Source organism: Myxococcus sp. AM009 (genome assembly GCF_013372605.1).
Classification (GTDB): domain Bacteria; phylum Myxococcota; class Myxococcia; order Myxococcales; family Myxococcaceae; genus Myxococcus; species Myxococcus vastator.
Genome location: NZ_JABXEP010000067.1, coordinates 1 through 43,956 on the forward strand (window position 1 = coordinate 1; position 43,956 = coordinate 43,956).

The following is a 43,956-nucleotide window of genomic DNA, read 5'->3' on the forward strand; positions in this document are numbered from 1 at the left end:
AGCGGCGGGGTGGAGGTGCCGCTGCGCGAGGGGCGGTTGGAGTCGGTGGTGTTGGACGTGGACTCGCTCTTCCCTGAGGGATTGGGTGAAGCGGTGACGCTGCGGGGGAAGCTGGAGCTGGAAGGAACGTTCCGTCCACCGGAGGGCGCGAGGTTGTTGGGGCCGGAGGACGTGGAGGTTCCGCTCGCGCCGGATGGGCGTTTTGTCGTGTCGGGGCTGCCGTCCTGGGCGCCGTCCCGCTTCCGCGTCGAGGTGGCGTCGCCGGTCTCCGGACGCCCGGTGGTCGCGACGGAGCAGGCTTTCGACTTCAGCCCCGAGCCGGGGGTGCGCGATGCCGAGGTGACGTGGCGCGTGAAGCCCTACCGGTGGCTCGTGTTGCGCATGGATGGCGCGATGCGGGCACAGCTAGAGGCGCGGACCCAGAAGCCCTATCCCGTGTTCATCCTCCAGCGGTGGCGCGATGGGACGCGGTGGGAGCTGGCCTCCGCCGGCGCCTTCATCCAGGAGGAGGATGGGATGGCCGTGTCCATCCTGGCGCCGGGGCGCTACCGGGTGCTGGTTTCCTTCTCCGTTCACGAGGTCTACAGCAGCACCGCCGCGGACATGGGCGAGGACCGGGTGGACGGCGCCGTCACCTTCCAGGTGGACGTGGAGGGGAGGGACTGCGAGGTGCTCGTCACGGCCGGGCGCAAGCCGGTGTTCGGCGCGCGGGTCACCGCCTCCAGCGACGTGGGCTCACTGCCTCCCGCGTGGGGCCTCACGGATGCGCGGGGCCGTTGGCGGTTGGGGCGCGTGAGGCCGTTCGGCCTTCACCTGGAGGTCGAGGCGGAGGGCTACGCGCCTTGGACAGGGGACGTTGCCGAGGCTTGCCGGCGAGCGGGCGAGGTGCGCGTTCAGCTCTAGGGAAGACCCCGCTCGCGGCGCTGGCCACGAGCAGGGCCGGGGCCGCGCACGTCAGGCCGCGTTGGCGGTGATGGCGATCAACTCCGCGCGAGTGCGCCTGGGCGCCGCGGCGGGCTCCAGCGCATCGGCCACCGGGGCGTCCGCATCGCCCTCCTCGGCGGCCAGCTCAGGCGCGCGATTCTTGCCGCCCAGGGCCTCCACCCAGCCCTCCAGCAGGTCCATCAGCGCGCTGCGCTGCTCGCCTTCCAACGGCATCAGCAGCCGCGCCATGCGCTCCTGGACCACCGAGTCGGCCTGCTCCGCCAGCGCGCGCCCCTGCTCGGTGAGCCGCACCCGCACGCGGCGCCGGTCATGCCGCACGGAGCGCTCGCGCTGGACGAGCTGCGCGGCCTCCAGCCTGTCCAACAGCCGGCTCAGGCGCGGCGGAGCGATGCCACCCAGCCGCTCCGCGAGGATGTTCACGGGAAGGAGGCTCTCCGCCTTCAGCCACCAGATGGCCTGGACCTCCATCGGGTCCAGCTCGGTATGCGGGAGGGCCCCCAGGGGACTGCCCAGCGCACCGCAGCGCGCTACGTCGATGAGCAGGTTCTTCAACCGCGCCACCTGCACCCGCACTTCCGCCGAGAGCTCGGACATCCTGGTCGTCTCCGTCTCTCGGGCGTCATCGCTCCTCCATCCGAGGGAGCCCGATGACCGCCCGTCTCCATGGGGGGAAAAGCCCCCGACGGGGTCATCAACGGCCCGGCACGGAAGGCATATCGGACCCACGGAGGGAAATGAGCGGGGTGCGTCAGGCGCCGCTGGCCTTCTTGCGCTGGGCCTTCGCCTTGGTGTGCGCCTTGTCGAAGCCCTCGTAGAAGCGCACGGCCTGCTCGCCCACCATCTGGATGTGCTGGTTGTTGAAGTAGGCGGTGACGGGCGCGGCCACCAGCGGCATGGCCCGCCCCAGCGTCTGCATGCCACCCTTCTCCAGCAGCATGGCGGCCAGCTTCCCCAGCACCTTCGGCCCCGCGCGGGGCAGCGGGCCCAGGCCGTTGGCGTAGCCGAACAAATCCAGCATCTCCCCGCGCGCCCGCTCCGTCTTGAGGTTCACCTTGTAGAGGGTGGCCACGTCCGTGAGCAGGAGGATTTGCAGGTACGCCATGAAGAGCAGGTCCGCCGGCAACGCCACCAGCCCGAACACCCCGCTCACCCCGCCCACCATGCTGGCGAGGTTCTTCTTCTCGTCCACGATGCGCTGGGCCAGCTCCCGCGGCGACGCCTGCGGGTAGCGCTTCTCCAGCGTGGCGATGCGCACGCGCGAGCGCGCCACCTCCTGCAGGACGATGTCCGACAGCCGCGCCGAGCCGAGCTTCTTCAGCTCCGCCGGTGTCATCTTCTTCATGAAGGCCAGCCGCTCGGCCACGCTGTCGTAGATGCCCATCCCTCAATAACCCCGCTCGGACAGGTAGAGGTCCACCAGCGCGCCTTCTTCGTACCAGGCGTGCCGCATCTCCACGTTGAACCAGCGCGAGTCTGGCTTCGGCCCGCGCACCTCCAGCTTCACCTGGTTGGGAGAGGTGTCGATGATGGCCGCGCGCGCCTTGCACGCGGAGCCCGGGTCTTCGCCGTAGCCGCCTTCAAGGCAGATTTCATCACCCACCGAGAGCCGACGGGTGTACTCGGTGGCCAGGTAGAGGGCGTCGTCACACGAGCCCCGCGGGGACGACGTGCCCAGCGCCTCACACCGGTTCTGCGGCGGCGCCTTCACGACGGGGATGACCCCGTAGAGCGGGTCGTCGTTGTTCGGATCCGGACGGAAGGCCCCCGTGCCCGTACAACCTGTCAGCACCAGCGAGAGCGCGCCAGCGCTCACCCACGACCGCCTCATCGTATCGACTCCTTCGGGGCCCATGATCCCACCCTCTAAGAAAGGGTGGAGCATGGCAAAAGGCGTTCGATGGGGCAAAGCAGCCCGCGGTCAGCGGAGCCGTCAGGCCGAGCGACGCTGCGGGCCCGGAATCTCGGTCGTCTGCCCGGGCACCACGCGGTTGTCCTTGTCCACGAACACCACGGTGGGCTTCCAGGTCGCCACCTCGGCCTCCTCCACTTCCGCGAAGGTGGCCAGGATGACCAGGTCGCCCGGCTTGTTCAGGTGCGCCGCCGCGCCGTTGATGCAGATGACGCCGCTGCCGGCCTCACCTTCCAGCGCGTAGGTCTCCAGGCGCGTGCCCTGGGTGATGTTCCAGACCGCGACCTTCTCGTTCTCCACGATGTCGGCGGCGCGGAGCAGGTCGCGGTCGATGGTGACGGACCCTTCGTAATCCAGGTCAGCCTGGGTGACGGTCGCGCGGTGGATTTTCGACTTGAAGAGGATGCGGCGCATGTGGGTCTGGACCTTGGAAAAAGCGGCAAGGACGCCCCACCGTAACGTCTGGGGCGCCCTGGGACAACCCTGCGTTCAGCTCCCCTGCCCGCAGTGCAGGCAGGCGTCACTTAACGAAATTGACGAGCTGACTGAGACTCAGGGGAACGCTCTGGGATTCCGAGGTGAGCTTGCCGTCCAGGCGGACCTGCGCATTTCCGCCCGAGCGCAGGGCCAGCGCCGCGTTCGCCGCGCGCGCGAAGTTGATGGTGAGGGGCAGGGTGACCTGCTTCGTCCCGCTGCCGTCCAGCTTGCCCAGGTTGCCGGTGGAGAGCGTGCCCACATCCGCGCCCGCCACCTTCAGCGCGCCGGTGATGCCGGCCACCGGCAGCGGGAAGCTGTTGCGGTTGGTGATGGACAGCGGGAACTCCACGGTGGCGCCGGACAGGGTGATGTTCTTGATGCGCGGCGCCTGGAAGGACACCTGCGGAACCTTGGGGACCTCGAAGGTGCCCTCCTTCGCCAGCGGGAAGCTCAGCACGCCCACGGGCGTCTTCACGCCCAGCTTGCCCTGCGCCTTGAAGGCGGCCTTGTCCTGCTTGAGGAACGTCTCCAGCACGGGGACGATGTCCGCGAACTTCACGTTGGCGGGGAAGACGAGCTCGCTCTTGCCGTTGGCCTTGAGCGCCAGCCCGGAGCGCGGCTTTCCAGCCACCACCTGCTTGCCCTCCACGAAGAAGGCGTAGTCCACCTCGGCCAGGTTCAACCCGAAGCCGTTGGGGTTGTTCAGCTCGTAGACCAGGTTGATGGTGGCGTCGGACAAGGACGCATCCGCGAGCCGGGCTGTCTTGAAGGAGAGGGTGGGCTTCTTGAAGGCCCCCTTCAGCATCTTCTGGAGGGCGGCGCAGCCACTGAGCGTGGTGAGTCCAAGGACGGCCAGGACGAGGAGGGCGCGTTTCATGGTGGGCATGGGCGTATCACCGGACGGCCCCTCTCCGCGCGGATTCAATGCAATGCCGTGGGAGGTGGTATGTGGGAAGCCTCCCGTACCCAGATGGAGGCACCCTTGTCCGGGGTCCGTGCACACATCTCCGCCCATCTTCCACCCTGGCGCGCCTGGCTGGCCCTGGGCTTGCTGGCCGCGGCCTCGGTGTCCTGTTCCAAGAGCAGCCAGGACCCCGCGGAGCGGCGGACCCTGTCGCTGAAGCCCTGCCGGTTGGAGGGGCTGGCCACGCAGGCCCAGTGCGGAACCTACGAGGTCTTCGAGGACCGGGCCGCTCGCACGGGCCGCAAGATTCCCCTGCGCGTCGTGGTGGTGCCGGCGCTGGCGGCGCAGCCGCGGCCGGATCCGCTGGTGCTGCTGGCGGGAGGCCCGGGCCAGGCGGCGTCGCGTTCGACGCAGGTGTTGATGGCGGTGGAGCGCATCCGCCGCAAGCGCGACATCGTGCTGGTGGACCAGCGGGGCACGGGAGACTCGAATCCGCTGAACTGCAAGACGGACACGCCGGAAGAGGGCCTGTCCTCGCGGCTCGAGGAGAGCGGCGCGGCGGAGGAGGTGCGCAAGTGCCGCGAGGGCTGGGACGCGGACGTGCGCCACTACACCACGCCCGTCGCCATGGACGACCTGGACGAGGTCCGCGAGGCGCTGGGCTACGAGCAGCTCAACCTCTGGGGCGTGTCCTACGGCACGCGCGCGGCGCTCGTGTACATGCGGCGGCACCCGGAGCGCGTGCGGACCGCCATCCTGGACGGCGTGGCGCCCATGGGGCTGTACCTGCCGCTCTACGCACCCCGCGACGCGCAGCAGGCGCTGGACCGTCTGCTGGCGAACTGCGAGGCGGACGCGGCGTGCGCCAATGCGTATCCGGACCTGCGGCCCAGGACGGAGGCGTTGCTGACGACGCTGGAGACCACGCCCGCGCGCACCCGGGTGGCGCACCCGCGCACCGGCGTGCTGGAGGAGGTCGTCCTGTCGCGCCGCGCCTTCCTGTCGCAGCTCTTCGTGCAGCTCTACAGCCCGGAGCTGTCCTCCCTGGTGCCGCTGATGCTGGACCGGGCCACGCAGGGAGACTGGTCCCCCTTCGTCGCGCTCAGCGTGGGCCTGACGGAGAACCTGGGCCGCACGGTGAGCCAGGGCCTCTACTTCGCCGTCGTGTGCGCGGAGGACGCGCCCTTCTACGACGAGGCGGCGGTGGCTCGCGAGTCGCAGGGCACCTGGTTCGGCCCGACCATGGGCCGGGAAGTGCTCTCCGTCTGCGCGGACTGGCCGCGCGCCGCCCTGCCCCAGGGCTACCGCGAGCCGGTGGTGTCGTCGGTGCCCACGCTGCTCTTGTCGGGCGAGCTGGACCCGGTGACGCCGCCCGCGTGGGCCGAGGAGGCGAAGCGCACGCTCTCCAACAGCCTGCACGTGGTGGTGCCCGGCGTGGGCCACAACACGATGGGCGTGGACTGCGCGCGCACGCTGATGGTGGACCTGCTGAACCAGGGGCGCGTGGAGGGGCTGTCGTCCACCTGCGGCGCCAGTCTCACCCGGCCTCCCTTCTTCACCTCCTTCGCCGGCCCGGTGCCGTGAGGACGCGCGCGCCATGATTGAAGCCAGGAACCTGCACAAGCGCTTTGGCAAGAAGGTGACGGCGGTGGAGGACGTGTCCTTCACGGCGGAGGACGGCGTCATCACCGGCCTGCTGGGCCCCAACGGCGCGGGCAAGACGACGACGATGCGCATGCTCTACACGCTGGTGCGGCCGGACCGCGGCACCGCGCTGGTGGACGGCGTGGACGTGGTGCAGCGGCCCCAGGAGGCCCGGCGGGCGCTGGGGGTGCTGCCGGACGCGCGCGGCCTCTATCCGCGCCTCACCGCCCGCGAGCACGCGCGCTACTACGGCGAGCTGCACGGCCTGTCCGGCGCCGCGCTGGACAAGCGCGTGGACGAGCTGCTGGACCTGTTGGACATGCGGGACATCGCGGACCGCCGCACGGAGGGCTTCAGCCAGGGCCAGCGCGTGAAGGTGGCCCTGGCGCGGGCGCTGGTGCATGGGCCTCGCAACGTGCTCCTGGACGAGCCCACCAACGGGCTGGACGTCATGAGCACGCGCTCGGTGCGCACGCTGCTGCGGCGGCTGAAGGATGAGGGCCGGTGCGTGGTGTTCTCCAGCCACGTCATGCAGGAGGTGGCCGCGCTGTGTGACCGCATCGTGGTGGTGGCGCACGGACGGGTGGTGGCGGACGGGACGCCGGAGGCGCTGCGCGCGAGCACCGGCAAGGACAGCCTGGAGGAGGCCTTCGTGGCCACCATCGGCACGGACCAGGGGTTGATGCAATGAGCGGGCTGTCCTTCTCCGTCTTCCGCAAGGAGTTGAAGGACCACCTGCGCGACAGGCGCTCGGTGCTCACCTCGCTGGCGTGGCCGCTGATTGGCCCCGTCGTGTTCATGGTGATGTTCAACCTGCTGGCCTCCTGGTACCGGCAGGACCGGCCGCTGGCGCTGCCGGTGGTGGGGCGGGAGCACGCCCCCAGCCTGATGGCCTTCCTGGAGCGCTACGGCGCGCAGCTGGAAGCGGCGCCGGAGGACTACGAGTCGCGCATCCGGGCGGGCTCGCTGGACGCGGTGCTGATAGTGCCGGACGACTACGCCGAAGCGTACTCCGCCGGGCGCACCGCCGAGGTGCAGCTCGTGGTGGACAGCTCGCGCCAGTCCGCGCGCCAGTCGGTGCTGCGCGCGCGGCGACTGCTGGAGGCGTACGCCCAGCTCCTGGGCACGCAGCGCCTGTATGCGCGGGGCGTCGCGCCGGAGCTGGCCATCCCCGTGCGGGTGCAGGAGGCGGACCTGTCCACGCCGGAGCGCACCGCGGCGGGCCTGCTCAACATGGTGCCGCTCTTCCTGGTCATCGCCGCCTTCGCGGGCGGCATGCAGGTGGCCAGCGACGCCATGGCGGGGGAGCGCGAGCGCGGCTCGCTGGAGCCCCTGCTGCTCAACCCGGCGCCCCGGGGCGCGGTGGTGACGGGCAAGTGGCTGGCCACCGTGGTCATGGCCGTCGCGGCGGTGCTGATAACGCTGGTGGGCTACATGTTGGTGGTGCGGCGCGTGCCCTTGGAGGACCTGGGGGTGAAGGCCCGCTTCGACGCGTCCGCCGCCCTGGGCATGGCCGCCGCCGTGCTGCCGCTGGCGCTGGCCGCCTCCGCCGTGCAGGTGTGGGTGTCCACCTATGCACGCTCCTTCAAGGAAGCGCAGACGTACCTGTCCCTGCTGATGGTGGTGCCGATGATGCCGGGCATGGTGCTGGCCCTGTCGCCGCTCCAGCCGAAGCTGTGGATGTTCGCGGTGCCGGTGCTGGGCCAGGAGGTGCTCGCGGGCGAGGTGATGCGCGGTGAGCCGCTGGGCGCGCTGCCGTTCCTCATCGCGGGCGTGTCCAGCCTCCTGCTCACGGTGCTGGCGCTGGTGGTCACCGCCCGGCTGTTGTCCCAGGAGCGCATCGTCTTCGGCCGGGGCTGACGGGGGGCCCCAGCGCGCCGACGTTGCGTTACGCTCCGCACACCCTCTCAGGTGTCACTGTCGGCGGGTGGCACTTGGGCGGCGGCCTGACATGACAGCCACGCGCCTTTTCCTTCCAATGGGGCCAGATGAAGCCAGAGCGAGACGCCTTGTTCCCTCCCGCGCCAGCCTCCGTGGCCACCTCCGGGGGGGAGCCCCGATTCGGTACCTACCAGGGTGAGCTGCCCGAAGTGGACCTGCCGCGCCTGCGGGGGCAGTGGGCCCCGGGCCGCGCCACGCGGCTGCTGAAGCGCAAGCGCTGGCACTACACCTTCGCGGCCACGCCCGAGGTCGCCGCGCTCTTCGCGGTGGTGGACCTGGGCTACACGTCGAGCGCCTTCGCGGTGGCCCTGGACCTGCGCGAGCGCAAGCCGCTGTGTGACGTGAGCTTCCTGGGCGCGCCCGGCCCCATGGTGGAGCTGGGCGACAAGCCGGGGCAGGGCCTCAAGGCCTCCTTCCGCACGCTGGGCGGACGGCTGTCGGTGCAGCGCGGCCAGGACGACGAGCGCTACCGGGTGGCGGTGGACGTCAGCCGGCTGCGCACCGGGAGCCTCCAGTCCTTCCAGTGGGAGGGCGACTTGATGGTGGCCGGCGGCCCGCCCGCGCTCACGGTGGTGGCGCCGGTGGAGGGTGACGGGCTGGTGAACGTCACCATGAAGAGCAACGGCCTGCTCGCCTTCGGCAGCCTGGAGGCGGGCGGGAAGCGCTTCCGGTTGGACGGCGGCGTGGGCGGCATGGACTACACGCAGGGCTACCTGGCGCGGCACACCGCCTGGCGCTGGGCCTTCGCGGCGGGGCGGCTGGCGGACGGCACGCCGGTGGGCATCAACCTCGTGGAGGGCTTCAACGAGGGCAACGCGGACGCCAATGAGAATGCGCTGTGGCTGGGGGACACGCTGTACCCGCTGGCGCGCGCCCGCTTCGAATACGACGCGAAGGACCTGATGGCGCCGTGGCGGCTGGCGACGGTGGATGGCGCGGTGGACCTGCGCTTCGAGCCCCTCCATGTGCACCGCGAGGACCGGAACCTGCGCCTCGTCGTGAGCCACTTCGCGCAGCCGGTGGGCTTCTTCAACGGAACCGTGCGCGTGGGGAGCCGCACGCTGGAGCTGTCCAACGTCCCCGGCGTCACCGAGGACCAGGACATGCTCTGGTGAGGTGAGGGGCCGCGTTCAGGGCGTCGGGGCGGTGTGGATGAGCTCGGACGTGAGCCGGCCCTCAGGGTGGGCGCGCTCGGTCCACTCGAGTGCGCCGTTCGCGTCGGCCCGCGCCTCCTCGGTGATTGCCCCCGTGGTGAGCGTCAGGGCTCGCGGTCCAGCCGAGGGGGTCCGGCGCAGCACCAACTCCATGGAGGCAGAGAGCACCTCCGCGGGTCGGTAGACGTCGAGCACTGCCTCCGCCGGGCCACCCGGCCGCAGCACGTCGCGCACGGTGTCGTGGACCCGCTCTTCCGTGGCGAGCCCCCGCTTCGACGTGAAGGTGCCCTTGAGCGTGCGCGAGCCCTGGCGCCCCTCGTAGCGGTACGCCGTCCCGGGAGCGGCGGGCGGGGGCTCCCGTTCGCGGCGGAGCGTCACCTGGAGCGTGAGACGTCCGTCTTCCGCATGCGCATGGCGCTGCTCCGTCAGCCGCCCCGCCTCATCCGTGACGGTGGTGAGGGTGCGGTCCTCCGCGCGCGGACCCTTCGCGGCGCCTGGCAGCAGCAGGCTGGTGGAGACCTCCGTGCGTCGCGAGCCGCCCTCCAGAAGTCGCTCGGTGCGCCAGTCGAAGCCCGCGAGCCGGCCATCCAGCTTCAGCACGCGAAGCGCCTTCGTGCGCGCGGACGTCCGGGCGGGGCCGGGCACCTCGAGCGTGGCGGCCAGGCCGGTGGTGACGCGGCGGAAGGTTCGCGCGTAGCCGGGCTCGTCATGGGCGCACAGCAGGGGCAGCTCCGGGCTCGCGCTCACCATCAGCTTGAGCCGTCCCGCGCTCACGCTGTCCCCGGGGGCGGCCACCTCGTAGTCCACGTCCACGAACATCACCGGTGCGTCCGCGACGATGGAGACGTCCGTGGGCGTCATGCTCCGGACGGTGACGCCCTGGTGGCCTTGCACCGCCTTGGCCACCGCGAGCACCGCGCCCGCCGCGTCGATGGGGCGCTCGTACACGAAGCAGCTCAGCGGCGCCTCCGTGCCCAGGGGAATCTCCAGCCGCGTGGAGCCTTCGTGCCGCGTCAGGCGGGGCGCGGCGGTGGCTTCCACCTCGGCGGTGAAGATGCCTTCGGCGGAGCGCACGCGCTGCTTGGGCAGCGGCGCCAGCTCCCGAGCGAGGGGACCTGTCGGCGCGGGTGCCGACGGAGGTGCCTTCGAGGCGGGCCCCGGCTCGGGCACGGGCTGCTCGGGCCGGGCCGTCATCGCGGACGGTCCGGCACAGGCGGAGGAGAAACACAGCAGGAGCGCGAGACGCCGCATGACGAAGCCTGGAGCCGCGACCTAGCTGGAATTGGCCCGGGCGCGGCGCGCCGCGACGATGTCCCGGAAGGAGCGGCTGCGCAGCTCCTCCAGCGTGAGGCCGGCCGCCAGCACCTCGTCCTGGGTGAGCGCGCCGCAGCTCAGGCCGCGCAGGAAGAAGTTGAGCAGGCCCTGGCCGGTGGCCGCGTCGTCGAAGACGTCTCCCACCAGCGTGGCCTGCGCGGCCTTGTCCATGAAGGCCCTGAGCCTGCGCGAGGCCGCGTCCAGCCCCTCCAGGAAGAACGCATACACCGCCGCGTAGCGCACGGGGAGCTGGCCCGGGTGCAGGTCCCACCCCTGGTACCAGCCCCGCTCCAGCGAGTGGCGGATGTGCCGGTACGACACCTGCCAGACCCGGTGAATCGCCTCCATGTTCTCCCGGCGCTCGGTGGGCAGCAGCGGCTCGTCCTGCTTCGCCCGGTGGGGCGGCACCGGCATGACGTTGGTGGCGCCGTCCGCCAGCCGGATGCCCGTGTCCGCGAGTGACACCTGCACCAGGTCCCTCAGGAAGTCGCAGGCCGGGTGCAGCATCGTCTGCGCATGCGCGCTGACGCCCAGCGCGGCGGTGTAGTCGTACACGCCCAGGTGGACGCTGGTGCAGCGGCCCGCGCTCGCGGCCACCAGCGTGGGCAGGTGCAGCCGGCCCTGCTGGTCGAAGAGCGCCTGGGGCGTCTCCACCATCAGCTCGATGCCCACCGTGCCCACCGGCAGCCCGTGCCGCGTCTCCAGCACCTCCAGGACGCGGGCGAGCGCCGCCACCTGCTCCGGCAGCGACACCTTGGGCAGCGTGACGACGAAGCCGGGTGGCAGCTTCCCACCCGAGCGCTCCAGCAGCGTGGTGAGGAACAAATCCAACGTGCGTGTGGCGCGGTCGAACAGCTCCTCGGTGAAGGACTTCACCCGGATGCCGATGAAGGGCGGTAGCAGCTCCCGCGCCAGCCCGCGCGCCAGCTCCTCCGCGGTGGACACGGCGTGCCCGTCCTCCTCCGCGTCGGAGCGGTGCCCGTAGCCGTCCTCGAAGTCGATGCGCAGGTCCTCCACCGGCTCGCGCTCCAGCTTGGCCACCACGCGCGCGTAGACGCGCTGGGCGAAGCGGCCGCGCTGGGGCAGCCCCAGCCCATGGGCGAGGACGGGCGCGTCCGGTGCGTACTCCTTGAGCGTGTTCAGCGCGATGCCGCCCAGCTTCCGGGCCGTCTCCGCCCGGAAGAGGTGCGCGCCGCCGTATACCACGTGCACCGGCTGCCGCCGGGTCGAGTCCCCCGGGTAGGCGCGCTCGAGCCCCGCGTTGGCCTGCCGCAGGGCCTCCCGCACCCCCGAGAGGCTCGCCTCCGTCAGCGTCGTCTTCATGGCTGGCGCTTCAGCCACGCGGACACCTCGGGCATGCAGCGCTCACGCAGCGCCACGTCCTGGGACAGCCGCTCCAGCGTCTGCGCCGTGGCCTGCTGCGCCTCGGGGATGGGCTGGGCCTTGAGCAGGGCCTGCATCTGCTCCAAGTGCTCGCGCGTGCGCAGCATGCCCATGGCCTCGACGATGCGGCGCAGCAGCATGGGGGCGCCGCCGGTGCGGGCCACCACGTCCTTCCACTGCGTGCGCATCTGCGCCCACCACGCGTCGCGGCCGACGCGGTTGCCCAGCAGTCCGGCGACGAAGCTGGCCACGTCCTGCGTCTTCACCGTGTCCGTGTAGAGCAGCCCGCGCGCGCGCTCGGTGAGCTCCGGGGCCTCGAAGGCGGTGAGCGCCAGGAGGTAGCGGCGCTGCGTGGCCGGGTCGGGCTCTGACGGGAGCTTCTGGAGGAAGGTGTCGAAGAGCGCCGCGTCGCCCGCGCGCGCCACCATGCCCACCGCGGCGTCCAGCAGGTTGGGCTCCAGCGCGTCCCGCTGTCCCTGGAGCATGCGCTCCACGCGGGGCCGGGCCTCGGCGAGCGCGTCCTGGCCGCGCGCCAGCCCGCCCACCGCGCGCACCAGCGATGCGCGCCGCAGCTTCACCCGGTCCGCCTCGTTCGGCGCGGGCTGCCAGCCCAGCTTCTTCAGCCCGGGCCCCAGCAGCTTCTCCACCCACGCGCGGAAGCGCACCTGGTCCTCGCCGTCCGTCAGCCGGCCTTCGATGTAGGCCAGCCGGCCCACCAGCTCGTCCAGGACGGAGTCGTCCTCCTCGTCACCGAAGCGGCCCGCCAGGTCCAGCAGGTCCGCCACCGACACCTGTCCCGCGCGCACCAGCGCCCACTGGTCCGCCAGCAGGGCGGTGCGCTCGGAGGGGGCCAGCGCCTTCAGGTTCGCCGCCAGCTTCGCCAGGGCCGGCTTGTCGTAGGCCACCCGGTAGAAGCCGGTGGAGCCCGCGTTGGCCGTCAGCCACTTCACCTCGCCCTCGCCCTCCAGCTTCACCGTGGCCTGGGCGTCCCGCAGCAGCACGCGCTGTTCGCGCACGCCAGTGCTGTCCTCGTAGCGCAGCACCACCGGCACCGGCCACGTCTCACCGCTCCGCGCGCCGGGCTCGGTGTAGAAGCGCCGCTGCGCCAGCGACAGCCCGCGCCCGTCCAGCGTCGCCGTCACCAGCGGGAAGCCGCTCTGGCCCACCCACGCGGTGGCCAGCTCCTCCACCGGCTGCTTCGCGGCGTCGCCCAGCGCGTTCCACAAGTCTTCCTTCACCGCGTTGGCGCGCGCGTGCTTGCGCATGTACTGGCGGATGCCCTCGCGGAAGGGGCCTTCCCCGAGGAAGCCCTCAATCATCCGCAGCACCGCGCCGCCCTTCTCGTACGTAATCGCGTCGAAGCTCTCGCCGGCCTCGCCCGCGTTGCGCACCTCGCCGTGGATGGGGTGCGTGGACTTGAGCGCGTCCAGGTGCAGCGCGCTGGCGCGGTGCGCGTCGAAGTCCAGCCACATGCGCCACTCGGGGCGCCACTGGTCCACGATCTTGAAGGCCATCCACGTGGCGAACGCCTCGTTGAGCCACAGGTCGTCCCACCACACCATGGTGACCCAGTTGCCGAACCACTGGTGCGCCAGCTCGTGCGTCACCACCTCCGCAACGCGCTTCTTCACCGACAGCGGCGCGGTGGCAGGGTCCAGCAGCAGCGCCACCTCGCGGTAGGTAATCAGGCCGGCGTTCTCCATGGCGCCGGCCTCGAAGTCGGGGATGCCCACCTGGTCCACCTTGGTGAAGGCATACGGCAGCCCGAAGTAGTCCTGGAGCCTGGGCAGCACCGCCAGGGCCACGTCCTGGCCGAAGCGCGTCAGGTGCGCCTTCTCCGGCAGCGCCCAGGTCCGCACCGGCACGCCCTGCACGTCCTCCGCGTCCGTGCCCACCAGCGGGCCCACCACCAGGGCGATGAGGTAGCTGCTGAGCACCTCCGTCTCCTGGAACGTCACCGCGCGCAGGTTGCCCTCCTGCGTGTCCTTCACCACCGGGCCGTTGCCCAGCGCGGTGAGCCCCGGCGGCACGCGCACGGTGAGGGCCCAGCGCGCCTTGAAGGCGGGCTCGTCGAAGCAGGGGAAGAGGCGGCGCGCGTCGGCGGCCTCGAACTGGGTGGCCGCCACCTTGCCCGCCTGGTACAGGCCGCGCAGCCCTTCGGTGAAGCGCCCCGTCCACGCGACGTCCAGCGACGCGGCGCCCGTGGGCAGCGCTTCCTCGAAGCGGAGCACCACCGTCTCGCTCGCCTGGGCGGGCTGGATGGAGGACGGCTTGCGCTGCTGGCCACCGGCGCGGAACGTCACGTCGCCCAGCGCCAGGGAGATGCCGTGCAGGATGATTTCGTTCGACGGCGCCGCCACGTCCAGGTCGACGGTCTGCTGGCCGGAGAAGGACTTCGCCTCCAGGTCCAGGGTCAGCGTGGCCGTGTAGCGGCGGGGACGGATGGAGGTCGGCAGGCGGAAGTTCTTGTCTTCGGTCGGATGCGCCATAGGGAGGCGGAATCTAGCCTCCGCGCCGCCGCCTGCCTGGACTTATGTCGGGGGTGTCCGCCGTCACACCCTTCCTGACCCCGGAACGCCGTGGCCGGGCCGGGCGGGGCACCAGCTGGTGGAAGAGGCTGGATTCGCGCTGGAAGAAGCCTTCCGTGTGGAAGGAAGCGGGCAGCTCCAGCAGAAGAAAGTCCAGGTGGTGACACAGCTCATGCAGCAGGGTGCGGAGGTAGGTGCGGAAGGCCACCACCCGCGCGTGCTTCGCGGTCCGCATCCACAGCTGGATGCGAGGGCGACGACCCCGCTCCAGGCTGTACAGGCCGTGCAGCTCGCCCGTCGTCGACGACGGGCGGACCTCCAGCACCTCCACCCGCGGCGCGAACAGGTCCAGCCGCTCGCAGAGGGCGTCACTCAGCCGGACGGTGGCGCGCTCGGTGTCCGGCTGCCGGCCCGTCGCCAGGGCCTCGCGCAGCGCGGCCACCAGGGGCTCCAGCGTCTTGGGCTCGCGGAGCCGGAGCGCGCTCACCGAGTCACTCATCCGGTAGACGCGCCGCTGGGCGGGGGTGAGGGTGTCGTAGTAGGCGAAGGGCACGGGCGAGTCGCTCTCGCGCAAGCTTCCCACCCGCGCCCGCCCCTGGCTACAGGCCGCCGGCCTCCAGCGCGCCGCCCAGCCCGGGGAAGGGCTTGGTGAGCAGGGCCTGGAAGACGATGTCCTCCAGCCGGACTTGCGCCGGGAGCTGGGGCAGGGAGAGGCCGGAGCGGACCACCGTGTTGCTGACGATGACCCAGACGCGTCGCCGGCCAATGGCCTCCTTGAGCGCCGGTGAATCGATGCGCACCGGCGTGCGCGAGTCGGGCTGGAAGGTCCGCTCGGCGAGGATTTCCGTCGCCCTGTCGTAGTAGGCCGGCCGGTTGAAGTCCGTGTAGAGCCGCGGGTTGTTCGGCGTGGCGCTTCCGGTGAGCGACAGGCGCGCGGACGTGCGCAGGGTGAGCGTGGGGGACGGGTTGACCACCACGAGGGTGGCGGAGACCTCGTTGACGATGATGTCCAGGTCCTGTGTGTTGACGGACTCCTCCGGCAGGTCGAGCGCCACCTCCGCGTAGACGGGCTCGAGCAGCGAGGTGACGGGCACCACCTGGTCGAAGGGCTCGGTCTGGATGGCGATCTCCGCCGAGCACGCGGACAGCAGCAGCACGCAGGGAAGCAGCAGGGCGCGCATCATCATCGGAAGCTCCACGACAGGTCGAGGACGGGAAGGACGGGCAGGCTCTCTCCCGGAAGGGCCGGGTCGCTCATGTCCACGTAGGTGGCGCCCAGGCCCAGGCCGAAGTGCTCGCCGCCGTAGCGGATGCCCGCGGCGGCGCGCAGGGTGGTGCCCCCCTTCACGCGAACGCCCGCCTCGCCCACCACGGACCAGGGGCCCGCGAAGTTGAACGCCAGCGCGCCGGTGAAGGAGAGGTAGTCGGACGTGTAGTGGCCGTAGCGCGCCTCGCCCTGCACCAGCACGGGGCCCAGCGCCAGGCCATAGACGCCGTAGAAGGAGGGGCCGGACAGCTCGGGCTCGAAGCGCTGGAGCGCCGGCGTGTCCGCCTCCGACGTCACCACGTCCGAATAGACGGAGGCGCCCACGAAGTGCGTGTAGCGCGCGCCCAGCACGATGCGGTGTGGCCCGGCGGCCATCGCCCAGCGCAGCCCCACGTTGGGCGCCAGCAAGGCATTGGCATACATGGACGTGTCCACGGCCAGTCCCGAGAACAGCGGCAGCGCCGTGCGCTGGAGTCCCAGCACGGGCGCGTCGATGACCTCCGCCGCGTCTGTCGTCAGCAGGCGCGCGGTGTTGGTTCGCACGCCACCGGCATCGTCTCCATTGGCGGCAGCCAGACAGGGGGATAACAGGGCCGCGAGCGCGCAGGCCGCGAGTGAAGGAGATTTCAATCCACGGGCTCCAGTTGGAGGGAGTGCCCCGCACGCTAGGCTGACTTTGGCTTTCCCTGAGTGCCCGCCTGCCCTCTTGTGCTGCAACTGTCGGCTGGCGCGCGCGTGTGGTCGCTGGAGACCTCGCTGCGTCGCGCGCGCTCATGCGCGCCGTATGAGGCACGCGGCTCTGGTCCGGACAGAGGGTGTTCTCGTTTGCCGTCCACGGGGTGGGGCACATACCTTCCGCCGCGCGTGGAAGGACATTCCCCAAAGAAGGACCCGGCTGGCCCGGAGTCACGCGAGCAGGTGCTGGCGCTGCTGCGCCGGTACGGGTGGAACGCCACCTCGTTCCAGGTGCTGCAGCCCGGCTTCCGCTACTGGTTCGACCCGGCGGGCGACGCGTGCGTGGCGTACGTGGACACGGGCGGCGCCTGGGTGGCGGCCGGAGCGCCCATCGCCGCGCCGGAGCGGCTGGCTTCGGTGACGGAGGACTTCCGCGCGGCCGCGCGAGCAGTGAGTCGGCGCGTGTGCTTCTTCGCCACCGAGCCGCGCTTCCTGGAGCTGGCCCCCATGGCGTCGCTGTCCATCGGCGAGCAGCCCGTCTGGGACCCGGCGCACTGGGACGACGTCGTGCGAGGCAGCCGCGGCCTGCGTGAGCAGCTGCGCCGTGCCCGCGCGCGAGGCGTGAAGGTCCGCGAGGTGCCCGCCACGGAGCTGGGAGATTCGCTGCACCCCACGCGGCGCGCGGTGGAGCTGCTGAAGGCGCGCTGGCTGGCGTCCCGCCGCATGGCGCCCATGGGCTTTTTGGTCCAGCTCCGTCCCCACGCCTTCGCGAGCGAGCGCCACGCCTTCGTCGCGGAGGTGGACGGCGAGGTGGTGGGCTTCCTGTCGGTGTCGCCCGTGTATGCCCGCGAAGGCTGGTTCCTCCAGGATCTGCTCAGGGATCCGGAGGCGCCCAACGGCACCGCGGAGGCGTTGGTGGACGCGGCCATGCGCGCGGCGGTCGCCACCGGGCGGCGCTACGTGACGCTGGGACTGGCGCCGCTCGCGGGGCCCGTGCGGCCGTGGCTGCGGCTGGCGCGGGCGTGCGGCCGGCCGCTCTTCGACTTCGAGGGGCTGCGCACCTTCAAGGGGAAGTTTCGCCCTGACGCCTGGGTGCCCATCCATCTGTCCTATCCCGAGCCTCGGGGTGGGCTGGCGGCGGTGTACGACGCGCTGCGGGCCTTCGCGCAGGGCAGCCTGCTGCGCTTCGGCGTCGCCACGTTGCTGCGGCGTCCGCGCCTGCTGGTGCACGCGCTCGCCGTGCTGCTCGTCCCGTGGACCGCGCTGCTGGCGCTGCCCGCCACGGCGCGCTGGTTCCCGTCCGTCCAGGTGCAGTGGGCGTGGGTGCTGTTCGACGTGGGCCTGACCGTGGGCCTCTTCTCCCTGGTGCGGCGCTGGCGGGATTCCCTGGCCACGGTGCTGGGCGGGCTGACGGCGGCGGACGCGTGTCTGACGTTCGTCCAGGCCGTCACCTACAACGTGCCGCTCGCCCGGAGCCCGCTGGACTGGGCCATCATCGCCCTGGCCGTGCTCGCGCCGGCGACGGCGTCCGGGCTGCTCTTCCTCTCTCGCGACCTGCGCCTGCCCGGACGCTAGCCGTCAGATGTATGCGCCGCTGTCGGGCGCCTCGTCCTCCGTGGGCACGGTGGCGCCGTGGCCGGGGTGGAGGAACACGTCGCCGTGGTCCACCCGCGCCACCAGGTGGAAGCTCACCATGAAGTCGCGGCTGGGCGGCCAGCCCTGCTCCAGCTCGAAGTGCGTGTCTCCGATATGCACCACCGTGCCGAGCCTCCGCCCGTGCTCGTCCCTCACGGCCATTCCCTCGCGCAGCTCTCCCGGGTCCCACATGACGCCCTCCTTTTGCGAAAGATGCGCGCGTCCGAGATGTTCGGCAGCCCACGCAAGGGTGAACGCAAGCTGGACCGCGGCACGGGGATAGTGATGTTTTCGGGAAAGAACTGACCCCAGCCCGGCGCCTCGACTCCTCGCAGCGTGCAACGCGGTTGGTGGGGAGGGGAGACCATGCGCCCGCCGTGTGGCGTTGCACTGTCGCTCGCCGTCCTGCTGTTCGCCCAGGCCGGGCAGGCCCAGACGGTTGGGAAGGAAGCGGCGCCTCCGCCCGCCGACCTGCCACCGGGCGTGTCGGCGGCGCTGTGGAAGCTGTCCGTCCCGGCCAGCCTCGCGCCCACGCCGGAGCGGGTGTTGCTGGGCGAGAAGCTCTTCAACGACCAGCGCCTGTCGGTGGACAACACCGTGTCCTGCTCCACCTGTCATGACGCTCGCTTCGGCTTCACGGACGCGAAGCCCGTGTCGGAGGGCGTGAAGGGCCAGAAGGTGACGCGCAACAGCCCCACGCTCCTCAACGCGCTCTTCAATGCCTCTCAGTTCTGGGACGGCCGCGCGTCCACGCTGGAGGACCAGGCGAAGCTGCCCATCCTCAACCCGCGGGAGATGGGCATGCCCGACGAGGCGGCGGTGGTGGCCAAGGTGAAGGCCATCCCGGAGTACGTGAGGGACTTCCAGAAGGTCTTCGGCCGCGAGGTGAACTTCGACGACCTGGCGACGGCCATCGCCGCCTTCGAGCGCACGCTCTACTCCGGCGACGCCCGCTTCGACCGCTTCATCACCGGGGACTCCAAGGCGCTCACCGCCGCGGAGCGTCGGGGCTGGGCGCTCTTCAACGGCAAGGCCCGCTGCAACACCTGCCACGCGGGCAACGTGGTGTCGCCGCTGTTCAGCGACCAGAAGTTCCACAACATCGGCATCGCGGCGCACAAGCAGGACTTCGTGAAGCTCGCCCGCGAGGCCCTGAAGGTGGTCCGCACTGGCGACGAGCAGCAGATTGACGAGCTGGCGCTTCAGACGCGCTTCTCCGAGCTGGGCCGCTTCCTGGTGACGAAGCAGGAGAATGACGTGGGCACCTTCAAGACGCCCACGCTGCGCAACATCGCCATCACCGGTCCGTACATGCACGACGGCTCCCTGGCGACGCTGTGGGACGTCCTGGACCACTACAACAAGGGCGGCGTGCCCAACCCCTACCTGGATGGCGGCATGCAGCGCCTGGGGCTGACGGAGGCGGAGATAGACGACGTGGTGGCCTTCCTCCACACCCTCACCGACGCGCGGTTCGCGAAGTACGCCACGAAGGAGCAGGCCCGGCAGCGCGGGTTGAAGCACAGGCGCCCGGAGCGCGACACCGCGGTGGCCATGGGGAAGAAGGGGAACCTGGGAGACCTGGCCCCCAACCCGGACCTGTCGGTGAAGAACCCGGCGGACATCGGTGTGTACGGCACCGAGACGCTCGTGAAGCCCGCCTCGACGTCCAGGCCCTAGGAGCCGCCGCCATGGGGAACAAGTTCCGCAGCATCGAGACGAAGCACCACGCAGAGCGCGACGCCTTCTTCGACGACCTCAAGAAGCTGGACCGCCGCGCCTTCCTGCGCGTGGCCGGCATCTCCGCTGGCATCGCCGCGGGCCTGGGCCTGCGCACGCCGCACAGCTTCCAGCTGGTCAACGTGGCGGAGGCGCAGGGGACGAAGCCGCGCTTCTCCTTCGCGTACATCTCCGACACGCACCTGTACGAGAAGAAGCTCAACGACCGCTTCGTGCGCGCCATCCTCAAGGCCGTGGATGACGTGAATGGGCTGGACCCGCAGCCGGACTTCGTCCTCTTTGGAGGCGACCTGGCGCAGCTGGGCAAGCCCGGCGAGCTGAAGCTGGGCGCGGAGATTCTGAAGGCCGTGAAGGCGCCCGTTCGGATGATGGTGGGCGAGCACGACTGGTTCCTCGACATGGGCGAGCTGTGGACGGACCTGTTCGGCCCGCCGAACTATTCGTTCGACCACAAGGGCGTCCACTTCGTGGTGCTCAACTCCATCCTGGAGAAGGACTTCTGGACGGAGCGCAAGCTCACGCCCGAGGAGCGGATGCAGATTGTCGCCGGCCTGGACAACGGCATCCAGTCCCGCTTCGAGGTCGGCGCGCCGCAGCGCGAGTGGCTGCGTCAAGATTTGGCGAAGGTGAACAAGGCGACGCCCATCATCGTCTTCAGCCACTCACCGCTCTACAAATACTACCGGCCCTGGAACTTCTGGACGGACGACGCGGACGAGGTGCAGGCGCTGTTCAAGCCGTTCCAGACGGTGACGGTCATCCACGGCCACACGCACCAACTCCTCAGCAACCGCATTGGCAACATGAGCTTCCACGGCATGTTGTCCACCGCGTGGCCCTGGCCCTACGCGCCCGAAGGCCTGCCGCGGCTGACGGTGCAGATGAACCGCTCCGACCCCTTCAGCCAGTTCGACGGCTGCGGAGACGGGCGGATGGACGTGTTGGAGTCGGGGATGGTGGACAAGCTGTACAACCTCTGGGAGCGCAACCCCATCACCGTGCGCGCGAGCTACCTCGCGTCGGGTGGGAAGCAGGACGTGCCGCCCCGGACCAAGCTGCCGAGCTACTGAGCGCGAGGGGACACCATGACCTTCCGGATGAAGCTGCTTGTGGGAACGGGCGCCGTGCTGTCGTTCGTGGGAGGCGCGGCGCTGGCTACAGGCCCCGTGCCGCCGCCGTCGAAAGCGGCCGCCCAGGGCGCCGAGGTGAAGAAGCACGAGCTGCCGGTGTCGAAGGACGGCAACCTCGTGGTGGGCCTGTGTGACGGCGAGACGTCCATGGAGGTGAAGGGCGTCAAGGCGGGCCAGTCGTTGACGCGCGCGCAGGCGCAGCATGTGTCGGGCGCGCTGATGGAGGAATGGCTGCGCAAGAACCCGAACGCCCACTGGGACCCGGTGCCCCTGGTGGCGCAGGCGCCCTCGGCCAGCGAGACGGTGCGTCCGGGGGGCGTGACGCCGGAGAGCGGCGGCTCGCAGGTGAAGAAGCAGATTGCCACGCCTATCCAGGACGGCCACACCTATGGCGCGTTCTCCGACCGGGACGAGGCCATCTGGGCCGCCTCCACGGAGCAGTTCGTGGACGAAGGCCACCGCGTCTTCCATGACGCCAAGGCCATAGGTGGCACGGTGGGCATCTCCTGTGACATGTGCCACCCGGACGCGTCCAACACGCACCCGGAGACGTATCCGAAGTACCAGGTGCAACTGGGCCGCGTGGCGCTGCTGCGCGACATGATCAACTGGTGCATCGAGAACCCGGCGCGCGGCAAGCCGCTGGCGGATGGTGACCCGCGGATGCGCGCCATGGAGGCGTACATCTACGCCAAGCGCAAGGGCGTGAAGCTGGAGTACGGGAAGAAGTAGGCCCGCTCAGCGCCCCAGGCCCGGCACGGCGTCACGTGTCCGCTGGAAGAGCCACCGAGGCTCCCACAGCGGGCGCGTGGCCTGGACCACGTGAGGGTGGCCCAGCAGCACCGTGAGCAGCGCCCCCGCCCCCAGCGCGAGGGCGACGCCCACCGGCCCCTGGAGCAGCGCGTACGCGCCCAGGTGCTCGGCGGCTCGCACGACGAAGCCGTGCAGCAGGAAGGGCGCCAGGCTCCGGCCACCCAGCCGCGTGAGCGCGCTCTCCTCCCTGGGGCTGAGCGTGAACAGCGCCCACGTCAGCGCCAGCGCACCGCAGAGGAGGGCCGCGCGCGCCGCCATGCCCGTGAGCGCGGTGGCGCCGAGCACCGCGTAGCCGCTGCTCCCGTACAGCCACTGCGGCGCGGGCGCGGGCAGCGCGCCCACGGCCACCGCTCCGACGCAGACGCCAAGTCCCACGGCGAGCGACGCCGCGAGCGCGACGCGCCAGCCCCGGGTGTGTCGAGGGGCCAGCAGCCACTCCCTTCGCGTCAGGTGGCCGGCGACGAAGCAGGGCAGGAACACGAACGTCCGCGACAGTCCGAACAGGTAGCCCACCCAGGGCAGCAGGCCCGCGACGAGCGCCAGCGCCGCGGCCCACAGCAGCGGCCGGGGAAGGCGGAGGAGCAGGGGCAGCACCAGCCGCCAGCACCCGAGGCTCAGCAGGAACCACAGCAGCCAGTACGGCTGCACCAGCCAGTGGAAGCCCCAGCCTCGGCCGAGCACCCACGCGTCGAAGGCGACATACAGCACCTGGAACACGGCCAGCGGCGCGAGCTGCCCCCAGGCGATGGCGCTCAGCGTGCGTGGGCCGCTGTCCGCGCGGGACAGGTGCCCGGAGAGGAACGCGAAGGCGGGGATGTGGAACAGGTACAGGCCGGAGTAGAGCGCCTTCGCCAGCGGCTCGCGGCCGAGGAGGGGCTCGAGCGCATGCCCCATCACCACCAGGGTGATGAGGACGCCTCGCACGTTCTCGAACAGCGGGATGCGGCCAGCGGTCGTCACAACCTCAGTAGAGAAGCCCATCTTGGGGCTGAACGGGAGGGGGGAGCTCCGTTTCTCCCAGCATCTGCCGCAGGTTGATTTCGATGGTCCGGCAGAGCGCCGTCATGGGCGTATCGCTGAGGTCGTCCTCGAAGGGCGTCTCGATGTCCCGGCCCACGGCGTCCAGCCCGATGAAGAGGAACGCGATGACGGCGGTGACGAGCGGGGTGAGCCAGCCCAGGTCCTCCACCACACCCAGGGGGAGCAGCACCAGGTAGGCCCGTGTCATGGCCAGCAGCAGGATGTCGTACTGGCGGGGCAGGGGCGTGTTCTTGATGCGCTCACACGCGCCCAGCAGCTTCGTCAGCTCGGACAGCGTGCGGTCCATCGTTACGTGGAGGAAGAACACCTGCTGCGTGTCGGTCACCTGGCCGTAGATGCGGCGCAGGCGCGTGCCCATCCACAGCAAGAGGGCGGACGGAACGTTCTGCTCTTCGCGCAACGCTTCAATGACGGGGGGCCGGAAGAAGGGAACGATTTCTGGCAGCGGGTCCTGCCGGCGCAGGTGGCAGCGCATGGCATTCACGAAGCCAATCTGCGCGTACACCAGCTCGCGCGCGTCCTCGGTGATGTCCTGCACCATGCCGCCGGTGATGGCGCCGCGGGCCTCGCCCTCCGCCTGGGTGGCGGTGCCCATGTCGGCGAGCTTCTCCCGGGGGCTGCCCTGCTCCGGGTGTACGCGGGCCTGGCCGAACTGGTCGCGGACGGCGCCGTCGCTCGCTCGCGTTCCCGACACCGTCAACAAGCGACGGGTGCGCTCCGCCGCCGTGCGCAGCAGGGGCGACGCCGACGGCGCCAGCTCCAGCTCCGTCAACGCCGCACCGGCCCCGCGCTCCGGGCGCGGCAGCAGCGTCAACACCTGCCGGGCGAAGGTGCGCGACCAGTTCACCACGCCGCCCCAGAGCGAGCGGGCTTCCCACCAGCGGTCGTAAGCGGAGCCGTTGCGGAACGCGAGCAGCACGCCCAGCGCCGCCGCGAGCACCGACACGGGCATGGCGGGGACCGCCATCCACCAGGCGTCGAACACGCGGTAGCCCACGATGACAGCCAGCGCGAAGAGGACGTGCATCGCGACGCCCCTGCCGGTGTAACGCAGGATGATGTGCCAGGACAGCCTCCGGCCAACAATCATTCGGGGAATGCTCCAGGGTGGGTGAGGTCGCCTCGCGCAATGCGTCTAGTGACGCCGGCGCGCACTGGCAACACACGCACCCCGCTCGGTTGCGCGCGTGTGTCAGGCGAGCACGCGGACCGAAGCTGCAAGTGTCCTGGAGCGAGCAGAGGCGCTCCCGGGCGCTACCCGGGGCCCTGGAATCCCCCAGCCCGGAACGTGAGCACCAGCGTGTCCCGGTGGCCGGTGCCTCCCAGCGGCTGGATGGGCGTGCTCTCGTGAATCACGCGGGCATCATCGAGCAGCAGCGCGGACCAGGGCTCCGTCAGCGTGAAGCGCAGGCCGTTGGGACCCTGGGCCTCGAAGACACGCGTCTCACCGCCCTTGATGCCCTCGCGGCCCACGAGCAGCACCGCCACGAAGTCCACGCCGTCCCGGTGCGCGCCCTCGGGGGTCGGCCGGCCGATGCCGTCGGTGGTGTCGATGCGGAACTGGTGGGCCTCGACGAACCAGGGGCGCTCGCCCTTGAGGTGGGAGCAGCACGCGGCGAGGCCTCGAATCAGCCCCGCCCACACCGGCTGGGACACGACGTCGGGCTGCACGGGCTCGAACCAGCGCTCCAGCCCGCCGTGAAGCGCGTTGTATTCCACGGGCTGCCAGTGCGCGCGGTGAGGCGCCTGCGTCACCGAGGCGCCGTCCACGATGAAACAGGCGTGCCGCCGTGAGCGATAGCGGCCCCCATCCCGGAGGAAGCCATCCTGCGGCAGCGCGTCCCAGGACGGCCGCAGCGCGTCCAGCGCGGGCGAGTCAATGCCCGCGAGCTCGCAGAGTCCGTCGCGGTTGAGCACGGCGTAGCCACGCCCGCTGAGGGCCGTGGGGACTTCGGACGCGGGGGTGACGGGGGGCTGGAAGCTCATGGGCGTCGGACTCCACGCGCGGACCCATACTCCCTTGCAGGCCATCACCGCCAGCCCCGATGCGATGCACGCACGGCGGGCGCTCACGGGCCCGTGAGCACGGCCGCCGTGGCGCAGGCGTCATCGTCGGGGGAATGGGAGGCGGCTCGGTCTGTTGGGGGGGCCACCTCGGGCATCGGGAGATGAGGACATGAGAAGGGCGTATGTGGCGTCGTTGCTGACCGGGCTGTTGACCTCCGCCGTGGCGATGGCCGAGGCCCCACCTCAAGACCCCTTCCTGTGGCTCGAGGAGGTCCAGGGCGAGAAGGCGCTCGCATGGGTGCGCGCCCAGAACGCGCGGACGCTCGCGGTGCTGGAGAAGGACCCGCGCTTCGAGACCTTCCACGCCCAGGCGCTCGAGCTGCTCACCTCCACCGACCGCATCCCCACGCCCGGCTTCCGGGCAGGCGGTGTGGACAACTTCTGGCAGGACCGCGGCAACCCCCGAGGCCTCTGGCGGCACACCTCGCTGGACGGCTACACGCGCGCCCAGACACCGTGGGAGACGGTGCTGGACGTGGACGCGCTGGCGAAGGCCGAGAAGGCCAACTGGATTTGGAAGGGCAGCAACTGCCTGCCGCCCGCGGACCAGCGCTGCCTCGTCTCCCTGTCCAACGGCGGCAAGGACGCCGTGGAGCTGCGCGAGTTCGACGCCGCCGCGAAGCACTTCGTGGAAGGAGGCTTCCAGGTCCCGGAGGGCAAGCTGTCCGCGTCCTGGTTGGACACGGACACGCTGCTGGTGGGGCGTGACTGGGGCGGGGACACGCTCACGGAGTCGGGCTATCCCTTCGTGCTCAAGCGCTGGAAGCGCGGCACGCCGCTGACGGAGGCGCAGGAGGCCTTCCGGGGCGAGCGCACCGACGTCTCCGCGTCTCCCTTCCCGCTGCGGGACGCGGAGGGCGCGCTGCGGGCGGTGCTGGTCAACCGCGCGGTGACCTTCTTCGAGTCGGAGTACTACCTGCTGGGAGACGCGGCGCCGGTGCGGCTCCCGTTCCCCCGGAAGTCCTCCCTCCAGGCCTTCGTGGACGGGCAGGTCGTCTTCACGATTGAAGAGGACTGGGGCCGCTTCAAGCAGGGCGCGCTGCTGGCGTACCCGCTGGCCGCGCTGAAGGCGGACCCGGCGAAGGCGAAGCCCACGCTGCTCTTCCAGCCGGGCGCGCGTCAGGCCATCGAATCGGTGGCGGCGACGCGGGGGCGGGTGCTGGTGAACCTCTACGAGGACGTGAAGGGCGCGCTGGATGTCTACACGCCGGTGAAGAACCGCTGGAGCCGCAAGCGGCTGGCCTTGCCGAAGAACGCCTCGGTCGCCATCACCGCGACGTCGTCTTCACATGACCGCTTCTTCGTGAAGTCCCAGGGCTTCCTCGAGCCGACGGCGCTGTGGCTGGCGGACGCGAAGGCGGGCACGGTGAAGAAGGTGAAGTCGCTGCCCGCGCGCTTCGATGGCTCGAAGCTCCGGGTGGACCAGTACTGGACGAAGTCAAAGGACGGCACCCGGATTCCATACTTCCTGGTGCGGCCGAAGGCGCGGAAGCTCGACGGCACGCTGCCGACGCTGGTGTATGGCTATGGCGGCTTCCAGGTATCCAAGCCACCCGTCTACCTGCCGGAGGAGGGCAAGTTGTGGATGGAGCGCGGCGGGGCCTACGTCGTCGCCAACATCCGGGGCGGCGGCGAGTTCGGTCCGCGCTGGCACCAGGCGGCCCTGCGGGAGCACCGCCAGCGCGCGTTCGACGACTTCGCGGCGGTGATGGAGGACCTGGTGCGCAGGAAGGTCAGCTCCCCGCGCCACCTGGGAATCTACGGCCGCTCCAACGGCGGCGTCCTCACCAGCGTGGCGATGACGCAGCGCCCGGACCTGTTCAACGCGGCCGTCATCGAAAGCCCGCTCATCGACATGATGCGCTACCACAAGCTGCCGGCGGGCGCGTCGTGGGTGGGGGAGTACGGCGACCCGGAGGTGCCCGGGGACGCGGCGTTCATCTCGAAGTACTCCGCCTACCAGAACCTCCGCGAGGGCGTGCGCTACCCCGCGCCGTACATCACCACCAACACGAAGGATGACCGCGTCCACCCGGGCCACGCGCGGAAGTTCGCGGCGCGCCTGGAGGCCATGGGGCTGCCGTACCTGTATTACGAGAACACCGACGGCGGGCACTCCAACGACGCGGACCCGCTGCTCAACGCGCGCCGGTGGGCCCTGCACCACGTCTACCTGTCGCGGCAGTTGATGGACTGAGCGGCCGATGGAGGCGGGTGTGCTGTCCAGGAAAACATCTTGGTTGTGATTTTAAGATTATTCTTGATTTGGGCTGATAGAGTGCTCCGCGCAGCGCTTTCCCTTTCAGGAGCACCCCCATGTCCCAGCTCAAGATGCGGCTCGTCTCGTTGTCCATCCTCACCCTGTCCCTCGCGGCCGTTGGCTGTGGTGTTGGCGCGGAGGTGGAGCCGCTGCCGTCCGAGTCGGGGTCGGCGGGGGAGCATGTCGTTGATGAGGAAGTCCTCTACGGAGGAGACGCGCACGATGAGGGCGAGGTCTCCGCCATGGCCTCCGCCGCGGCCTGCGCGGGCTTCTGTAACGACGAGTGTGTGGCGTATGCCCGCTGCCGGGCGCCCAATCTTCCCTATGGGCTGTTCACGTGGGCCGACAAGCGCGCCATCATCAACAGCAACCACGCTCACGTGGGCTGCGTGGCGATGATTCTGGGCTCGAACCCCGCGGGGCACACGGCGTTCGTCGCGAAGGTCAACAAGACGGTCAACCCGTACCGCATCACCCTGAACGAGTCCAACTGGGGCTCGCGCACGTGCAACACGCGCACGGGGACGAAGGGTGGCCTGAACATCACCAACTACTGGTGCCCGCGCGCGGCCCACACGGCGAGCTGCGCCGGCCCCATGTAGTGCTGCCGAGGCCCGCGGGGGTTCGCGGGCCGTGAAGGCGCTGAATGCGCACGGCCGGGTGGGCCCACGTTGTCAGGCTCGCCCGGCACCCCAGGTCTTCGCCGCGCTACAGTCCCGCGTCATGGGAAACGTCCCTGACGCCGTGGAACCGAAGCTGGGAAGGCCATGCTGCTGACGCTCTCGACGACGCATCATCCCGCGACCGACCTCGGGTACCTGCTCCACAAGAATCCGCACCGTCCGCAGTCGTTCGAGCTGTCCTTCGGACACGCGCACGTCTTCTATCCGGAGGCCACGGAGGCGCGCACCACGGCGGCGTTGCTGCTGGAGGTCGACCCCGTCGGGCTCGTCCGGGAGCGTCGCGGCCCTTCAGGCGAAGGCGGTGTGCTGGACCAGTACGTGAACGACCGACCCTACGTGGCCTCGTCGTTCCTGAGCGTCGCGCTCGCACGCACCTTCCGCAACGCGATGTCGGGCAGCAGCAAGGAGCGGCCGGACCTGGCCGGGCAGCCGCTTCCGCTGGTGGCCCGCCTCTCCGTGCTCCCTTGTCGCGGCGGCGAGCCCTTCCTGCGGAAGCTCTTCGAGCCCCTGGGCTACACCGTCACCGCCACGCGGCACGCGCTGGACGAGACACGCCCGGACTGGGGCCACAGCCGCTACTTCACCGTCACGCTGGAGGCCCACACGCGCCTGAGTGAGTTGCTCACGCACCTCTACGTGCTGATTCCCGTGCTGGATGACGACAAGCACTACTGGGTGGGTGACGAGGAGGTGGAGAAGCTCCTGCGGCACGGGGAGGGCTGGCTGGCGGCGCACCCGGAGCGGGACCTCATCACCCGGCGCTACCTGCGCCACCGCAAGAGCCTCGCGCGCGAGGCGCTGGAGCGGCTCTCCGGTGACGAAGCGCCCGAGCCGGAGGAGGGCGCGCAGGCGCGCAACCAGGAGGAGGCCGCGCTCGAATCGCGGCTGAGCCTCAACGAGCAGCGGCTGCAGGCCGTGGTCGCCGTCCTCAAGGAGAGCGGCGCCACGCGCGTGGTGGACCTGGGCTGCGGCGAGGGCAAGCTGCTCCGGGCCCTGCTCAAGGAGCGGCAGTTCACCGACATCCTCGGCATGGACGTGTCCTTCCGTTCGCTGGAGATCGCCCGGGAGCGGCTGGACCTGGACCGGATGTCGGAGCTTCAGCGGCGACGGATACAGCTCCTCCACGGCTCGCTCATGTACCGGGACGCGCGGCTGGCCGGGTACGAGGCGGCCTCTGTCATCGAGGTCATCGAGCACCTGGACCCGCCGCGGCTCGCGGCCTTCGAGCGCGTCCTCTTCGAAGCCGCCCGGCCCAACGTGGTGGTGCTCACCACGCCCAACGCCGAATACAACGTGCGCTTCGAATCGCTCCCCGCGGGCACCTTCCGCCACCGCGACCACCGCTTCGAGTGGACCCGGGCCGAGTTCGAGTCCTGGGCCCAGGGCCTCTGCGAGCGCTTCGGCTACAGCGTTCGCTTCCTCCCGGTGGGTCCCCTGGACCCGGACGTCGGTGCACCGACCCAGATGGCGGTGTTCGCGCGATGAAGCTCACGATTCCTGAACTCTCCCTGGTCCTGCTCATCGGTCCTTCCGGCGCGGGCAAGTCCACCTTCGCGCGCCGGCACTTCAAGCCGACCGAGGTCCTGTCATCGGATGCCTACCGGGGCATCGTCTCCGATGACGAGAACAGCATGGAGGCCACGAAGGACGCGTTCGAGACGCTGCGCTTCGTCGCGGCCAAGCGGCTGGCGCGGGGGCTGCTCACCGTCATCGACGCGACCAGCGTGCAGCCAGAGGCGCGCAAGCCGCTGGTGGAGCTCGCGCGCGAGTTCCACGTGCTGCCCGTGGCGGTGGTGCTCGACGTCCCCGAGAAGACATGCCAGGAGCGCAACCGGCAGCGGCCTGACCGGGCCTTCGGTGCGCATGTGGTGCGCAACCAGCTCCAGCAACTGCACCGCTCGCTGCGAGGGCTGGAGCGCGAGGGCTTCCGCCATGTCCACGTGCTGAAGCCGGAGGTGCTGGAGGCCATCGAGTTCGTGCGGCAGCCGCTGTGGAACAACCGCAAGCACGAGCACGGGCCCTTCGACATCATCGGCGACGTCCATGGGTGCCGGGAGGAGCTGGAGGCGCTGCTGGGCAAGCTGGGCTACGAGGTGCGTCCCCGCGCGGACGGTGCGCCAGGGTTTGACGTGCGTCCGCCCGAGGGGCGCAAGGCCCTCTTCGTGGGAGACCTGGTGGACCGGGGGCCGGACACGCCGGGCGTGCTCCGGCTCGTCATGGGCATGGTGGCGGCGGGCAGCGCGTTGTGCGTCCCGGGGAATCACGAAGTGAAGCTGATGCGCAAGCTGCGCGGCCGGGACGTGAAGGTGTCACACGGGCTGGCCCAGTCGCTGGAGCAGCTGGAGCGTGAGCCGCCCGAGTTCCACAAGGCGGTAGTGGACTTCATCGACGGGCTCGTCTCGCACTACGTCCTCGACGAGGGGCGGCTGGTGGTGGCGCACGCGGGCCTCAAGGCGTCGATGCAGGGCCGTGGCTCCGGCCGGGTGCGTGAGTTCGCCCTGTACGGGGAGACGACGGGCGAGACGGACGAGTTCGGTCTGCCCGTGCGCTTCAACTGGGCCGCGGAGTACCGGGGCAAGGCGGCGGTGGTGTACGGGCACACGCCGGTGCTGGAGGCGGACTGGCTCAACAACACGCTCTGCGTGGACACGGGCTGCGTGTATGGCGGCAAGCTGACGGCGCTGCGTTATCCGGAGCGGGAGCTCGTCTCGGTGCCCGCGGCGCGGGCCTACGCGGAGTCCATCCGGCCGCTGGGCGGTGCTGTCACGCCAGGGAGCGGGCTGAGCGCGCAGCAGGTCCATGACGACCTGTTGGACATCGAGGACGTGCGGGGCAAGCGCGTGGTGACGACGCGGCTGAGCCAGAGCGTGACGGTGCGCGAGGAGAACGCCACGGCGGCGCTGGAGGCGATGAGCCGGTTCGCCATTGACCCGAAGTGGCTCATCTACCTGCCGCCGACGATGTCGCCCTCGGAGACGAGCAAGGCGCAGGGCTACCTCGAACACCCGGCGGAGGCGTTCGCCTACTACCGCAAGGAGGGGGTGGCGAAGGTCGTGTGCGAGGAGAAGCACATGGGCTCGCGCGCGGTGGTCGTGGTCGCCCGCGACGAGGCGGCGGCTCTCCGGCGCTTCGGCGTCACGACGGGCGCGCCAGGCGTCTGCTACACGCGCACGGGGCGCCGCTTCTTCACGGACACGGGGCTCGAAGCGGCGTTCCTGGCGCGGGTGCGCGCGGCGCTCACCGCGTCGGGGTTCTGGGAGGCGCACCAGACGGACTGGGCGTGCCTCGATGGGGAGCTGATGCCCTGGTCCTTCAAGGCCCAGGAGCTGTTGCGCGACCAATACGCTTCGGTGGGGGCGGCCTCGCGCGCGGCGCTCACGGACGTGGTGTCGGTGCTGGAGCAGGCGGTGGGGCGCGGGCTGGAGGTCGGGGAGCTGGCCACACGCTTCGGCGAGAAGGCGCGCAGCGTGGAGCGGTACGTGGAGGCCTACCGGCGCTACTGCTGGCCCGTGCATTCGTTGGAGGACGTGCGGTTCGCGCCCTTCCATCTGCTGGCGACGGAAGAGGGGGCGCACATGGACAAGGACCATGTGTGGCACATGGAGACGCTCGCGCGGGTGTGCCAGGCGGACGCGACGTTGCTGGTGGCGACACCGTTCCGCGTGGTGGCGCTGGAGGATGACTCCGCGGTGGCGGAGGGCGTGCGCTGGTGGGAAGAGCTCACGGCGCGAGGAGGGGAGGGGATGGTGGTCAAGCCGCTCGACTTCGCGGTGCGTGGGCGCAAGGGGCTGCTCCAGCCAGCCATCAAGTCACGAGGGCCGGAGTATCTGCGCATCATCTACGGTCCGGAGTACACCGCGCCCGCGAACCTGGAGCGGCTGCGCCAGCGGGGCTTGTCCACGAAACGCTCCCTGGCGCTGCGTGAGTTCGCGCTCGGGGTCGAAGGCCTGGAGCGGTTCGCGCGAGGCGAGCCGCTGCGCCGCGTACACGAGTGTGTCTTTGGAGTCCTCGCCCTGGAGAGCGAGCCGGTGGACCCACGGCTTTGATGTAGACTTTGGGGCGGGAGCGCCAGGCGCCCAGTGGAGGGATGAGGATGAACTTCTACGGCGAGCCGTCCCCATTTCTCTGGTGGGAGTCCAACCTGTGGTGGGTGCTCGCGCTGGCGATGTCCGCCGGGCTGGGCGTGTGGTGCTGGTTGATGTGGGGCTCACGTCAGCCTGGGGATGTCCTGCGGGTGGCGCCCGCACTCGGCGTTGGCCGTCTCCGGCGGGGGCTGGACGCTGTCGCGTGGACCGTGATGGCGGCTGCCTTCATGGGCCCCATGGCGTTCGTCATATCCTGGCTGGTGGCGACGGACTCGCTCGTCCCTCACTGTGAGGTGGTGGAAGGGCGTCCGTCGTTTTCGTTCTTCATCCGGTGGCCTTGGTTCGGATTGGCCCTGGTGGCGCTCGTGGGCGGCGTTGCCTACGCGCGCCGGACTCGAGCACCCAGGGATGCGCGTGACGTGCTCCTGGCGGTGGAGACCGCGCGGCGTTCCACTTAATGCCGGTGCGCCGCCGTGCCTGGGGGCATCATCGCCGTGACGAACAGGCGCCTCAGGCAGTGGGCGAGCCGCACCGCGCTGAAGTCCGTGGCGGCGGCATCCCGGTTGTGCGGGGCGCACCTGGCCCATGCGGGCAAGGGGAGAGGCAGCCCCCGCGGACGCTGGTGCCTGGCGAAGGCGCTCGCCAGAATTCCCAATCACATGCGAACGAACCTCGTGGGTGCCGCGCTTCTCCTGCTGGCTGCTTGTGATTCCACTCCGTTGGACCCTGGGCCCGATGACCCGCCGTCCCTTCACCAAATGACGCGGGTGGAGGCGGTCCGGGGCGTCGAGCTGGAGGTGCTCGACTATGGCGGCCAGGGCCCGGCGCTCGTGTTCCTCGCGGGCATGGGCAGCACGGCCCACATCTTCGATGAACTGGCGCTCGAGTTCCGGGACACACACCACGTCTACGCGCTCACACGCCGTGGCTACGGCGCCTCGGATTGGCCCGACACCGGCTATGACACCGCCACGCTGGCCACGGACGTCCTGGGGGCGCTGGACAAGCTGGGGCTGTCGAAGGCGTCGTTCGCGGGCCACTCCCTGGCGGGGGACGAGCTGACGTGGCTGGCGCTCCACCACCCCGAGCGCGTGGAGGGGCTCGTCTACCTGGACGCCACCGACAGCCGGGGCGAGATTGCCGCGTTCCTGGAGGGCGCGCCGTTGCCGCCGCTGCCCTTCTCCGTGCTCGACGGCCTCCCTTCACGGCAGGCGGTGGCGGAGCGGCTGGCGCGAGATTTGGGCGGAGGGCTCCCCGCGCACGAGGTCGAACAGGCGTATGAGTTCGACGCCGCGACAGGGGCCTACCTGCGCGAGCGCCGCCATCCTGGTGCCACGGAGCAATCCGTCCGGGGTGCGGCCATCATGGACCTCGAGCGCGTGCAGGGGCCCGTGTTGTCCCTGTCGGATGGGCAGGGCTTCACCGGCTGGGTGGAGGCCCTGGTGGCGGCTGAGTCGCTGCCGCTGGAGCTCCGGGAGAAGGCCCGCGGCTTCCTGCCCCACATCCGGCGGCACGAGACGGACCAGGAGGCCGCGCTGCGGCGTCATCCCGGCTGGAGACACCTGCAACTGGAGGGCGCGGGGCACTACATCTGGCTGACGAACCGGGCGGAGGTCGTGACGCGGATGCGCGACTTCTTCGCCGCCACCGCCGCGCCGTAGCACGCCCCCGCTGGCGTTGCCTGTCCGAGCCACATGCCCGGACAGACAGCCGCAGAGCACCGCTCAGCTCCGCTGCGCGTAGTACTCCACGATGAAGGGCTCGTTCACGTCCACGGGGATTTCCTCCCGCTCGGGCAGGCGCACGTAGCGCAGCCCTTCGCCCTCGCCCAGCACCTGGACGTAGGCGGGCACGGGCCGCGACTTCATCCGGCTGAAGGACTCCTGCACCACGGCGAGCTGCAGGTTCGCCGTGTGGAAGCGGACTTCGCTGCCAGGCTTGACGCGGAAGCTGGGGATGTCCGCCCGCTTGCCGTCCACCTGGAGGTAGCCGTGGCGCACGAACTGCCGAGCCTGGCGGATGCTGGTGGCCAGCCCGGCGCGCAGCACCAGCGAGTCCAGCCGGCTCTCCAGGAGCTGCAGCAGCACCGTGCCGGTGTTGCCCGGGGCCTGGCGTGCCTCCTTGAAGGCCGCACGGCACTGATGCTCCAGCAGGCCGTAGTACAGCTTCAGCTTCTGCTTCTCCCGCAGCCGGCGCGCGAAGTCGCTCACGCTGGTGCGCGCGGTGGCACCGTGCTGGCCAGGAGGATAGGGCCGGCGCAGCACCGGGTCCTTGTCCGGGTCCTTCGCGGTGACGCGCGAAAGCGGAATCCCCAGCCGACGACACATCTTCCCCCGCGGTCCCAAGTCGCGTGCCACGTCGTGCTCCTTCGACCATCTCCCGGTGTTTGAATTGGAGATGAAGTTGATAATCAGTATCAATTTCAATAACTCCAATTTGGGCCCGGGGTCAAGCCCGGAGTTCGAGGTGGGGACGCGGGCTGGGCGGCTTCACTCAGTTGCCGTGCGGCGCCGTCTCCCGTCGGAAGATGGCGCCCGCGAGCACCGCCACGACGGTGACGCCGGCGTAGGCCACCAGCCCGGCGGCGACCATGGCGAACAACGCGGAGAGCCCCCCATCGAGCCGCGCGGCGACGAGCCACCCTGCGCCCGCGCTGATGACCAGGCGCGAGGTGCCCGCCAGGAAGGGCCACAGCACGCGGCCCGCCCCCTGCGCGGCGAACGCGAGCACGAAGCCCAGGCCCAGCAGGCCGTAGAACGGCGCCACGATGCGCAGGTAGTCCAGGCCCGGCGCCACGACGGCCGGCTCGCGGCTGAAGGCATGGAGCCAGACTTCCGGCGCCAGCGCCGCCGCCAGTCCAATGACTCCCGCCGCCACGAAGCCCAGCCCGCCGCCCAGCCAGGCGATGCGCCGGGCGCGCTCGTGCTGGCCCGCGCCCACGTTGGTGCCCACCAGCGTCAGCACGGCGGTGCCCAGGCCAAAGAGAACCGGGATGATGAGGTAGTCCAGGCGTGACGCCATGCCGTAGCCCGCCAGCGCCTCCACTCCGAACATCCCCACGACGCCGGTGATGACCATCACCATCAGGTTGGGCTGCAGCGTGCTCAACGCCGTCAGCAGGCCCACGCGCAGGATGTCGCGGAGCAGCCGCGGCTCCACCGGCCCCTTCGTCAGCCGGACCACGGCCCGTCCGGACGCCATGTAGCGCAGCAGCCAGAGCGCCGCGCCCACATAGAACAACGTCATCGCGAGCCCCGCGCCCGCCAGCCCCAGGGCGGGCACCGGGCCGAAGCCGAAGATGACCCCTGGCGTCACGACGAGGAAGACGGCGGCGCCCACGAGCGTCACCAGCGCGGGGACGCGCACCTCGCCCGCGCCGCGCAGCGCCGCCGCGAGCAGGTTCACCAGCCAGAAGGGAATCGAGCCCGCGAACACATAGTTCGAATACTGGAGCGCGGCGTCCAGCGCGCCCGCCCGTCCACCCAGCGCCGTGTACAGCGCGGGGCCGGTCATCCAGGCGAGGACGCTGAAGAACAGGCCAATGGCCAACGCCAACACCACGGCATGCCAGACCAGGGCATCCGCATCGTCCCGCCGGTTCGCGCCCAGGGCTCGCGCCACCGCGGAGGCCACGCCGCTGCCAATGCCTCCGTTGGACATCATCGTCATCAACATCACGACGGGGAAGACGAGAGAGACGCCCGCCAGCGCCTCCGTGCCCAGGAAGCTCGCGTACCAGTTCTCCGCCACGCCCACCAACGACTGGGCAATCAGGACCAGCGTGGTGGGCACGGCGAGCTGGAGCAGGGGCTTGAGCAGCGGGCCCCGCAGCATCGCGTCTTGAAGGGACGCGCGCCCGGGGAGCGCGGAAGGCGTGGACCCGGGCGCTGCCTCCCGCGCTGGGGCTGCGTCGCTGCTGGCTGCGTCACCCATGGGATGTCACCTCACGCGCTCAGCGCACCAAGATAGCCACCGGCGGACAAGCCTTGTTTGACCATGCGGCTCACGTCGTCGGCGAGCACTTCCTCCTCGCCAGCCTCCAGCGCGGTCAGCGTGAGACGCACCACGTCTGTAGGATTCGCCTTCGGCGCGGTGACCTGCTGGGCCATGTCGGTGTCCATGAACCCGACGTGCAACGCCAGGACCTGGGTCTTCTGCCCGCGCAACTCCTGACGCAAGCCATTGGTCATCGCCCAGGCCGCGGCCTTGGAGGCGCTGTAGGTCGAGGCGCCCGGGAAGGAATGCCAGCTCAGCACCGACAGCACGTTGATGATGCCGCCTCCGCCGTTGCGAGCCAGGATGGGGGCGAAGGCGCGGCTCGTCGCGAGCGGGCCCAGATAGTTCGTCTCCATTTCGTTGCGGGCATGCGTGAGCACGTCCTCGCTGGTCAGGCTCGCCGGCTGGCTGATGCCCGCGTTGTTGATGAGCAGCGTCACGTCGCCCGCCTCACGCACCAGCGCTTCGAGCTGGTCTGGGCGCGTCACGTCCAGGCGGACCGGCACGATGCCCGGCACCATGCTGGGGCCGGGCTCACGAGCCGCCGCATAGACTTTGCGCACGCCCCGCTCGAGCAGGCCCTTGGCGAAGGCGAGCCCAAGGCCGCGATTGGCTCCGGTGACCAAGGCCACTGCGTTCTGGAGATGCATGGTTCGGCTCCTTTTATGATGACCGTCATATTTTACGGCGCGTGGCCGCGGTGAAGAGACCTGCCGCGGTGGGCTCAGCGGCGCTTGTTGCTCACGGCATGCTTCGCGGCGGTCCGGAAGGACCGCGCCAACTGGGTGTCATTGACCGCGCGGGAGATGAGCAGCGCGCCGACCAGGGTACTCAGCGCCGCCATGGCGCGCTCGCTCTGCTGGGAGGCTTCTCCCGAGGGGAGCTGGCTTTCGAGCAGCTCCAGCAGCCGCCGGACCTGTCGGGTGGTGACGGCCCGGACCTCGCTGGACTGGCGCCGGGTCTCCGAGCCGAGCGCGGCCAGGACGCAGCCCTGCTCGGGATGCTTCGCGTGCGAATCGGACAGGTAGGTGTCCAGCAGGGCCGCCAGACCCTCACGTGCCGTGGCGTCCTCCAGAGTTTTCATCGTCTCGGCCCCGGCGGCCTCCAGCGCTTCGGCGAGCAGGGCCTCCCGGGACGGGAAGTGGGCATAGAAGCCGCCGTGCGTGAGCCCCGCCTCCTTCATGATGTCCGCCACGCTGACGCCCTGGTAGCCCTCCTTGCGAATCGCACGGGACGCACTCCGGAGGATGCGCTCGTGGGTCTGCTCCTTCTTGGAGGGGCTCTTCATATGATTGTTATCATAAAATCGCGCGCTCGATTGTCAACCGAGAGTGCGGAGGCCCCCCGGGGAGGGGTGGGGCTCACGGTTGGATGGCCACCTTGAAGACGCCGTCACGGCGCTCGCCGAAGAGGGCGTAGGCCTCCTGGATGTCCGCGAGCTTGAAGCGGTGGGTGATGAGCGGCGACAGGTCGACGCGCTGGTGGTGCACCAGGTCCATGAGGCGGCGCATGCGCTCCTTGCCTCCTGGGCACAGGGTGGTGACGATGCGGTGGTCCCCCAGGCCGGCGGAGAACGCGTCGTAGGGCAACTGGAGCTTGCCCGAGTAGACGCCCAGGCTGGACAGCGTGCCCGCGGGCCGCAGGCAGCGCAGCGCGCTCTCGAAGGTCTGCTGGGTGCCCAGCGCCTCGATGGCCACGTCGGCGCCGCCGCCCGTGAGCCGCTTCACCTCGGCCACCACGTCCTGCTGACGGTAGTCGAGCACCACGTCCACGCCCATCCTCCGCGCCATCTTCAGGCGCGCCTCATCGCCGTCCACGCCCACCACGAGCGAGGCGCCCATCAGCCGCGCGCCAATGGAGGCGCACAGCCCGATGGGCCCCTGCGCGAAGACGACCACCGCATCGCCGATGCGCACGCCGCCCGCCTCCGCGCCGCTGAAGCCCGTGGAGGCGATGTCCGACAGGAGGACGACCTGCTCATCCGTGAGCCCGTCCGGAATGGGCGCGAGGTTGGCCTGCGCGGAGGGGATGCGGATGTACTCGGCCTGGGCGCCATCTTGGGTGTTGCCCATGCGCCAGCCGCCCAGGGCCTCCCAGCCCGCGCCGTGGCCGCACTGCGAGAGGTGGCCGGACAGGCAGGCCCTGCATTGTCCACACGGGGTGATGGCGCCCACGAGGACCCGCTGCCCCGGGCGATAATCCGTCACGCCGGGGCCAAGCTCCTCGATGACGCCCACGGGCTCGTGACCGATGACGAGCCCCGGGCGCACCGGGTACTCGCCTCGGACGATGTGCAGGTCCGTGCCGCAGACCGTGGTCAGCGTCATCCGGATGACCGCCTCGCCGGCTCCCGCGTGGGGACGCTCCACCTCTTCGATGCCGAAGCGGTTCACAGCCTGAAAGACATTGGCTCGCATGCGCTCCCCCGTGGCTCGTGGATGCCCACCCGTGAAGTGTCGGCACGGTGTTGGAAGGTGTCATCCGCTCAGGCGTGGATGCGGCGGTGGCGTTCGTGCCGGGCGCATGCTCGGGGGCATGGGGACCTGACAGTGGCTCGGGCCCGCGCGCTCCGGGCCCAGGTGGATGTCATCTCCTGACACCGGCCGCATCGTCCTCGGTGAGTCGCGCCCGCGCAATCAGGCGTCTACTTCAGGGGGCGGTACCATGAACGTCGCACCGGATACGGAGAAGCCACGGCAAGCCGAGCATCCGGAGGTGGCCGCCGCGCCTCGCCTGCTCTGGTTCAGCGAGCTGTCCCGCGCGGACGTCGCGCTGGCGGGTGGCAAGGGCGCGAACCTGGGCGAGATGACGCGGGCAGGGCTGCCCGTTCCGCCGGGCTTCGTCATCACCGCCGCAGCCTTCCAGGAGGCCATGGCGCCGGTGCGCGCCCGGCTGAGCGCCCTCTGGGCACAGGTGGACCCGGATGACCCTTCGTCACTGACCCGAGTCACCCAGCAGCTCCGTGAGCACGTGCGGAGCGCGCCCATCCCGGAGCGGCTGCGCGCAACCCTCCTGGAGGCGTATCAGCAACTGGGCGCGGACCGGGCCGTGGCGGTGCGTTCCTCGGCGACCTCGGAGGACTCGGCGGCCACGTCCTTCGCGGGCATGCACGAATCCTTCACTCACGTGATGGGCGAGGACGCCTTGATGGATGCGCTGCGGGCATGCTGGGCCTCGGCCTATGGCGAGCGCGTGGTGGCCTACCGCAAGGCGGCAGGGCTCACCGAGGAGCCCGCCATCGCCGTGGTGGTGCAGGCGATGGTGGACGCGTCCCGCGCGGGCGTCATGTTCACCGCGGACCCGTCCTCGGGAGACACCGGCCGCATCGTCATCGAGGCGGCCTGGGGGCTGGGAGAAGTCGTGGTGGGCGGGCAGGTGGAGCCGGATACGTATTGCGTCACCAAGAAGGAGCCTCGCGTGCGCGAGGTCCGGGTGGGCGACAAGAGTGTCCGCCTGGTGCGCGATGCCGAGGGGCACACGCAGCGCGAGACCCTGAGTCCGGAGCAGGCCCACGAGCGCGTGCTGAGCGACGTGTCGGTGCTGGAGCTGGCGCGGTTGGGGCTGCGGGTGGAGCAGCACTACGGCGCGCCGCAGGACATCGAGTGGGCGGAGGAGCGCGGCCGGTTGTTCCTGGTGCAGACGCGGCCGATTACCACGTTGGGCAAGCCCTCCGTCGCGCCACCGCCGGAGGAAGGCCCCGCGGGCAAGGCGTTGGTGCGGGGACTGAGCGCGTCGCCCGGGGTGGCGGCGGGCCGGGTGCGGGTGCTGGCGTCGCCGGCGGAGGGAGGGCAGCTCCAGCCGGGCGAGGTGCTGGTGGCCGAGATGACGTCGCCGGACTGGGTCCCCACCATGCGGCGGGCCGCCGCCATTGTCACGGACCGAGGCGGCATGACGTGCCACGCCGCCATCGTCAGCCGGGAGCTGCGCAAGCCCTGCGTGGTGGGAACACGCACCGCCACGCGCACGCTGCGAGGTGGCGAAGCGGTGACGGTGGATGGCTCGACGGGAGAAGTCCGGGAGGGACAGGAGGCGCCACGTCCGCGGGCGGTGGAGGCGACCGCCAGCGCGCCCACGGTGGGCACGGCCCCGGTGCTGGCCACGCGCCTCTACGTCAACCTGGCCCTGCCCGCGCAGGCCCGCGAGGCCGCGGCGCTCCCGGTGGATGGCGTGGGCCTGCTGCGCGCCGAGTTCATGCTCACGGAGGCGCTGGGCGGTGTGCACCCGCGCAAGCTCATCGCGGAGGGCCGGAGCGGCGAGTTCGTGGAGCGCATGGCTGCGGCCCTGCTCCAGACGACGCGCGCCTTCCATCCGCGCCCCGTGGTGTACCGGACGACGGACTTCCGGACGAACGAGTTCCGCGGCCTGGAGGGCGGCGCCGAGTTCGAGCCCAGGGAGTCCAACCCGATGATTGGCTTCCGGGGAGCCTACCGGTACCTGCGCGAGCCCGACGTGTTCAACCTGGAGCTGGAGGTGCTCGCGCGGGTCCGCGAGCAGACGCCCAACCTCCAGGTGATGCTGCCCTTCGTGCGCACGCTCTGGGAGCTGGAGGCGTGCCTGGAGCTCATCGCCCGCAGCCCGCTGGGGCGGCAGCGGGGCTTGAGGAAGTGGGTGATGGCGGAGGTGCCCTCCATCGTCTACCGCCTCCACGACTATGCGAAGTGTGGGATTGACGGCGTGTCCATCGGCTCGAATGATTTGACGCAGCTCATGCTGGGCGTGGACCGGGACTCCGAGTCGTGCGCCGAGCTGTTCGACGAAGCGGACGCCGCGGTGCTGGCCGCCATTGGCGACATCATCCGCGGGTGCGAGGAAGCGGGCCTGACGTCTTCACTGTGTGGGCAGGCGCCGTCGAACCGGCCGGACTTCGCGGAGCACCTGGTTCGCGCGGGGATTACGTCCATCTCCGTGGACCCGGCGGCGGTGCTCGCGACGCAGCGGGTGATGGCGGCCGCGGAGCAGCGGCTGCTGCTGGCCGCCTCGAAGCGGGCGACGCTTCAGGGTGGCCAAGGAAGGGAGCGTCGCTCAGGGCTGCTTGTCGGGCGGTAGGGGAGCGGTGGTGGCCTCGACCTCCGCGGGCAGCGGCTCGGCATGGGCGGCAATCCGCGCTCGCTCTGCCGCCAGCTTGCGCGGCAGCTCGGGGGAAGGGACCTTGACCAGCCGGAGCGCGAGCACCTCGACGACCCGGTCCTGGAAGTGGCGCCCGAGATAGGAGGCGATTCCACTTGGGCTGGGAGCCAGTACGGGCGTCTTCGCGATGTGCCTGGGCAGGGCCTCGAGGTAGGCCAGGGCCTTGTCATTGTCGGGTGTCTTGCCCTCCACCCAGGGAATCAGCGTTCGGGCCAGGAGCCGGGGGAGCGGCGCCGGGTCCGCCAGATGGCGGCTGAGCTCCGCGACTGCCGCCGCACCTCTTCGGCGCAGCTGTGCCTCCGCGTCCAGGTAGGCGTCATCCTGGGTGCTCAGCGCTTCATTGAAGAGGTCGCGCTCGGTCTTCATCGCTGTCTCGAGTTCAGCGGGGCAGCGCAATGTCGCACACGCGGCTTCCGAAGTGCGCGGTCGGTGGAAGAAGCCACAGCGGACACTGCATGTGGCTTCAGCCTCAGGTCCGTCCGTGGCGGAGGACGTGGTGCTTGTTCCAGAGCAGATAGGGGAGCAGCGCGAGCGTCCGCAGCACCAGGTAGACGCAGATATATGGGAGCAGTCGCCGCCCCTGGTCGCTGACGCTGGCGACGGCGAGCGCGATGGAGGGATTGCCGAAGACGGCGGCGAGCGCGAGGGCTGTCCGGTCCTCTGGCTGGGGCCCCCCCGCCAGGTGGCCCATCATCGCGGAGCCCAGCGTCATCACCAGCATGCCCAGCAGCATCCAGTCATTCACGACGTGCAACCTCGGACCGCTGATGAACAGCAGGGCGAGCACGGCGCAGACGAACACGGCCTTGAAGAGCCACAGCATGGGCCGCAGCAGGCGCCTCGCCAGCGCCGGGCGCCATGCGCGCAGGGTCCAGCCCGCGATGAGCGGCACCAGGAAGGGCATCATGACCCGCTGGATGAGCCGGGTGGTGGGCGGAGCCTGGAACACCGCCGGAAAGAAGTCACTGAGCAGCCGCAGCGAGAGCGGTAGGAGCAGGATGGCGGCCAGCGACAGCGTGAGGGACAGCGCCACCGTGAGGCGCAGGTCGCCACGCTGCCGGTAGGACGCGACGGCGACGCTGGGCACGCCGGGGCTGACGGCCATCAGCAGGATGATTCCCGCCGCGAGAGGCGGCAGCGGGAGGGCATGCACCAGCACGAGGGCGAGCAGTGGGACACCCAGCAACACGGTGGGAAGCCCCCGCGCATAGGCCGGCAGGCGCATGGCGCGCCTCACGGCGCTCGCGTCGACGGCGAGCCCCAGGACGAACCCCATGAGCACGACGAGGTGCTGCACCGCGAACTCGACTGCGTGCCGCAGGCCCAGCGCGGCAATCACCCCGGTGTCCATGGGGAGAGGATGGCCACGGCCGGCCCCTGGGAGGCACGTTGAGGCGGCCAGCCGCGCGTGCGTTCCTCGGAGTGGCCGCGGAGTCAAGGGGGCGGGCCTCACCCCTGGGAGGGATGGCCGCCAGGGCCCCCTCGGCTTGAAATCACCTCCACGCCTGGACGCCTCGCATGCCCGGGCAAGGGGACGTGCCATGGACGCGAACCATCTGCTGGAGCTGGTCAAACGCTATCAAGACAACAAGGCGTTCATCTCCAATGAGGAGACCGCGAAGATAGCGCTGGTCGTCCCGTTCATCCGGAGCCTCGGCTACGACCCGAGCGTCCCGCGGGAGGTCCGCCTGGAGTACACGGCGGACTTCGTCCAGGGAGACGGCAAGAAGCTGCCGGACCGCATGGACTTCGCCATCTTCGACCAGACGGGCACCAAGCCGCTCATCGTCATTGAGACCAAGCCCCTGGGTACCGACCTCAAGGCCCGCGCGCAGCAGCTGGCGCGCTACCTGTCGCAATTGCCGGAGCTCCACTTCGGCATCATCACCGACGGGTGTCACTACCTCTTCTTCGGGGACTTGGAGAACCCCAACGTCATGGACCCGGAGCCCTTCTTCACGTTCTCCCTGGAGGACACGAAATCGGACTGGGTGAAGGTGGCCAAGTTCCTGTCCAAGTTCAGCCGTGAGGCCTTCAACGCGACGACGCTGATTACGGACGCGGAGAACAGCCGCTACCGACAGGGGATGATTGACAAGCTCGCGTCCGCCCTGAAAGCGCCCGGCGAGCACGAGGCCTTCCTCAAGTGGCTCACGGAGGACATCTACAAGGGCAAGCGGACCACCGCGGTGATGGAGCGGCTCGCGGATGTCGCGAGGGAGGCCATCGAGCCGACGCTGCTGCGGGTCATGGGCGACGACTTCCTGAACAAGCTCAAGGAGCGCATCCAGCGACTCAACGAGGGCGCGGAGCCCGCGGTGGCGCAGGATGGCACCAACGTGGTGAAGCCGGAGTCGGCCAAACCCTTCGAGGCGGAGGGCCGCGCCGCGCCCGACGAGAAAGGCCGCGCCGCCGTGGAGACCACCGAGACGGAGCTGGAGTTCTTCGGCGTGGTGCGGGACATCTGCGTCAAGAACGGCCACGCCGCCGAGGACATCCTCTTCCGGGACACGGCGTCCTACTTCAACGTGTCGTTCAAGCGGCCCACGAAGTGGTTCGCCCGGTTCTTCGGCAATGGCAAGCGCAAGAGCATCGTCACCTGGGTGCCGGTGGACGAGGCCCGCGCCATTGCCGCGGGCTTCGAGGTGGAGGCGGCGCCCGCCGGGTTGGGCACCACCCGCGTCTTCATCGAATCGGTGCCCCAGGTCTGGGCGCTGAAGGCGCTGGTGATTCGGAGCCTGGAGCTGTCCAAGACGGTGCGTGACGAGCCACCGTCTTCAGACGCCGCCACACCGGAGGACGGGAAGCCCGCCCTCAAGGTCATCACGGGCTGACGCTCCGCCGCGGAGCTCACGCCGCCGCGCGAAGCGACGTGAGTCCCATGGCCTTGAGGGCCAGCACGCCCACCACGGCGAAGGCCTGCCCGCCGAGCAGCGCGACGCCCAGGGGCGTGAGCTCCTGCGCATGCATGACGACGAGCAGCACGCTGCCCACCACCCAGGCGGCGTCCACCAGGACGTGCACCAGGGCCGCGCCCAGGACGGGCTGCTTGAGCCCGACCCAGAGGTTGAAGGCCGACCAGGGCAGCAGGAAGAGGCCCACGCCGAACAGGAAGCGGGGCGGCAGTGTCCACCCCGCGAGCTGGGTGAGGGTGGGGGCCAGGAGCAACAAGGCCACGCCCATGAGGAGCGAGGCGGCGGCGTCGAAGCGGTAGACGAAGCGGGGATTGCGAAGCAGG

General features: G+C 70.5%; 40 protein-coding genes. 17 read left to right on the forward strand and 23 right to left on the reverse strand.

The genetic code is table 11. The annotated features are described in order from the left end of the window. On the forward strand, window positions 1-903 hold a 903-nt coding region (locus tag HV824_RS18080; RefSeq protein ID WP_176423858.1), incomplete at its 5' end, for a carboxypeptidase-like regulatory domain-containing protein. Window positions 904-954: 51 nt separating this feature from the next. Here the strand turns inward: HV824_RS18080 and HV824_RS18085 are convergent. The 5 genes from HV824_RS18085 to HV824_RS18105 all read right to left on the reverse strand — a co-directional run bounded on the left by HV824_RS18085 (window position 955) and on the right by HV824_RS18105 (window position 4,217). Beyond that, window positions 955-1,539 (reverse strand): MarR family winged helix-turn-helix transcriptional regulator, encoded by a 585-nt coding sequence (locus HV824_RS18085; RefSeq protein WP_176423859.1) that lies wholly within the window; start codon window positions 1,537-1,539, stop codon window positions 955-957. Window positions 1,540-1,693: 154 nt separating this feature from the next. Beyond that, window positions 1,694-2,326: an EcsC family protein gene (locus HV824_RS18090; protein WP_176415801.1), complete on the reverse strand. Its 633-nt coding sequence runs from the start codon at window positions 2,324-2,326 to the stop codon at window positions 1,694-1,696. A gap of 3 nt (window positions 2,327-2,329) precedes the next feature. Continuing rightward, window positions 2,330-2,773, reverse strand: coding sequence for a hypothetical protein (locus HV824_RS18095; RefSeq protein WP_176415800.1), 444 nt, complete (start codon window positions 2,771-2,773; stop codon window positions 2,330-2,332). 102 nt (window positions 2,774-2,875) lie between these two features. Further along, entirely contained in the window at window positions 2,876-3,268 is a 393-nt protein-coding gene (gene panD / locus HV824_RS18100; protein WP_163781340.1) for an aspartate 1-decarboxylase, read from the reverse strand. A 106-nt stretch (window positions 3,269-3,374) separates the two neighbouring features. Further along, window positions 3,375-4,217: an LEA type 2 family protein gene (locus HV824_RS18105; protein ID WP_176415799.1), complete on the reverse strand. Its 843-nt coding sequence runs from the start codon at window positions 4,215-4,217 to the stop codon at window positions 3,375-3,377. An 84-nt stretch (window positions 4,218-4,301) separates the two neighbouring features. On the opposite strand from HV824_RS18105, the gene HV824_RS18110 reads away from it, so the two are divergent. The 4 genes from HV824_RS18110 (at window position 4,302) to HV824_RS18125 (ending at window position 8,935) form a co-directional block, all read left to right on the forward strand. Then, window positions 4,302-5,819: an alpha/beta hydrolase gene (locus HV824_RS18110; protein ID WP_176423860.1), complete on the forward strand. Its 1,518-nt coding sequence runs from the start codon at window positions 4,302-4,304 to the stop codon at window positions 5,817-5,819. A 13-nt stretch (window positions 5,820-5,832) separates the two neighbouring features. Next, window positions 5,833-6,570: an ATP-binding cassette domain-containing protein gene (locus HV824_RS18115; protein WP_163781336.1), complete on the forward strand. Its 738-nt coding sequence runs from the start codon at window positions 5,833-5,835 to the stop codon at window positions 6,568-6,570. Then, window positions 6,567-7,739: an ABC transporter permease gene (locus HV824_RS18120; RefSeq protein WP_176415797.1), complete on the forward strand. Its 1,173-nt coding sequence runs from the start codon at window positions 6,567-6,569 to the stop codon at window positions 7,737-7,739. The genes HV824_RS18115 and HV824_RS18120 overlap by 4 nt, the downstream gene beginning before the upstream one ends. Before the next feature lie 128 nt (window positions 7,740-7,867). Next, the gene (locus HV824_RS18125; protein ID WP_176415796.1) at window positions 7,868-8,935 is read left to right on the forward strand and encodes a DUF2804 domain-containing protein; all 1,068 of its coding nucleotides are present in this window, start codon (window positions 7,868-7,870) and stop codon (window positions 8,933-8,935) included. A 15-nt stretch (window positions 8,936-8,950) separates the two neighbouring features. On the opposite strand, the gene HV824_RS18130 is transcribed toward HV824_RS18125, so the two are convergent. Genes HV824_RS18130 through HV824_RS18155 form a run of 6 tightly spaced genes read right to left on the reverse strand, consistent with a single transcriptional unit; the run spans window position 8,951 to window position 16,009 of the window. Then, window positions 8,951-10,225 carry a hypothetical protein gene (locus tag HV824_RS18130; RefSeq protein ID WP_176423861.1) on the reverse strand — a complete coding sequence of 425 codons (1,275 nt, stop codon included), beginning with the start codon at window positions 10,223-10,225 and terminating at the stop codon, window positions 8,951-8,953. A gap of 21 nt (window positions 10,226-10,246) precedes the next feature. Further along, complete coding sequence (locus tag HV824_RS18135; protein WP_176423862.1) at window positions 10,247-11,611, reverse strand: phosphoenolpyruvate kinase; 1,365 nt, start codon at window positions 11,609-11,611, stop codon at window positions 10,247-10,249. Then, on the reverse strand, window positions 11,608-14,160 hold the full coding sequence (locus HV824_RS18140) for a M1 family metallopeptidase (RefSeq protein WP_176423863.1): 2,553 nt from the start codon (window positions 14,158-14,160) through the stop codon (window positions 11,608-11,610). The genes HV824_RS18135 and HV824_RS18140 overlap by 4 nt, the downstream gene beginning before the upstream one ends. Window positions 14,161-14,173: 13 nt before the next feature. Continuing rightward, complete coding sequence (locus tag HV824_RS18145) at window positions 14,174-14,752, reverse strand: Wss1p-related putative metallopeptidase (protein ID WP_176415920.1); 579 nt, start codon at window positions 14,750-14,752, stop codon at window positions 14,174-14,176. A 46-nt stretch (window positions 14,753-14,798) separates the two neighbouring features. Then, a complete protein-coding gene (locus HV824_RS18150; RefSeq protein ID WP_255208134.1) occupies window positions 14,799-15,386 on the reverse strand; it encodes a hypothetical protein in 588 nt (195 codons plus the stop codon). After that, window positions 15,383-16,009: a hypothetical protein gene (locus HV824_RS18155; RefSeq protein WP_368738073.1), complete on the reverse strand. Its 627-nt coding sequence runs from the start codon at window positions 16,007-16,009 to the stop codon at window positions 15,383-15,385. Before HV824_RS18155 ends, HV824_RS18150 begins: the two co-directional genes overlap by 4 nt. Before the next feature lie 321 nt (window positions 16,010-16,330). Between HV824_RS18155 and HV824_RS18160 the strand changes: the two genes are divergently transcribed. Next, complete coding sequence (locus HV824_RS18160; RefSeq protein WP_176423865.1) at window positions 16,331-17,716, forward strand: DUF2156 domain-containing protein; 1,386 nt, start codon at window positions 16,331-16,333, stop codon at window positions 17,714-17,716. Between the two features lie 3 nt (window positions 17,717-17,719). Here HV824_RS18160 and HV824_RS18165 read toward each other — a convergent pair whose 3' ends face one another. Then, entirely contained in the window at window positions 17,720-17,968 is a 249-nt protein-coding gene (locus HV824_RS18165; RefSeq protein WP_163781318.1) for a DUF2171 domain-containing protein, read from the reverse strand. A gap of 174 nt (window positions 17,969-18,142) precedes the next feature. Here HV824_RS18165 and HV824_RS18170 point away from each other — a divergent pair, with 174 nt between their 5' ends. From HV824_RS18170 to HV824_RS18180, 3 genes are read left to right on the forward strand one after another with little or no spacing between them, the layout of a single operon-like run. Then, window positions 18,143-19,456 (forward strand): cytochrome-c peroxidase, encoded by a 1,314-nt coding sequence (locus HV824_RS18170; RefSeq protein WP_176423866.1) that lies wholly within the window; start codon window positions 18,143-18,145, stop codon window positions 19,454-19,456. A gap of 11 nt (window positions 19,457-19,467) precedes the next feature. Beyond that, complete coding sequence (locus tag HV824_RS18175) at window positions 19,468-20,586, forward strand: metallophosphoesterase (RefSeq protein WP_176415789.1); 1,119 nt, start codon at window positions 19,468-19,470, stop codon at window positions 20,584-20,586. A 27-nt stretch (window positions 20,587-20,613) separates the two neighbouring features. Further along, the gene (locus HV824_RS18180) at window positions 20,614-21,378 is read left to right on the forward strand and encodes a c-type cytochrome (protein ID WP_255208135.1); all 765 of its coding nucleotides are present in this window, start codon (window positions 20,614-20,616) and stop codon (window positions 21,376-21,378) included. Between the two features lie 6 nt (window positions 21,379-21,384). Here HV824_RS18180 and HV824_RS18185 read toward each other — a convergent pair whose 3' ends face one another. The 3 genes from HV824_RS18185 to HV824_RS18195 all read right to left on the reverse strand — a co-directional run bounded on the left by HV824_RS18185 (window position 21,385) and on the right by HV824_RS18195 (window position 24,486). After that, window positions 21,385-22,419, reverse strand: coding sequence for an acyltransferase family protein (locus HV824_RS18185; protein ID WP_176423868.1), 1,035 nt, complete (start codon window positions 22,417-22,419; stop codon window positions 21,385-21,387). Window positions 22,420-22,423: 4 nt separating this feature from the next. Continuing rightward, a complete protein-coding gene (locus tag HV824_RS18190; RefSeq protein ID WP_176423869.1) occupies window positions 22,424-23,590 on the reverse strand; it encodes a bestrophin family protein in 1,167 nt (388 codons plus the stop codon). Between the two features lie 164 nt (window positions 23,591-23,754). Beyond that, window positions 23,755-24,486 carry a 2OG-Fe dioxygenase family protein gene (locus HV824_RS18195; RefSeq protein ID WP_176415785.1) on the reverse strand — a complete coding sequence of 244 codons (732 nt, stop codon included), beginning with the start codon at window positions 24,484-24,486 and terminating at the stop codon, window positions 23,755-23,757. A gap of 190 nt (window positions 24,487-24,676) precedes the next feature. Between HV824_RS18195 and HV824_RS18200 the strand changes: the two genes are divergently transcribed. The 6 genes from HV824_RS18200 (at window position 24,677) to HV824_RS18225 (ending at window position 33,256) form a co-directional block, all read left to right on the forward strand. Further along, the gene (locus tag HV824_RS18200; RefSeq protein ID WP_176415784.1) at window positions 24,677-26,764 is read left to right on the forward strand and encodes a prolyl oligopeptidase family protein; all 2,088 of its coding nucleotides are present in this window, start codon (window positions 24,677-24,679) and stop codon (window positions 26,762-26,764) included. A 119-nt stretch (window positions 26,765-26,883) separates the two neighbouring features. After that, a complete protein-coding gene (locus HV824_RS18205; protein WP_176423870.1) occupies window positions 26,884-27,429 on the forward strand; it encodes a hypothetical protein in 546 nt (181 codons plus the stop codon). A gap of 165 nt (window positions 27,430-27,594) precedes the next feature. Next, a complete protein-coding gene (locus HV824_RS18210; protein WP_176423871.1) occupies window positions 27,595-28,995 on the forward strand; it encodes a 3' terminal RNA ribose 2'-O-methyltransferase Hen1 in 1,401 nt (466 codons plus the stop codon). Then, entirely contained in the window at window positions 28,992-31,556 is a 2,565-nt protein-coding gene (locus HV824_RS18215) for a polynucleotide kinase-phosphatase (RefSeq protein WP_176415781.1), read from the forward strand. Before HV824_RS18210 ends, HV824_RS18215 begins: the two co-directional genes overlap by 4 nt. Window positions 31,557-31,603: 47 nt before the next feature. Next, on the forward strand, window positions 31,604-32,053 hold the full coding sequence (locus HV824_RS18220; RefSeq protein ID WP_255208136.1) for a hypothetical protein: 450 nt from the start codon (window positions 31,604-31,606) through the stop codon (window positions 32,051-32,053). A gap of 201 nt (window positions 32,054-32,254) precedes the next feature. Next, the gene (locus HV824_RS18225) at window positions 32,255-33,256 is read left to right on the forward strand and encodes an alpha/beta fold hydrolase (protein WP_176423873.1); all 1,002 of its coding nucleotides are present in this window, start codon (window positions 32,255-32,257) and stop codon (window positions 33,254-33,256) included. A gap of 63 nt (window positions 33,257-33,319) precedes the next feature. Here HV824_RS18225 and rpsD read toward each other — a convergent pair whose 3' ends face one another. The 5 genes from rpsD to HV824_RS18250 all read right to left on the reverse strand — a co-directional run bounded on the left by rpsD (window position 33,320) and on the right by HV824_RS18250 (window position 38,008). Then, window positions 33,320-33,952 carry a 30S ribosomal protein S4 gene (gene rpsD, locus HV824_RS18230; protein WP_176415778.1) on the reverse strand — a complete coding sequence of 211 codons (633 nt, stop codon included), beginning with the start codon at window positions 33,950-33,952 and terminating at the stop codon, window positions 33,320-33,322. Between the two features lie 136 nt (window positions 33,953-34,088). Further along, on the reverse strand, window positions 34,089-35,528 hold the full coding sequence (locus HV824_RS18235) for an MATE family efflux transporter (RefSeq protein WP_176423874.1): 1,440 nt from the start codon (window positions 35,526-35,528) through the stop codon (window positions 34,089-34,091). Between the two features lie 11 nt (window positions 35,529-35,539). After that, on the reverse strand, window positions 35,540-36,241 hold the full coding sequence (locus HV824_RS18240) for an SDR family oxidoreductase (RefSeq protein WP_176415776.1): 702 nt from the start codon (window positions 36,239-36,241) through the stop codon (window positions 35,540-35,542). Between the two features lie 74 nt (window positions 36,242-36,315). Further along, a complete protein-coding gene (locus HV824_RS18245; RefSeq protein ID WP_176415775.1) occupies window positions 36,316-36,879 on the reverse strand; it encodes a TetR/AcrR family transcriptional regulator in 564 nt (187 codons plus the stop codon). Between the two features lie 73 nt (window positions 36,880-36,952). Beyond that, entirely contained in the window at window positions 36,953-38,008 is a 1,056-nt protein-coding gene (locus HV824_RS18250; protein ID WP_163783869.1) for an NAD(P)-dependent alcohol dehydrogenase, read from the reverse strand. 247 nt (window positions 38,009-38,255) lie between these two features. On the opposite strand from HV824_RS18250, the gene ppsA reads away from it, so the two are divergent. Continuing rightward, entirely contained in the window at window positions 38,256-40,637 is a 2,382-nt protein-coding gene (gene ppsA / locus HV824_RS18255) for a phosphoenolpyruvate synthase (RefSeq protein ID WP_176423875.1), read from the forward strand. Here the strand turns inward: ppsA and HV824_RS18260 are convergent. Then, window positions 40,614-41,084 carry a hypothetical protein gene (locus tag HV824_RS18260; RefSeq protein WP_176423876.1) on the reverse strand — a complete coding sequence of 157 codons (471 nt, stop codon included), beginning with the start codon at window positions 41,082-41,084 and terminating at the stop codon, window positions 40,614-40,616. The two genes, ppsA and HV824_RS18260, sit on opposite strands and share 24 nt — an antisense overlap. 103 nt (window positions 41,085-41,187) lie before the next feature. Then, window positions 41,188-42,069: a bile acid:sodium symporter gene (locus tag HV824_RS18265; protein WP_176423877.1), complete on the reverse strand. Its 882-nt coding sequence runs from the start codon at window positions 42,067-42,069 to the stop codon at window positions 41,188-41,190. 190 nt (window positions 42,070-42,259) lie between these two features. Here HV824_RS18265 and HV824_RS18270 point away from each other — a divergent pair, with 190 nt between their 5' ends. Further along, window positions 42,260-43,552, forward strand: coding sequence for a type I restriction enzyme HsdR N-terminal domain-containing protein (locus tag HV824_RS18270; RefSeq protein WP_176423878.1), 1,293 nt, complete (start codon window positions 42,260-42,262; stop codon window positions 43,550-43,552). A gap of 16 nt (window positions 43,553-43,568) precedes the next feature. Here HV824_RS18270 and HV824_RS18275 read toward each other — a convergent pair whose 3' ends face one another. Then, on the reverse strand, window positions 43,569-43,955 hold the full coding sequence (locus HV824_RS18275) for a hypothetical protein (RefSeq protein ID WP_176423879.1): 387 nt from the start codon (window positions 43,953-43,955) through the stop codon (window positions 43,569-43,571). Between the last annotated feature and the right edge of the window lies 1 nt (window position 43,956).

Bases quoted from the DNA above. Each gene is read 5' to 3' on its own strand.
- HV824_RS18165 (WP_163781318.1), bottom strand. From the start codon at position 17,968: ATGTGGGACCCGGGAGAGCTGCGCGAGGGAATGGCCGTGAGGGACGAG.
- HV824_RS18095 (WP_176415800.1), bottom strand. From the start codon at position 2,773: ATGAGGCGGTCGTGGGTGAGCGCTGGCGCGCTCTCGCTGGTGCTGACA.
- panD (WP_163781340.1), bottom strand. From the start codon at position 3,268: ATGCGCCGCATCCTCTTCAAGTCGAAAATCCACCGCGCGACCGTCACC.
- HV824_RS18215 (WP_176415781.1), top strand. From the start codon at position 28,992: ATGAAGCTCACGATTCCTGAACTCTCCCTGGTCCTGCTCATCGGTCCT.
- HV824_RS18130 (WP_176423861.1), bottom strand. From the start codon at position 10,225: ATGCGGCGTCTCGCGCTCCTGCTGTGTTTCTCCTCCGCCTGTGCCGGA.
- HV824_RS18240 (WP_176415776.1), bottom strand. From the start codon at position 36,241: ATGCATCTCCAGAACGCAGTGGCCTTGGTCACCGGAGCCAATCGCGGC.
- HV824_RS18135 (WP_176423862.1), bottom strand. From the start codon at position 11,611: ATGAAGACGACGCTGACGGAGGCGAGCCTCTCGGGGGTGCGGGAGGCC.
- HV824_RS18140 (WP_176423863.1), bottom strand. From the start codon at position 14,160: ATGGCGCATCCGACCGAAGACAAGAACTTCCGCCTGCCGACCTCCATC.
- HV824_RS18225 (WP_176423873.1), top strand. From the start codon at position 32,255: ATGCGAACGAACCTCGTGGGTGCCGCGCTTCTCCTGCTGGCTGCTTGT.
- HV824_RS18260 (WP_176423876.1), bottom strand. From the start codon at position 41,084: ATGAAGACCGAGCGCGACCTCTTCAATGAAGCGCTGAGCACCCAGGAT.
- HV824_RS18200 (WP_176415784.1), top strand. From the start codon at position 24,677: ATGAGAAGGGCGTATGTGGCGTCGTTGCTGACCGGGCTGTTGACCTCC.
- HV824_RS18170 (WP_176423866.1), top strand. From the start codon at position 18,143: ATGCGCCCGCCGTGTGGCGTTGCACTGTCGCTCGCCGTCCTGCTGTTC.
- HV824_RS18175 (WP_176415789.1), top strand. From the start codon at position 19,468: ATGGGGAACAAGTTCCGCAGCATCGAGACGAAGCACCACGCAGAGCGC.
- HV824_RS18150 (WP_255208134.1), bottom strand. From the start codon at position 15,386: ATGATGATGCGCGCCCTGCTGCTTCCCTGCGTGCTGCTGCTGTCCGCG.
- ppsA (WP_176423875.1), top strand. From the start codon at position 38,256: ATGAACGTCGCACCGGATACGGAGAAGCCACGGCAAGCCGAGCATCCG.
- HV824_RS18120 (WP_176415797.1), top strand. From the start codon at position 6,567: ATGAGCGGGCTGTCCTTCTCCGTCTTCCGCAAGGAGTTGAAGGACCAC.
- HV824_RS18220 (WP_255208136.1), top strand. From the start codon at position 31,604: ATGAACTTCTACGGCGAGCCGTCCCCATTTCTCTGGTGGGAGTCCAAC.
- HV824_RS18125 (WP_176415796.1), top strand. From the start codon at position 7,868: ATGAAGCCAGAGCGAGACGCCTTGTTCCCTCCCGCGCCAGCCTCCGTG.
- HV824_RS18090 (WP_176415801.1), bottom strand. From the start codon at position 2,326: ATGGGCATCTACGACAGCGTGGCCGAGCGGCTGGCCTTCATGAAGAAG.
- HV824_RS18180 (WP_255208135.1), top strand. From the start codon at position 20,614: ATGAAGCTGCTTGTGGGAACGGGCGCCGTGCTGTCGTTCGTGGGAGGC.
- HV824_RS18245 (WP_176415775.1), bottom strand. From the start codon at position 36,879: ATGAAGAGCCCCTCCAAGAAGGAGCAGACCCACGAGCGCATCCTCCGG.
- HV824_RS18205 (WP_176423870.1), top strand. From the start codon at position 26,884: ATGTCCCAGCTCAAGATGCGGCTCGTCTCGTTGTCCATCCTCACCCTG.
- HV824_RS18085 (WP_176423859.1), bottom strand. From the start codon at position 1,539: ATGTCCGAGCTCTCGGCGGAAGTGCGGGTGCAGGTGGCGCGGTTGAAG.
- HV824_RS18235 (WP_176423874.1), bottom strand. From the start codon at position 35,528: ATGGGTGACGCAGCCAGCAGCGACGCAGCCCCAGCGCGGGAGGCAGCG.
- HV824_RS18115 (WP_163781336.1), top strand. From the start codon at position 5,833: ATGATTGAAGCCAGGAACCTGCACAAGCGCTTTGGCAAGAAGGTGACG.
- HV824_RS18190 (WP_176423869.1), bottom strand. From the start codon at position 23,590: ATGATTGTTGGCCGGAGGCTGTCCTGGCACATCATCCTGCGTTACACC.
- HV824_RS18250 (WP_163783869.1), bottom strand. From the start codon at position 38,008: ATGCGAGCCAATGTCTTTCAGGCTGTGAACCGCTTCGGCATCGAAGAG.
- HV824_RS18210 (WP_176423871.1), top strand. From the start codon at position 27,595: ATGCTGCTGACGCTCTCGACGACGCATCATCCCGCGACCGACCTCGGG.
- HV824_RS18270 (WP_176423878.1), top strand. From the start codon at position 42,260: ATGGACGCGAACCATCTGCTGGAGCTGGTCAAACGCTATCAAGACAAC.
- HV824_RS18105 (WP_176415799.1), bottom strand. From the start codon at position 4,217: ATGCCCACCATGAAACGCGCCCTCCTCGTCCTGGCCGTCCTTGGACTC.
- HV824_RS18265 (WP_176423877.1), bottom strand. From the start codon at position 42,069: ATGGACACCGGGGTGATTGCCGCGCTGGGCCTGCGGCACGCAGTCGAG.
- HV824_RS18195 (WP_176415785.1), bottom strand. From the start codon at position 24,486: ATGAGCTTCCAGCCCCCCGTCACCCCCGCGTCCGAAGTCCCCACGGCC.
- HV824_RS18110 (WP_176423860.1), top strand. From the start codon at position 4,302: ATGGAGGCACCCTTGTCCGGGGTCCGTGCACACATCTCCGCCCATCTT.